Origin of the sequence: Halomonas cibimaris (assembly GCF_039537045.1) — a bacterium.
In the GTDB taxonomy this organism is placed as follows: Bacteria; Pseudomonadota; Gammaproteobacteria; order Pseudomonadales; family Halomonadaceae; genus Vreelandella; species Vreelandella cibimaris.
Genome location: NZ_BAAAZT010000028.1, coordinates 1 through 54891 on the forward strand (window position 1 = coordinate 1; position 54891 = coordinate 54891).

General features: G+C 61.6%; 56 protein-coding genes and 4 tRNA genes (1 of these 60 only partly in view). 29 read left to right on the forward strand and 31 right to left on the reverse strand.

The annotated features are described in order from the left end of the window. Positions 1 to 356: 356 nt before the first annotated feature. Positions 357 to 1148: a Fic family protein gene (locus ABD654_RS03555; protein WP_344702375.1), complete on the reverse strand. Its 792-nt coding sequence runs from the start codon at positions 1146 to 1148 to the stop codon at positions 357 to 359. Between the two features lie 499 nt (positions 1149 to 1647). On the opposite strand from ABD654_RS03555, the gene ABD654_RS03560 reads away from it, so the two are divergent. From ABD654_RS03560 to ABD654_RS03585, 6 genes are read left to right on the forward strand one after another with little or no spacing between them, the layout of a single operon-like run. Further along, positions 1648 to 1869 (forward strand): restriction endonuclease subunit S domain-containing protein, encoded by a 222-nt coding sequence (locus tag ABD654_RS03560; RefSeq protein WP_344702480.1) that lies wholly within the window; start codon positions 1648 to 1650, stop codon positions 1867 to 1869. 44 nt (positions 1870 to 1913) lie between these two features. After that, complete coding sequence (locus tag ABD654_RS03565) at positions 1914 to 2108, forward strand: type I restriction-modification system subunit M N-terminal domain-containing protein (protein ID WP_344702377.1); 195 nt, start codon at positions 1914 to 1916, stop codon at positions 2106 to 2108. Between the two features lie 11 nt (positions 2109 to 2119). After that, complete coding sequence (locus ABD654_RS03570; protein WP_344702379.1) at positions 2120 to 3445, forward strand: type I restriction-modification system subunit M; 1326 nt, start codon at positions 2120 to 2122, stop codon at positions 3443 to 3445. Beyond that, a complete protein-coding gene (locus ABD654_RS03575) occupies positions 3435 to 3692 on the forward strand; it encodes a DUF1016 N-terminal domain-containing protein (protein WP_344702381.1) in 258 nt (85 codons plus the stop codon). Before ABD654_RS03570 ends, ABD654_RS03575 begins: the two co-directional genes overlap by 11 nt. After that, the gene (locus ABD654_RS03580; RefSeq protein WP_344702481.1) at positions 3664 to 4512 is read left to right on the forward strand and encodes a PDDEXK nuclease domain-containing protein; all 849 of its coding nucleotides are present in this window, start codon (positions 3664 to 3666) and stop codon (positions 4510 to 4512) included. The genes ABD654_RS03575 and ABD654_RS03580 overlap by 29 nt, the downstream gene beginning before the upstream one ends. Further along, the gene (locus ABD654_RS03585) at positions 4505 to 4660 is read left to right on the forward strand and encodes a hypothetical protein (RefSeq protein WP_344702383.1); all 156 of its coding nucleotides are present in this window, start codon (positions 4505 to 4507) and stop codon (positions 4658 to 4660) included. The genes ABD654_RS03580 and ABD654_RS03585 overlap by 8 nt, the downstream gene beginning before the upstream one ends. A gap of 3 nt (positions 4661 to 4663) precedes the next feature. Here the strand turns inward: ABD654_RS03585 and ABD654_RS03590 are convergent. The 3 genes from ABD654_RS03590 to ABD654_RS12175 all read right to left on the reverse strand — a co-directional run bounded on the left by ABD654_RS03590 (position 4664) and on the right by ABD654_RS12175 (position 6678). Continuing rightward, positions 4664 to 5826 (reverse strand): IS3 family transposase gene (locus tag ABD654_RS03590; RefSeq protein ID WP_344702385.1). Its coding sequence is split into 2 segments (ribosomal slippage): positions 4664 to 5571 and positions 5571 to 5826, totalling 1164 coding nucleotides; the frame shifts between segments, so codons are not numbered across the junction. Positions 5827 to 5966: 140 nt separating this feature from the next. Then, positions 5967 to 6377 carry a DUF2442 domain-containing protein gene (locus ABD654_RS03595; RefSeq protein ID WP_344702387.1) on the reverse strand — a complete coding sequence of 137 codons (411 nt, stop codon included), beginning with the start codon at positions 6375 to 6377 and terminating at the stop codon, positions 5967 to 5969. Further along, positions 6364 to 6678, reverse strand: coding sequence for a DUF4160 domain-containing protein (locus ABD654_RS12175; RefSeq protein ID WP_425552706.1), 315 nt, complete (start codon positions 6676 to 6678; stop codon positions 6364 to 6366). Before ABD654_RS12175 ends, ABD654_RS03595 begins: the two co-directional genes overlap by 14 nt. 63 nt (positions 6679 to 6741) lie before the next feature. On the opposite strand from ABD654_RS12175, the gene ABD654_RS03600 reads away from it, so the two are divergent. Together ABD654_RS03600 and ABD654_RS03605 are read left to right on the forward strand one after the other, a co-directional pair. Further along, positions 6742 to 7395, forward strand: a complete 654-nt coding sequence (locus ABD654_RS03600; RefSeq protein ID WP_344702389.1) for a tyrosine-type recombinase/integrase — start codon at positions 6742 to 6744, stop codon at positions 7393 to 7395. Continuing rightward, the gene (locus tag ABD654_RS03605) at positions 7392 to 7838 is read left to right on the forward strand and encodes a transposase (protein WP_344702391.1); all 447 of its coding nucleotides are present in this window, start codon (positions 7392 to 7394) and stop codon (positions 7836 to 7838) included. Before ABD654_RS03600 ends, ABD654_RS03605 begins: the two co-directional genes overlap by 4 nt. Positions 7839 to 8243: 405 nt before the next feature. On the opposite strand, the gene ABD654_RS03610 is transcribed toward ABD654_RS03605, so the two are convergent. The 5 genes from ABD654_RS03610 to ABD654_RS03630 all read right to left on the reverse strand — a co-directional run bounded on the left by ABD654_RS03610 (position 8244) and on the right by ABD654_RS03630 (position 12743). Continuing rightward, positions 8244 to 8753 carry an ADP-ribosylglycohydrolase family protein gene (locus ABD654_RS03610; RefSeq protein WP_344702393.1) on the reverse strand — a complete coding sequence of 170 codons (510 nt, stop codon included), beginning with the start codon at positions 8751 to 8753 and terminating at the stop codon, positions 8244 to 8246. Positions 8754 to 8842: 89 nt separating this feature from the next. Beyond that, positions 8843 to 9400 carry an NADPH-dependent FMN reductase gene (locus ABD654_RS03615; protein WP_344702395.1) on the reverse strand — a complete coding sequence of 186 codons (558 nt, stop codon included), beginning with the start codon at positions 9398 to 9400 and terminating at the stop codon, positions 8843 to 8845. 22 nt (positions 9401 to 9422) lie between these two features. Beyond that, entirely contained in the window at positions 9423 to 10367 is a 945-nt protein-coding gene (locus ABD654_RS03620; protein ID WP_344702397.1) for a pirin family protein, read from the reverse strand. 752 nt (positions 10368 to 11119) lie between these two features. Next, a complete protein-coding gene (locus ABD654_RS03625) occupies positions 11120 to 12157 on the reverse strand; it encodes an ADP-ribosylglycohydrolase family protein (RefSeq protein ID WP_344702399.1) in 1038 nt (345 codons plus the stop codon). Then, on the reverse strand, positions 12147 to 12743 hold the full coding sequence (locus tag ABD654_RS03630; protein ID WP_344702401.1) for an NUDIX hydrolase: 597 nt from the start codon (positions 12741 to 12743) through the stop codon (positions 12147 to 12149). The genes ABD654_RS03625 and ABD654_RS03630 overlap by 11 nt, the downstream gene beginning before the upstream one ends. A gap of 230 nt (positions 12744 to 12973) precedes the next feature. Between ABD654_RS03630 and ABD654_RS03635 the strand changes: the two genes are divergently transcribed. After that, positions 12974 to 13597, forward strand: a complete 624-nt coding sequence (locus tag ABD654_RS03635) for a class I SAM-dependent methyltransferase (RefSeq protein ID WP_344702403.1) — start codon at positions 12974 to 12976, stop codon at positions 13595 to 13597. 111 nt (positions 13598 to 13708) lie between these two features. Here the strand turns inward: ABD654_RS03635 and ABD654_RS03640 are convergent, their stop codons facing one another. Then, on the reverse strand, positions 13709 to 14593 hold the full coding sequence (locus tag ABD654_RS03640; protein WP_344702405.1) for a LysR family transcriptional regulator: 885 nt from the start codon (positions 14591 to 14593) through the stop codon (positions 13709 to 13711). 222 nt (positions 14594 to 14815) lie between these two features. Here ABD654_RS03640 and ABD654_RS03645 point away from each other — a divergent pair, with 222 nt between their 5' ends. The 5 genes from ABD654_RS03645 to ABD654_RS03665 all read left to right on the forward strand — a co-directional run bounded on the left by ABD654_RS03645 (position 14816) and on the right by ABD654_RS03665 (position 19243). Continuing rightward, entirely contained in the window at positions 14816 to 15925 is a 1110-nt protein-coding gene (locus tag ABD654_RS03645; RefSeq protein ID WP_344702407.1) for an S-(hydroxymethyl)glutathione dehydrogenase/class III alcohol dehydrogenase, read from the forward strand. Positions 15926 to 16282: 357 nt separating this feature from the next. Further along, complete coding sequence (locus ABD654_RS03650) at positions 16283 to 16867, forward strand: rhodanese-like domain-containing protein (protein WP_344702409.1); 585 nt, start codon at positions 16283 to 16285, stop codon at positions 16865 to 16867. Positions 16868 to 16942: 75 nt separating this feature from the next. Further along, positions 16943 to 17134 (forward strand): YgaP family membrane protein, encoded by a 192-nt coding sequence (locus ABD654_RS03655; protein WP_344702411.1) that lies wholly within the window; start codon positions 16943 to 16945, stop codon positions 17132 to 17134. Between the two features lie 65 nt (positions 17135 to 17199). After that, positions 17200 to 18621, forward strand: coding sequence for a dihydrolipoyl dehydrogenase (locus ABD654_RS03660; protein ID WP_344702413.1), 1422 nt, complete (start codon positions 17200 to 17202; stop codon positions 18619 to 18621). 82 nt (positions 18622 to 18703) lie between these two features. Further along, positions 18704 to 19243, forward strand: coding sequence for a carboxymuconolactone decarboxylase family protein (locus ABD654_RS03665; RefSeq protein WP_344702415.1), 540 nt, complete (start codon positions 18704 to 18706; stop codon positions 19241 to 19243). 61 nt (positions 19244 to 19304) lie between these two features. On the opposite strand, the gene ABD654_RS03670 is transcribed toward ABD654_RS03665, so the two are convergent. The 6 genes from ABD654_RS03670 to clrA all read right to left on the reverse strand — a co-directional run bounded on the left by ABD654_RS03670 (position 19305) and on the right by clrA (position 27743). Next, a complete protein-coding gene (locus ABD654_RS03670; protein ID WP_344702417.1) occupies positions 19305 to 21212 on the reverse strand; it encodes a WD40/YVTN/BNR-like repeat-containing protein in 1908 nt (635 codons plus the stop codon). A gap of 57 nt (positions 21213 to 21269) precedes the next feature. Then, complete coding sequence (locus tag ABD654_RS03675) at positions 21270 to 22346, reverse strand: P-loop NTPase (protein WP_344702419.1); 1077 nt, start codon at positions 22344 to 22346, stop codon at positions 21270 to 21272. Between the two features lie 13 nt (positions 22347 to 22359). Continuing rightward, on the reverse strand, positions 22360 to 23160 hold the full coding sequence (locus tag ABD654_RS03680; RefSeq protein ID WP_344702421.1) for an ethylbenzene dehydrogenase-related protein: 801 nt from the start codon (positions 23158 to 23160) through the stop codon (positions 22360 to 22362). Between the two features lie 70 nt (positions 23161 to 23230). Then, the gene (locus tag ABD654_RS03685) at positions 23231 to 23968 is read right to left on the reverse strand and encodes a molecular chaperone TorD family protein (protein ID WP_344702423.1); all 738 of its coding nucleotides are present in this window, start codon (positions 23966 to 23968) and stop codon (positions 23231 to 23233) included. A gap of 10 nt (positions 23969 to 23978) precedes the next feature. Continuing rightward, the gene (gene clrB, locus ABD654_RS03690; RefSeq protein WP_344702425.1) at positions 23979 to 24959 is read right to left on the reverse strand and encodes a chlorate reductase subunit beta; all 981 of its coding nucleotides are present in this window, start codon (positions 24957 to 24959) and stop codon (positions 23979 to 23981) included. 12 nt (positions 24960 to 24971) lie between these two features. Then, entirely contained in the window at positions 24972 to 27743 is a 2772-nt protein-coding gene (clrA, locus tag ABD654_RS03695) for a chlorate reductase subunit alpha (RefSeq protein ID WP_425552707.1), read from the reverse strand. Between the two features lie 350 nt (positions 27744 to 28093). On the opposite strand from clrA, the gene ABD654_RS03700 reads away from it, so the two are divergent. Further along, positions 28094 to 28444, forward strand: a complete 351-nt coding sequence (locus tag ABD654_RS03700; RefSeq protein WP_344702430.1) for a c-type cytochrome — start codon at positions 28094 to 28096, stop codon at positions 28442 to 28444. Positions 28445 to 28658: 214 nt separating this feature from the next. Continuing rightward, positions 28659 to 30614, forward strand: coding sequence for a methyl-accepting chemotaxis protein (locus ABD654_RS03705; RefSeq protein WP_344702432.1), 1956 nt, complete (start codon positions 28659 to 28661; stop codon positions 30612 to 30614). 46 nt (positions 30615 to 30660) lie between these two features. Here the strand turns inward: ABD654_RS03705 and ABD654_RS03710 are convergent, their stop codons facing one another. The 5 genes from ABD654_RS03710 to ABD654_RS03730 all read right to left on the reverse strand — a co-directional run bounded on the left by ABD654_RS03710 (position 30661) and on the right by ABD654_RS03730 (position 34771). Then, on the reverse strand, positions 30661 to 31542 hold the full coding sequence (locus ABD654_RS03710; protein WP_344702434.1) for an MBL fold metallo-hydrolase: 882 nt from the start codon (positions 31540 to 31542) through the stop codon (positions 30661 to 30663). Positions 31543 to 31552: 10 nt separating this feature from the next. After that, the gene (locus tag ABD654_RS03715; protein WP_344702436.1) at positions 31553 to 31894 is read right to left on the reverse strand and encodes an ArsR/SmtB family transcription factor; all 342 of its coding nucleotides are present in this window, start codon (positions 31892 to 31894) and stop codon (positions 31553 to 31555) included. 160 nt (positions 31895 to 32054) lie between these two features. Beyond that, positions 32055 to 32606: a cytochrome b/b6 domain-containing protein gene (locus tag ABD654_RS03720; RefSeq protein WP_344702438.1), complete on the reverse strand. Its 552-nt coding sequence runs from the start codon at positions 32604 to 32606 to the stop codon at positions 32055 to 32057. Positions 32607 to 32753: 147 nt separating this feature from the next. Then, positions 32754 to 34106, reverse strand: a complete 1353-nt coding sequence (locus ABD654_RS03725) for a sensor histidine kinase (protein ID WP_344702440.1) — start codon at positions 34104 to 34106, stop codon at positions 32754 to 32756. Continuing rightward, positions 34103 to 34771, reverse strand: coding sequence for a response regulator (locus ABD654_RS03730; protein ID WP_344702442.1), 669 nt, complete (start codon positions 34769 to 34771; stop codon positions 34103 to 34105). Before ABD654_RS03730 ends, ABD654_RS03725 begins: the two co-directional genes overlap by 4 nt. A gap of 219 nt (positions 34772 to 34990) precedes the next feature. Between ABD654_RS03730 and ABD654_RS03735 the strand changes: the two genes are divergently transcribed. Then, positions 34991 to 35329, forward strand: coding sequence for a PepSY domain-containing protein (locus ABD654_RS03735; RefSeq protein ID WP_344702444.1), 339 nt, complete (start codon positions 34991 to 34993; stop codon positions 35327 to 35329). A gap of 32 nt (positions 35330 to 35361) precedes the next feature. Here the strand turns inward: ABD654_RS03735 and ppnN are convergent, their stop codons facing one another. After that, the gene (gene ppnN, locus ABD654_RS03740) at positions 35362 to 36744 is read right to left on the reverse strand and encodes a nucleotide 5'-monophosphate nucleosidase PpnN (RefSeq protein WP_344702445.1); all 1383 of its coding nucleotides are present in this window, start codon (positions 36742 to 36744) and stop codon (positions 35362 to 35364) included. A 137-nt stretch (positions 36745 to 36881) separates the two neighbouring features. On the opposite strand from ppnN, the gene ABD654_RS03745 reads away from it, so the two are divergent. Further along, complete coding sequence (locus ABD654_RS03745; protein WP_344702447.1) at positions 36882 to 37760, forward strand: LysR family transcriptional regulator; 879 nt, start codon at positions 36882 to 36884, stop codon at positions 37758 to 37760. A gap of 124 nt (positions 37761 to 37884) precedes the next feature. Here the strand turns inward: ABD654_RS03745 and gcvP are convergent, their stop codons facing one another. Together gcvP and gcvH are read right to left on the reverse strand one after the other, a co-directional pair. Continuing rightward, positions 37885 to 40833 (reverse strand): aminomethyl-transferring glycine dehydrogenase, encoded by a 2949-nt coding sequence (gene gcvP / locus ABD654_RS03750; protein WP_344702449.1) that lies wholly within the window; start codon positions 40831 to 40833, stop codon positions 37885 to 37887. An 86-nt stretch (positions 40834 to 40919) separates the two neighbouring features. Next, on the reverse strand, positions 40920 to 41306 hold the full coding sequence (gcvH, locus tag ABD654_RS03755) for a glycine cleavage system protein GcvH (RefSeq protein WP_344702451.1): 387 nt from the start codon (positions 41304 to 41306) through the stop codon (positions 40920 to 40922). A gap of 372 nt (positions 41307 to 41678) precedes the next feature. Between gcvH and ABD654_RS03760 the strand changes: the two genes are divergently transcribed. Further along, the gene (locus ABD654_RS03760) at positions 41679 to 43085 is read left to right on the forward strand and encodes an alanine/glycine:cation symporter family protein (protein WP_344702453.1); all 1407 of its coding nucleotides are present in this window, start codon (positions 41679 to 41681) and stop codon (positions 43083 to 43085) included. A gap of 183 nt (positions 43086 to 43268) precedes the next feature. Further along, positions 43269 to 44324: a glycine cleavage system aminomethyltransferase GcvT gene (gene gcvT, locus ABD654_RS03765; protein ID WP_344702455.1), complete on the forward strand. Its 1056-nt coding sequence runs from the start codon at positions 43269 to 43271 to the stop codon at positions 44322 to 44324. Positions 44325 to 44456: 132 nt separating this feature from the next. On the opposite strand, the gene ABD654_RS03770 is transcribed toward gcvT, so the two are convergent. Further along, positions 44457 to 45335: a 1-acylglycerol-3-phosphate O-acyltransferase, YihG family gene (locus ABD654_RS03770; RefSeq protein WP_344702457.1), complete on the reverse strand. Its 879-nt coding sequence runs from the start codon at positions 45333 to 45335 to the stop codon at positions 44457 to 44459. Positions 45336 to 45468: 133 nt separating this feature from the next. Next, positions 45469 to 45732 (reverse strand): GrxA family glutaredoxin, encoded by a 264-nt coding sequence (locus ABD654_RS03775; protein ID WP_344702459.1) that lies wholly within the window; start codon positions 45730 to 45732, stop codon positions 45469 to 45471. 192 nt (positions 45733 to 45924) lie between these two features. Between ABD654_RS03775 and hybE the strand changes: the two genes are divergently transcribed. After that, a complete protein-coding gene (gene hybE / locus ABD654_RS03780; protein ID WP_344702461.1) occupies positions 45925 to 46380 on the forward strand; it encodes a [NiFe]-hydrogenase assembly chaperone HybE in 456 nt (151 codons plus the stop codon). Between the two features lie 15 nt (positions 46381 to 46395). On the opposite strand, the gene ABD654_RS03785 is transcribed toward hybE, so the two are convergent. From ABD654_RS03785 to ABD654_RS03795, 3 genes are read right to left on the reverse strand one after another with little or no spacing between them, the layout of a single operon-like run. Beyond that, positions 46396 to 46935, reverse strand: coding sequence for a response regulator transcription factor (locus ABD654_RS03785; RefSeq protein WP_344702463.1), 540 nt, complete (start codon positions 46933 to 46935; stop codon positions 46396 to 46398). 34 nt (positions 46936 to 46969) lie between these two features. Then, positions 46970 to 48241, reverse strand: coding sequence for an ATP-binding protein (locus tag ABD654_RS03790; RefSeq protein ID WP_344702465.1), 1272 nt, complete (start codon positions 48239 to 48241; stop codon positions 46970 to 46972). 5 nt (positions 48242 to 48246) lie between these two features. After that, the gene (locus tag ABD654_RS03795) at positions 48247 to 48711 is read right to left on the reverse strand and encodes a hypothetical protein (protein WP_344702467.1); all 465 of its coding nucleotides are present in this window, start codon (positions 48709 to 48711) and stop codon (positions 48247 to 48249) included. A 186-nt stretch (positions 48712 to 48897) separates the two neighbouring features. On the opposite strand from ABD654_RS03795, the gene pyrC reads away from it, so the two are divergent. Next, positions 48898 to 49938, forward strand: coding sequence for a dihydroorotase (gene pyrC / locus ABD654_RS03800; protein ID WP_344702469.1), 1041 nt, complete (start codon positions 48898 to 48900; stop codon positions 49936 to 49938). A gap of 3 nt (positions 49939 to 49941) precedes the next feature. Here pyrC and mtnN read toward each other — a convergent pair whose 3' ends face one another. Both mtnN and folD read right to left on the reverse strand, forming a co-directional pair. After that, positions 49942 to 50649: a 5'-methylthioadenosine/S-adenosylhomocysteine nucleosidase gene (gene mtnN, locus ABD654_RS03805; protein WP_344702470.1), complete on the reverse strand. Its 708-nt coding sequence runs from the start codon at positions 50647 to 50649 to the stop codon at positions 49942 to 49944. Positions 50650 to 50695: 46 nt separating this feature from the next. Then, entirely contained in the window at positions 50696 to 51562 is an 867-nt protein-coding gene (gene folD / locus ABD654_RS03810) for a bifunctional methylenetetrahydrofolate dehydrogenase/methenyltetrahydrofolate cyclohydrolase FolD (RefSeq protein WP_344702471.1), read from the reverse strand. A 304-nt stretch (positions 51563 to 51866) separates the two neighbouring features. On the opposite strand from folD, the gene ABD654_RS03815 reads away from it, so the two are divergent. From ABD654_RS03815 to ABD654_RS03845, 7 genes are all read left to right on the forward strand, one after another. Beyond that, positions 51867 to 51943, forward strand: a tRNA-Pro gene (locus ABD654_RS03815). Positions 51944 to 52012: 69 nt separating this feature from the next. Continuing rightward, a tRNA-Arg gene (locus ABD654_RS03820) sits at positions 52013 to 52089 on the forward strand. Positions 52090 to 52158: 69 nt separating this feature from the next. Beyond that, positions 52159 to 52233 (forward strand) — tRNA-His (locus tag ABD654_RS03825). Positions 52234 to 52307: 74 nt separating this feature from the next. Beyond that, positions 52308 to 52382, forward strand: a tRNA-His gene (locus tag ABD654_RS03830). Positions 52383 to 52813: 431 nt separating this feature from the next. Next, positions 52814 to 54097: an NAD(P)/FAD-dependent oxidoreductase gene (locus tag ABD654_RS03835; RefSeq protein ID WP_344702472.1), complete on the forward strand. Its 1284-nt coding sequence runs from the start codon at positions 52814 to 52816 to the stop codon at positions 54095 to 54097. Positions 54098 to 54168: 71 nt separating this feature from the next. Then, a complete protein-coding gene (locus ABD654_RS03840; protein ID WP_344702473.1) occupies positions 54169 to 54378 on the forward strand; it encodes a putative motility protein in 210 nt (69 codons plus the stop codon). Between the two features lie 201 nt (positions 54379 to 54579). Then, positions 54580 to 54891, forward strand: the start of a protein-coding gene (locus tag ABD654_RS03845; RefSeq protein WP_344702474.1) for a peptide chain release factor 3. 1281 nt of this gene lie beyond the right edge of the window; 312 of the gene's 1593 nt are visible here — the first part of the coding sequence; it begins with the start codon at positions 54580 to 54582; the stop codon falls past the right edge of the window.

A 54891-nucleotide genomic window follows, 5' to 3' on the forward strand; every position in this document is an offset into this window, starting at 1 on the left:
GCCTGGCGGCGCACACGGCGCTGGAGCAACTGTTTGCCGGTGAGGTGCCTGCCTTCATGCGAGAGGACGAGCTGGATCAGGCAGCATGAGCTAAATAGTTACGCTTCTTTTTGCTCATAACAACATCACCTCTCGCTAAAAATGAGTCGGTATGGCAGGCGGGCGCGGCTTTGGAAAGCGACGGCGCGCCTGCCTGGGTCGCTGCGCCTTGCGCAGCAGCGGAGCACATTTTTTGTGCTAGCGAGCGCAGTTTATCGATGTTGGTGAATGGACCTGGCCAAAAGCGCGGTCAAAAAAGCCACTTTTAGAAAAAAAGTGGCTTGCAGGAAAAAAGAGCACTTGTGTGGAGGATTGGGCTACGGCATCGTCGGCTGTGGCGGCTCCAGCAGCTCCAGATAAGCCGCAATACTCCGCTCAACCCCTTGCCCCACCAGCCGAGCGATAGCGTCATAGTCACCGGTGGTACAGGCGGTATCCAGCGCGTCGTAATAGTCGAGCCGTTCTTCTACGCGGATGATGGATGGCGGGTAGCCGGCTTTCATTAACTCACAGTTCATGAGCAAGCGTCCTGTTCGGCCATTGCCGTCTATAAAAGGGTGAATCTCGACAAACCGAGTGTGCAGCTCTGCTATATGGCGTATGGGATGGTAGCCCGTTTGGCTATGTGACCAGGATAGCAGCCGCTGTATCGCCTCCTCGACATGCAGACAATCAGGCGGGGTGGTGCTGGCGCCCGTAATGCGGACGTTTTCACGATGATATCGGCCCGCTTCATCCATATCGATGCCCCGCAGCACCAGCGCGTGCAGATCCTTGATATCACGCTCAGAGATTGGCGTGGGCTCGGCGACCAGCATTTCAAGAAACTCAATCGCATCCCGGTGGTTGATGGCTTCGAGGTGCTCGCGCATCGTCTTGCCGCCGACGGTGATCCCTTCCAGCACCACTTTTGTTTCGCGCAGCGTAAGGGTATTGCCCTCAATACCGTTGGAGTTGTACGTCCATTCCAGCGCCAGATGGTCGCGCAGGGAAGCGGCGGTGTGCTTGGGCAGCGGCCTGTGGCTATCGATGCGAGCTTTATCTCGATCTATTTGAGAAAGCATAGCCTGCAGGCTGCCCGTGCTCCCTTGGCGTTCATGCGCTGGCATAGTCGGCACCTTGTGGCGTTTTGTGATGGGCGCTGTCTTGCGTATGTCGCGGCGATTATACCATTGGCTTGCCGCCATGCAGCCGCGATAACGAGCACCTTTCAAAGCGGATATAACGTGCTGAGTATCAGCGTCGCCCAGCGTCAGGCAGTGTTATGCGCCATGCTGAAAGTGACCTCAGGCGAGGTATTGGCTCGGCGCGCTTGGCGCAGCTGCTGCAGCTGGCGCTGGGATGCAGCTTTTGCGGCGGCTCGCCGTCACGTTCTGCCAGCTTCCAGATGCTTTGCTCATGGGCAGTCATCGTGAATATTGTTGCGAATGTCGAAAGATTATAAAAACGCATCTTGCGCCATGATGCAGCGCTGATCGGCCGAGTGCCGCCCAATACCGTATGTACGCCCAACTTCTATCACGTGCGCCTCAAGCCAGGCATTGAACAGTCACGCCGGCTTTCTTGGCTTGGCAGCTTAATCATCGCGCAGCTCAGCGCTATTTTGCCATGTGTTCGGAAGGCTCAGTCGCGCCAAGCATTAGAAAATCCCAGCTGGCTCAGGTGCCGATTTACCTGCCGCCGCTGGAAAAACAGCACGTGATGGTAGCGCTTGCGCAAGCCGCGGCGGAGGAGCGGCGGTTACTCACCCGACTGATCGATAACCGCCAGCGCATGATCGAGGCCACCGGCCAGCAGCTGCTTGATGGCGGTGTCATCACTGAAAGCTGATCGACATACACTGACACATAGAAATTGAGACAAAAGAAGCTGATATGAGCAACGACACCGTCAAGCAGGAACAGATCAACCAGGCGATCTGGAGCGCCTGCGATACCTTCCGCGGCACCGTAGATCCGAGTATTTACAAGGACTATGTGCTGACCATGCTGTTTGTGAAGTACCTTTCGGACGTATGGGCCGACCACTACGCCCAATACCAGAAAGAGTACGGCGACGCCCCGAGCTGATCGATGAGCTGATGAAAAACGAGCGTTTTGTGCTGCCGCCCGAGGCCGGCTTCTACGCGCTTTACGAGCAGCGCCACGACCCGGGCTGCGGCGAGCGTATCGACAAGGCGCTGCACGCCATCGAAGAGGCCAACATCGGCAAACTGGCCGACGTGTTTCAGGACATCAGCTTCAACTCCACCAAACTGGGCGACGAGAAGCACAAAAACGACATTCTGCGCTATCTGCTGGAAGACTTTGCCAAGCCCGAGTTGAACCTGAGCCCCAGCCGCATCGGCAATCTGGACGTGATCGGCAACGCCTACGAATACCTGATCAAAAACTTCGCCGCGACGTCCGGCAAGAAAGCGGGAGAGTTTTATACGCCGCCGGAAGTCTCTGAGCTAATGGCGGAAACTGTCGACCCCAGGCCCGGCGACGAGATTTGCGATCCGGCGTGCGGCTCGGCTTCACTGCTGCTCAAGTGCGCCGATCGCATTCGCCGTAGCCACGACGGCTCCAAAAACTTTGCCCTGTTCGGTCAGGAAGCCATCGGCAGCACCTGGGCGCTGGCCAAGATGAACATGTTTCTGCACAACGTGGACAATCACAAGCTGGAGTGGGGCGATACCGTTCGCAACCCGCTGCTGCTGGATGCCGGCGGCGGCCTCAAGCATTACGATGTCGTGGTGGCCAATCCGCCGTTCTCGCTGGACAAGTGGGGTCATGAAAGCGCCGGCGACGACCCCTATAGCCGCTTTCGGCGCGGCGTGCCGCCCAAGTCCAAGGGCGACTATGCGTTCATTCTGCACATGATCGAAACGCTCAAGCCCGCCGGCAGCGGCAACAGCGGCGGCCGCATGGCGGTTGTTGTGCCCCACGGCGTACTGTTTCGCGGCGCGGCGGAAGGGCGCATTCGCCAGAAGCTGATCGAGGAAAACCTGCTCGATGCGGTGATCGGCCTGCCGGAAAAACTGTTCTACGGCACCGGCATTCCCGCGGCGATTCTGGTATTCCGCAAGCACAAGGCTGACGATAACGTGCTGTTCATCGACGCCAGCCGCGAGTTCAAGGCGGGTAAGAACCAGAACCAGCTCGCCGACGACAATATCACCAAGGTGGTCGAAACCTATCACCAGCGTGAAAGCGTGGACAAATACGCCTACCTGGCAAGCCCTTACGAGCTCAAGGAGAACGACTTCAATTTCAACATCCCGCGCTACGTGGACACCTTCGAAAAAGAAGATGAAATCGACCTGATGGCGGTACAGGCCGAGCGCAAGGGCATCGAAGCGGAAGTTGCACGCCTCAATCAGCAGATGGAAGGCTACCTCAAGGAGCTGGGCTATGACGTATGAGATCGATCAACACCCCGAGCCGCCGGTACCCGGCCAGCGGCTGGTGACGGACATTCGCGAGCTGGTGGCCGCTGCGCGTACCCAGGTGGTGTGCACGGTGAATAGCTCCATGGTGCAAACCTACTGGCACATTGGCCGGCTGATCGTGGAAGACGAGCAGCAGGGCAGCGCCCGCGCCCGCCTACGGCAAGCAGCAGCTCAAGCGCCTGTCCGACGAGCTGACCGAGGAGTTTGGCCGCGGCTTTGACGTGACCAACCTGCGCCAGATGCGCCGATTCTACGAAGCGTTTCCAAAACGCGAGACAGTGTCTCTCGAATTGAGCTGGTCGCATTATGTGCACCTTGCACGAATCGAGCAGGACGCCGCGCGGCACTGGTACCAGCAGGAAGCGATTCAACAGGGGTGGAGCGTTCGCGCGCTGGAGCGCCAAATCAGCACGCTGTATTACGAACGCCTGCTCAGCAGCCAGGACCGCGCTGCCGTAGAGCACGAGGCCGAGCAAAACACCGCACCGCTGGCGCAGCAGGATGCCAGGCAGTATCTGCGCGACCCCTACGTGCTGGACTTTCTCAACTTGCCCGCCGGGCGCTATCTGGAAGCTGACCTTGAGCGCGCGCTGATTGACAACCTGCAGGATTTCCTGCTGGAGCTGGGCAAGGGCTTCGCCTTCGTTGAGCGCCAGCAGCGCATCCGCACCGAGGATCAGGACTTCTACGTTGATCTGGTGTTTTACCACTTCAAGCTCAAGTGCTTTTTGCTGGTGGACCTCAAGCTGGGCAAGTTGACCCATCAGGACGTGGGCCAGATGGACAGCTACGTCCGCATCTACGATCAGCACCGCAAGGGCGACGACGATAACCCTACCATCGGGCTGATTCTGTGCAGCCAGAAAAGCGAAGCGGTGGTCAAATACTCAGTGCTTACCGACAACCTGCAGATGTTCGCCGCCAAGTACCTGCCGCACCTGCCCACGGAAGAAGAACTGCGCCGTGAGCTGGAGCACGAGCGCGAGCGGGTACAGCAGCAGATTGGGCAGGCGGGCACGCCGGGAGAGACGGATGAGTAACGAGCTTGTTGAGAAGAAGAGCAAAGGTAAGGAGCTGGGTATGGTGCCTGATGGGTGGGAAGAAAAGGCATTAGCCGATATCACAAACAAAAAGATATCCTATGGAATTGTGCAGGCTGGCCCTCATGTTGCTGGTGGTATACTGTAGTGGTCAACTAATTCCGGACAGTACGTTAAGTTGTTCCTCAGCTGCCACGGGCGATATCTCACCGTTGAAGGCATGAGGACGTTGTCGGTTGTAATAGCCCATCAGATAGTCACCGATATCCTGACGAGCCGTGTGCAGCGCCGTATAGCCCAGCGCAGGTATCCATTCCGTTTTCAGACTACGGAACAGGCGCTCCATCGGGGCGTTGTCCCAGCAGTTGCCACGACGGCTCATGCTTTGCTGCATGCGATAACGCCATAGCCGCTGACGGAACGACCGGCTGGCATACTGGCTACCCTGATCCGAGTGGAACATGACACCGTCCGGTTTGCCGCGCGATATCCAGGCATGATCCAACGCCTTGATGACCAGCGACGCATCGGGATGCCGAGACATGGCCCAGCCCACCACGCGTCGTGCATACAAATCCATGACCACCGCCAGATAGCTCCATTGCTGCCCTGTCCAGATGTAAGTGATATCGCCACACCAGGCACGGTCGGGGCGACTAACGGTAAACTCCCGAGCCAGTAAATTGGGAATATCCGGCTTTTCCACCGTTGCCATCCGATAGGCACATGGCCCTGGCTGTCTGGAGACAAGGCCAAGCTCACGCATTAGACGGCGTACCTTGAAGCGTCCGATGGTAATGCCAGCCTGATTGAGCAGCGCCTTGACCGTCCGACTACCGGCGGAGCCTCGGCCCTGGGTAAACACGCGGCGAACCATCGCTTTCAGGGCCAGTCGACTGGCATCGATGTTTTGCCGCCGCTGGCGGTAGTCGTAGTAGCTTGAGCGACTGATATCGAACGCATCACAGACCATGGAAACCAGCATTTGCTCACTCAACGGGTCTATCAGCGCGTACGATTCATTCCGTCCGACATCAAGAGAGCGGTAGCCTTTTTTAGTATGTTTTTTTCCTCTTCAGATCGACGCAGGCGGCGTTTTAAGTCCTGAATCTCGCGCTGCTCCGGGGTCATGGCGTCGCCTTTTTGCGGTACTTTACCAGCTCGCTCGGCACGGAGCTTGCGAACCCAGGATTCCATGGTGGTTTTACCGACGCCCATCGCGGCACTCGCGGCTTTCACGGTGTAGCCCTGATCCACCACCAGTTGCGCTGCTTCCAGGCGAAATTCCGGGCTAAAATTTCTTCTCTTGGTCATTCTGTCCACCTGATTTTTTCTCTGTGAGTGATCATACACTCAAAACCAGCTGGCCAAATTCACTATGCCACTACACACCTCTCAATCCGTTTGGGTGACAACTACGCTGACAGAGGGGGATAGCTGGTGGTCGAAAGGTTTTATCCTTGTTTTTTCCGAGGCCTGCCTCCTTTGAAGCCATTCGCTCTGGCGGCGTTGCCCTTGGCTGGACTACGGCTTTTCCCGCCTGCTGCACCCAGCTGGCGAGCCATCCATTCCTTGGTGCCGAACTGCCCCTCCAGGAGTGCTGGCACATAGAGGTCGGCATCGAGTTGAGGCCAGTGTAGCCCGAGCCCAGAGGGCGATATTTCGATCTCGGACAAGGCATCCGGCGTCGCATCGGCGAGACCTTCTACCAGGTGCGGGGGAAGAGCAAGTTCAAGCCCTGTGTGCAGGCTGACAATCACTCGATTGTTACGCCTACTATACCGGGCTGCCGTAGCGTGAGTATGGCTGCGCTCGGTGGCCATACGGGCTTCTGCCTGCTTGATAACATCATCAGTCATAGCCATGAATTTCCCTCCATCTAGCACATAAGGCCAACAGCTCTACCGATAGGACCGACGCAATACGTTTGAGCTCTGGTGAGTTGAAGCGGTAGCTTTCGCGCAACTCCGGTGGGCCACTGGGGCTGTTCAGAATAAACACTGCTTCACTGCCTTTGCCGGTGACATGGACGTGCGCTGGTCGATGGTCGTTGGGGTAGATGACGGCCCTTAAGCCATCGAAACGGGTGATAGTTGGCATAGCGACAGCATAGCATAAACCCAAACGGTTGGGTTTATAGGGCCAGCGGTTGCTGGCTGAATGCATCAATAACTGTCAGTCTTTTAACTAAAACCCGGACAGTGTCCGCCGCCCAGGGAGCCCAAGCCCATGACTGACGCCGCTTCATCTCGCGTGACCCGCCTGCGCCCGGCCACTGAAAGCCGGACAGTCCGCACGCGCTCGACCAATGACGCGGCGCGGGGCCGTAAGCACCTGACCCGCGACGAGGTGCATCGCCTGATCCGGGCAGCGAAGAAAGGCCGCCAGGGCCAGCGCGATGCGCTGATGATTCGTCTGGCCTTCGAGCATGGCCTGCGGGTGAGCGAGCTTGTCGCGCTCAAGTGGCAGCACCTAGACCTGGCCAGCGGCCATACCCTCACCGTTCAGCGGGCCAAGGGCTCGTTGGACGGCACGCACCCGCTTCAGGGGGAGACGGTACGCGCGCTCAAGCGCTACCAGACGGCCACCGAGCGTCGCGACGGCTTTGTGTTCGTCAGCGAACGCGGGGCGCCGGTGAGTATCGAGGGTTTTCGGAAGATGCTGGCTCGGCTGAGCGTGCGCGTGCTGGGGGTGCCCTGGCACCCGCACGCCCTGCGCCACGCCTGTGGGGTGCACCTGATCAACAGCGGCACGGATATTCGCACGGTGCAGCAGTACCTGGGTCACGCCAATATCCAGAACACGGTAGCCTATACGGCGCTGTCGGGGCGGCCGTTCGAGCGGGTAAGGAAGCCATCCTCAAGAAGATGGCACCGCCCATGAGCCTGACCATCCCAGAACTGGCCGAGCAGGAAGGCATCACCGCGACAACCCTCTACAATTGGCGGAAACAGGCCAGAGCACGAGGACAGGTTTTGCCATCACGTTCCACCCAGCCCGATCAGTGGACCAGCCAGAAAAAGTTCCAGATCGTCCTGAAGACGGCCCCCATGAACGAAGCAGAACTCAGCGCCTATTGCCGCGAGCGCGGGCTTTACCCCGAGCAGGTGGAGGCCTGGCGGGATGCCTGCATGAACGCCAACGAAGAGGCGGCAGCGCAGGCTAAGCAGCTTCGTCAGGCGCGTAAGGCGGAGCAGAAGCGGCTCCGCAAGCTGGAGCGAGAACTGCACCGCAAGGACAAGGCCCTCGCCGAGACGGCGGCGTTGCTGGCCCTATCAAAAAAGGCCGAGGCGATCTGGGGCACGACCCACGACGAGGACGACTGACCAGCTTCCCGGATCGCCAGCGCATCGTGACCCTGGTGCAAGACGCCCGGCGTGACGGGACTCGGCTGGCCAAGGCCTGTCAGGTGATGGGTATCCATGTGCGGACCTATTACTGTAGTGGTCAAGTATTTTTGGCCACCGGGCATCTTGTAGGCCTATCAGCCGCATCTGCGCTACTATCTGGTGGATGAAGGCCGTTATAGCGATGATGACCTGGCCGAGCGTAACAGCGTGCTGAGTGGAATTTTTGGTATTGAAAAGGCCAAGAATGGCCGCGAAGTGCTACTAAACGTCTAAACGCTGGCCGCTTGTTTGGCGGATACAAACTCCTTCAGACCACGCATAAAAGCAGCCCCGAAGGGCTGCCTTTTGTCTTGTCGCCCACCGTTATCGCCCTATAACGCCTTAGCGTGAGCCAAGCGCCTCGCCCATCAAGGCGATTGTCTCGCGCAGCTCCAGCTCGGACAGCCAGCGCTCGGGGATAGCCGCCTCGCCGTGCATCGCGCCTAGCAGGTTGCCGGCCATCGCCCCGGTAGAGTCGCTGTCGCCGTCGTGGTTCACCGCCAGTATCACGCCGTGGCGCAGGTCCTCGGCTACCCGCGCGCAATAAACGGCAATGGCCAGCGCCTCCTCGGCGACCCAGCCTTCGCCCAGGGCGGCGATGGCCTCCGGGTAGGGTGTCGGGCTATCCGCCAGCCGCCACGCCTGCTGCAGGGCGTCTCGCGTCTCCTCGTGGCCATCTTCTTCGGCCAGCAGCGCCAGGCCAAGCGTTACGCCTGCAGGAGATACGTGCGCCTGTAGGAGATACGTGCGCCTGCAGGAGATACGTGCGCCTGTAGGAGATACGTGCGCCTGCGGAGGAATCCTACTGCTATGGTGGCGCTGCTCGTCTGCCGTCTGACACTCCCCGCCCAAAGCGCGTAGCGCAGCGGGCGGGGAGTGTCAGAAAAACAGCAAAGATAGCGGCTGTAATGATCATTCGCTACGTCGAACCATGCTCTAACTCACCGCATGGTTTTTAGCGCTTTGGCCCACCGGGCCAGGGTTTCAAGCAGGGTTTGCGCGCTCTGCTCGTGAATCGCCGTGGGCGTGAACATGCCGTTTTCGAGATGATCGGCGACCATCGGGATCATCACCTGTTGCTTTACCGGCACCATTTCCAGCGTGTTCAGGATATGTTTGGCAATCTCAGTCGAACGAATACCACCTGAGACGCCGCCGTAGCTGATAAAGCCGGCGGGTTTGTAGTTCCACTCCTTGTACAGATAATCCACCGCGTTAACGAAAGATGGCGGCGGGGTGTAGTTGTACTCCGGCAGCACAAAGATGAAGGCATCCGAGTCATTGACGATCTTTGACCAGCGTTTGGTATGCTCGTGCTCGTATTTTTGCATGGCGGGGTGGTTGGGTTCGTCCAGCAACGGCAGGTTGATGTCTTCAAGATCCGCGAACCCGATCTCGAACCCGACAGGGTTCGCCCGGGCATAGTCGTAAAACCAGTCGGCAACGGTCTTGCCGACCCGGCCAGGGCGGGTGCTGGTGAGAATGATGGTCAGTTTCATCGTATAGTCCTCTTGTCAGATATCAGGTCATGCGCCATGGAATGGGCGGCGGCATCAGCCGGTCGCCGTCGAATTCGGGAACATCGCCGAATCGCGAATCGCCGGCCTCCCATTCCTGCTGCGCCTGGGCGATCTCGGCCTTGCTGTGCCCCACGAAATTCCACCAGATGAAAATCTCTTCGTTCAGCGGCTCGCCACCCAGCAGCAGCACGCGGGTACCGACGTCAAGCTCCAGCGCGATGTCGTCGAGCCCACAGCCCAGATAGGCCAGTTCGTTTGGCGCGAATCTATCCGGACCGATGCGCAGGCCGCCTTCGAGCACGAGCACGCCGTATTCGTAGTGGCTGTGCAGGTTCAGGCGAACGGACGCCTCGGCGTCGGCGAACAGATCGGCACCCACCAGCGGCGAGAAGGCGAGGGTGGGCGCTTCATGGCCGTTGAGCACGCCGGTGAGCAGGGTGATATCAACGCCCTGTTCCTGCCAACGTGGCAGGTCGGGATAATGATCGAAGCGGGGCTCGGTATGCCGATGGGCGTGGGGTAGCGCGATCCATAGCTGCGCGGCGTGCAGCTGGGATTCACTCGAGAGCGATTCTTCGGTGTGCGCAATGCCGCGACCGGCGGTCATCAAGTTGACTTCCCCGGGGCGAATGATCTGTTCGCTGCCCAGGCTATCGCGATGCAGAATGTCGCCGGCCAGCATCCAGGTGAAGGTCTGCAGCCCGGTATGCGGATGCGGGCCGACGCGCATGCCCTGACTGTCCACGGAAAATACCGCAGGCCCGGCGTGGTCCAGAAAACACCAGGCCCCGATCAGACGCCGTCCGCGCTGGGGTAGAACCCGATTGATGGGAATACCGCCTACCTCGGTGGTACGCGAGGCGAGATGCTGAATCAGTCGGTGGCCGTCAATGACGGGGCACTCGCGCGATTCGAACAGCGCAGGGTTTGATTCGGTGTTGCTCATGGTATTGGTGTCCTGGATAGATCGCTCAGCTCAGTTGCCGAGCCGGATAATTGGCTCAACCATTTATTAGGAGCTTCTCGTCAGTCGATAAGCCAACAGTCAGCCAGCGTTCGGTTTGTCACTCCCAGACTTTAGGTCATGCTTTTGTGCGCAGTCGGTCCAGGCTCCATTCACCACCACCGGTGATGAACAGGTAGAGAAACACGAAAGAGTACAAGAGTGCCAGCTGACCACCGTTCGCCAATGGCCAAAAATACTTGACCACTACATTCCTGCTTGAATTCCGTGGAAAAGGAACGTCGTTTTCTGGTCATGAGACACCTCGTTCAGGATGGCAAGCTTATCACCCAAGTGAGTGTCCGGTTTCATTAGACCATTACAGAATCAGGAAAAGATCGAAGACGTGGTGTGGTCAGTGCAGGCAACGTGGGAAGGCGTGACCCAGCGAGTCTATTTTTACATCCTGCTGGAGTTTCAGTCCCGTGTGGACCACACGATGCCCTTGCGGATGATGCAGGCAGGGCTCCATGACCACCTGATCAAAAACGGCGAGACTACGGCACGAAAAGGCTTGCCGCCGGTAACAGCGTGCTGAGCGGGATTTTTGGTATCGAAAAAGCAAAGGATGGCCGCGAAGCGCTGCTAAACGTCTAAACGCTGGCCGCTTGTTTGGCGGATACAAACTCCTTCAGACCACGGATAAAGGCAGCCCCTCGGGGCTGCCTTTTGTCTTTTCGCCCATTGTTATCGCCTTAGCGTGGGCCAAGCGCCTCGCCCATCAGGGCGATCGTCTCGCGCAGCTCCAGCTCGGACAGCCAGCGCTGGGGGATAGCCGCCTCGCCGTGCATCGCGCCCAGCAGGTTGCCGGCCATCGCCCCGGTAGAGTCGCTGTCGCCGTCGTGGTTCACCGCCAGTATCACGCCGTGGCGCAGGTCCTCGGCTACCCGCGCGCAATAAACGGCAATGGCCAGCGCCTCCTCGGCGACCCAGCCTTCGCCCAGGGCGGCGATGGCCTCCGGGTAAGGTGTCGGGCTATCCGCCAGACGCCACGCCTGTTGCAGGGCGTCTCGCGTCTCCTCGTGGCCGTCTTCTTCGGCCAGCAGCGCCAGGCCAAGCGTTACGCTGTCTTCCAGGCTGTCGCCCTTGATCAACCGCTGAATCAACACGGCCAGCACACCGCCGGTCAGGTAGCCGCTGGGATGCCCATGCGTCAGCCACGCAAGCTCCCGGCCCAGGGCAAACGTCGTTTCCGGTGCCAGCCCGTGGGTAGCCGCAAACAGCCCCGCCGGCGCGACTCGCATCACCCCGCCGCAGCCCTTGCTGTGGTTCCCCGCCCGCTCGCCGAGGACCTTCATCTCTCGAAGTGCCGACAAACAGGTGTTGCCCGGCGCGCGTCGCGCATGCAGGACGGGATCAGCGACCAGCGCGCTTTTGACCGGGCTTGTCGGGTCTGTCAGAGCGCTTTTCTCGTTCTGGGTCAGTAGCCAGCGCTGCAACGCGGCGGCCCCCGTCCGACGATGCCCCTCGATGTCGCTCACCCGCGGCTGGGCTTCGGTGGCCAACAGCCCCTCGGCAGTGAACAGCGTCATTTGAGTGTCATCGGTAATGGCCCCTGTGCACCCGTAGGCGGGCCAGAAGTGGGTAATGCCCGGTTCACCGAACTGCTGAATAATCTCCGCTCGCGGCCAGAACTCCACCCGAGCGCCCAGCGCATCGCCGCAGGCCCCGGCGAGCAAGCAGCCGCGGTAATGGCTCAGTGGGGCAGAGGGTACGGTATCGTTAGGCATCATGGTGCAAGGCCTCTTGTAGTGGCTGGTCGTTGGCGTGATGCAGCACCTCGCCGAGGCGCTTGATAGGCACCAGGCTGACAGCCTGGCTTTCCCAGCCCATGGCCGCCGGGCTGCCGCCGATACGCCGTGCCAGAAAATAGCGGGTCAGGCTGGCCGAGCGCGGCACGTCCACCAGCCAGCGGATCAGCTCAATTGCCAGCCCGGCCTCCTCGAGTGTCTCCTTGATCGCGGTCTGCTCAAGGCTCAGCCCCGGCTCCTGCCTGCCCTTGGGGAACGTCGCCCGATAGCCGCCAAAGCCGTTGCTGGGGTGAATGACCCACACCCGGCCGTCGGGCTCGAGCACCACCGCGCCGGCGGCGGGCACTTTGCCGGGTAACGAGGGCAGCGCCGGCGTGTCCCGCCCCAAGGCCAGCGGCGTCACCGCGCTCTGCCAGAGCCGCGTCACATCACCTGGTGTATCGTCCGGCCACGGGGCCAGCGCCAGCCCGCTCAGATGCGTCGGCAAGGGGCCGTCAGGCACCACCCGAGCGATGGCGTTGGCGTCAGCCCAGCACGATAGCGGCGTGGGCGTGGAAGGGGAACGCAAGGGTACGGGCTGCCCCGTGTCGTTTACGCGAGGGTGAAAAACCGGCATGGCACAGCCTCAATGGCGGAAAGCCATCAGACTAGCCCAGCCTGAATGATACCGCCATGAAATCATGGGGTTAGGGGAAAATAGTCGTGCATCGAATAAAAATACCGATGGGAGGCGCTGTAGTAGCCAAAAATACCTGACTATGGCTCTATTAGGGTTTTAGCAATCTCAGGGGCATGTACATGAACCAGCAACGTTCCACTACCGACTTTTGGGATACGCGTTTTGCCGGTGCGGAATACGCCTACGGTGAGCAGCCCAATCAATTTTTACAGCAAGCGCTGGGTGAGCTTTCGCCGGAGGTGGCGGGGCGTGCGCTGTGCCTGGCGGAAGGCGAGGGGCGAAACGCGGCGTTCCTGGCGGAACTTGGGTACGCGGTGACGGCCATGGACCAGTCAAGGGTGGGGCTGGAGAAGGCGCAGCAGCTGGCCGCTAAACGCCAAGTAACGCTGACGACTCAGCAAGCCGATCTTAACGACTATGTTCCGCCGGCGGAGAGCTTTGATGTCGTCACGATGATCTGGGTTCACACGCCCGAGGCCGTGCGGCAAAAAAGCTACGCCATTGTGAAGCGCGGCTTGAAGCGCGGCGGGTATTTTATTCTGGAAGGCTATCTGCCCGCCCAGGCCACGCGCGACACGGGCGGCCCTTCGAATCCTGACGTGATGTTTACGCTGCAAGAGCTGCAGGCGAATTTCGCGGATTTTCGCTTTGTGGTGGGGCGCGAACTGACGCGAAACGTAGAAGAAGGCGTCTACCACACCGGCGTTAGCGATGTGCTGCAGGTGCTTGCCGTGCGGCTATAACAAGCGCCGCCGCTTCTGGTGATAGCCCGTACGGCGGTCATGTTTTTTACATAGCCGCGCCGTCCCACCTGCCATGCCCATCCAGGCTTGCACAAATAGCCTGACAAGCGACTACAGCGGAAAGTTTTGCGGCAGGTGCTCCGCCAAGTGATTAATGAAGTAGTGCAGTTTGGGAGAGCGCTGCCGATGGCGCGGGAACACCGCCCACACGGCGTTATCGTCATGGCGGTAGGCGTCAAGCACTGAGATCAGATCGCCGTTATCCAGGTGTTTTTTTACGTAATAGCCGGGTAGCTGCGCCAGTCCCAGCCCTTTCAAAGCGGCATCGAGCAGGGCCGGCCCGGAGTTGGCGCGCCAGGGGCCATCGACGCGCACCTCGCGGCGTGCGCCGTCTACGGCGAAGCGCCAGTGGTTGCGACTGCCGATTAGGCAGCGATGTCGGTGGAGTTCTGTCAGGGCGTGGGGTTGGGGAGCCCGTGCAAAATATGCCGGGGCCCCCACGACGTATTCGCGGCGCTCGCACAGGCGCTTGGCAATCAGGCTGGAATCCTCCAGACGACCCATGCGGATGGCGACGTCAAAGCCTTCGTCGATGATATCCACCTGGCGGTTGGTAAAATGCATGCGCACCTCCAGCTGCGGATGCGCAATCTGGAAATCATTGACCAGCGGGGCGATAAAGCGCTCACCGAACGTGGTGGCCGAGGTGAGCGACAGTTTCCCATGAGGCCGGCCCTGCAGATCGCCGATAGCGGCTTCAGCGTCGCGAAAGCCGTCGAACAGCTGGCGGCAGTGGCGGTAATAGAGTGTCCCGGCGTCGGTCAGCCGTATCTGGCGCGTGGTGCGGTAGAGCAGCGCGCAGTCCAGCTGCTGCTCCAGCTGGGTCACCAGCCGGCTGACGTGGGAAGGGGATACCGACAGCTCGCGCGCCGCGGCGACAAAAGTGCCCATCCGTATGACTTCGACAAAGGCTTCGATACGATCCCAGCGTTGCATGGAGGCTCCCTTGTAACCTTCAGGATTATTGCTGTGTGACAATAATGTTATGTCTTTGGTGCGGATTATCCCAGATAGCGCTTTTGACTACACTGGGAACCACAGCGTGCGCGCCGGCATCACCGCAACGGTGTTGAGCCCAAGGGGCGAGCTCATCGCAGAGCCACCCCTGAATTATTTTGGCGAGTTGCACGTTTTTGCATCCAAGCGAGGAGAATGAAGATGAAGTCACGCGCTGCCGTCGCCCTGGAAGTGGGCAAGCCTTTGGAGCTGGTCGACATCGACGTTGAAGGACCCAAGGCCGGCGAAGTGCTGGTGCGTATGGTTGCCACCAGCGTCTGCCATACCGATGCCTTTACGCTCTCGGGAGCGGACCCCGAAGGACTGTTTCCTTCGGTGCTGGGCCACGAAGGCGCCGGTGTTGTCGAGGAAGTGGGCGAGGGCGTGACCGGCCTGCGCCCCGGCGACCACGTTATCCCGCTGTACACTGCGGAATGCGGTAAGTGCAAGTTTTGCCTTTCCGGCAAGACCAACCTGTGCAGCTCGGTGCGTGCCACGCAGGGCAAGGGGCTGATGCCCGACGGCACCACGCGTTTTTCACTGGACGGCCAGCCGCTGCATCACTACATGGGCTGCTCGACTTTCAGCGAGTATACCGTGCTGCCTGAGGTGTCGCTGGCCGTGGTGTCGCAACAGGCGCCGCTGGACAAGATCTGCCTGTTGGGCTGTGGCGTAACGACCGGTATCGGTGCCGTTCTGAATACCGCCAAGGTGGAGCCGGGCGCTACTGTTGCCATTTTTGGCATGGGGGCCATCGGTCTCGCCGCGATTCAGGGCGCCGTTATGGCCAAGGCCAGCCGGATTATCGCCATTGATATTAATCCGGAGAAGTTTCAGCTGGCCGAGCAGTTCGGCGCTACTGATTTCGTCAATCCTAAAGATTACGCGGCCAGCATCCAGGAGGTGATCGTCGACATGACCGACGGTGGGGTCGACTACTCCTTTGAGTGCATTGGCAACGTCAATGTCATGCGCTCGGCGCTGGAATGCTGCCATAAAGGCTGGGGGGAATCGGTCGTTATCGGCGTGGCCGGTGCCGGTGAGGAGATCAGCACCCGCCCGTTCCAGCTGGTGACCGGCCGAGTCTGGAAAGGCTCTGCCTTCGGCGGCGTGAAAGGCCGCTCAGAGCTGCCGGGCTATGTGGAGCAGTACATGAACGGCGAGATCAATATCGACGATTTTGTCACCCACGACATGTCGTTCGAAAAGATCAACGAGGCCTTCGAACTGCTGCACAAGGGCGAAAGCATTCGTACCGTGCTGCATTATTGAAACGCATCGATTTATCAAGCCGCCCGGTAGCGCGGCGGCTGATTTATCCATCTTTCCATCGCTATACGACGCTGTCTGTCGCATGCACACGCACACTCATTAACGCAATTAACGCTTGAACGAACGTGCCGGCGCCGCTTTTGAACCGCGCGCGATGGGCCATCGACGGCACGGTAAGCCAACCTTGGCGCAGCCGGAAGGCGGCGAAGACACCCTGCGGCGTTCGATACGCAAGTGGCGGGTACATCTTATTTTTAAACATTATATTTTTATTGAAAGTATCTGGCGTCTCGGATAGTCTGTAAGGACAGCGCTCGGTTGGCTTTCGACCGGGTCATCATACTGAAAGGAGCCGCCATGAAGATTCACTACGCTTGGGCCCCGGTGCTGCTGGCAGCGACGCTAAGCGCCGCTCCGGCGTTTGCCGAATCGTCCGATAGCTACCGGGAGACGCAGCTGGGGCTTTATCTTGACGCCAAACAGGCCTACGCGCTGATGCAGGATGACGAAAGCGCCGTGCTGATCGACGTGCGTGATCCGATAGAGGCCAAGTTCACCGGCTTCGCCACGCCCACTGATATCCACGTACCCTGGATGCTGGCGGACCGCGATCGCTTCAATGAAAAAGCGCGCACCTGGCCGATGCATAAAAATACAGACTTTACCGATCAGGTACGCGAGCAGCTGGAAGCCCAGGGGGTCGACCAGGACGCTCCGGTTATCGTGATGTGCCGCTCAGGTTCTACCCGCAGCGCACCGGCGGCAGATGCGATTCACCAGATGGGCTACAGTGAAGTGTATTCGGTCACTGACGGTTTTGAAGGCAGCAAGCTGGAACAGGGTGAATCCGTCGGTGTGCGAGCGGTTGACGGTTGGCGTAATAGCGGGCTGCCCTGGAGCTATAGCGTGGACCCTGACGTCGCCTGGCAGCCGGAAAAATAAGCCGGGATTGACGCGCGTTTATCGCTATTCAACAAGTTTATCGCTATACAACAGCACGGTATTGGGGAGAACGTCATGAACTGCAACGTAGGCAAAATAGATAAAACGATACGCATCGTAGTCGGCATCGCGCTGATTGTGCTGGCACTTACCGATGTTATCGGCGCCTGGGGCTGGGTAGGCATCCTGCCGCTGGCGACCGGCTTTATCAGCTTCTGCCCGGCGTATCGCCTGCTGGGTCTGAATACCTGCCGCCGCCAGTCGTAGCCAGTATTCGGCCCGTGTAGCCGCCCTTGGACGGAGCTTTTCAAACACAAGCGGGAGCAATATCCATGACGCGACGCGTGACGCTTGCCATTCTAGGCGCCGGTACCGCCGGCCTGACGGCGCTGAAGGAGGCCAGGCGCTATACAGACGATGTGGTGTTGATCAACGCCGGGCCTTACGGCACTACCTGCGCGCGAGTGGGGTGTATGCCTTCCAAGGCGCTGCTGGAAGTGGCTCACGCCTATGGCCGTCGCGATTGGCTGGCCGAATGTGGCATGCAAAACGGCGAGGCGCTGACGATGGACTTGCCCGCCGTTATGGCCCACGTTCGCCGCCTGCGCGACGATTTCACCGCCGGGGCGGTAAGCACGGCCAAGGCGCTGGGCGAGCGCAGCATTCACGGCCGGCCGCGCTTTGTTTCGCCGACGACGCTTGACGTCAACGGTGAGCGCATCGAGGCCGAGGCGGTGATTATCGCCACCGGCACTCGTCCCAATCTGCCCGAGGCCTGGCGTACGTTTGGCGAGCGCGTAGTGACCTCTGACGAAGTCTTTGAGCTTACAGCACCCGGCCGCCGGGTCGGCGTGGTCGGCCTTGGCCCCATTGGCGTGGAGCTGGGTCAGGCGTTTGCCCAGCTGGGCTGCGAGGTGCACGGCTTTACCCGTGGCTCTCGCGTGGCGGGGCTTGGCGCAGAGCCGGTCAATCAAAGCCTGCTTGCCGCGCTGCGCCGGCAGATGCACGTCACCGTTGGGGCGGATGTCAAGCTGAGCGAAGGCAAGGCCGGTATTGTGGTGCAGGCCGACGGCCGCGACGTAGAGGTGGACTGGGTGCTGGCCTCGCTCGGCCGCCGGCCTAACGTCGAGGGGCTGGGGCTGGAGAGTATCGGGCTGGAAAACCATGGCGTGACGCTGGATGCGCGCGGCGTGCCCCGCTTTGATCCGGCCACCCTGCGCGTGGGCGATCTGCCGCTGTTTATCGCCGGCGACGTGGATGGGCTGCGCCCGCTGATGCACGAAGCCGCAGACGCCGGACGCATCGCTGCTCATCATGCCTTGAACCCGCAAGCCCAGCGCCTCGCGCGGCGTACGCCCATGGGGGTGGTATTTACCGAGCCGGGTGCAGGGTATGCCGGGCTCACCGCAGACTCGCTGCCGGCGAGCGGGATCGTGACCGGCCGCGCTGATTTTTCACGCCAGGGACGTGCCTTGACTGCCGGGCGCAACGCTGGCTGTTTACAGATATACGCCGAGGAACGCAGCGGCCGGCTGCTGGGCGCTGAAATGGCCGCGCCGGATGCAGAGCATCTGCTGCATCTGCTCGCCTGGTCGATCCAGCAGGAAATGACCGTGGATGACCTGCTAACAATGCCGTTTTATCACCCCACCGTAGAAGAAGGGCTGCGCACAGCGCTGCAGAGCGCACGCCGTGAACGGGGTGAACACCGCACCCGGCCTGATTTGCCGCTACGCTGCGAGCCGGCGGTGTAACGCTTCAGAAACGCCTTGTTTTAGCGCGCTTCGCTATTTTGTAGCGTGCGTCTGACCATTTTGTATACAAAAGAGGTTCTTTATGTCACGTCTTCCCCTGCTAAGCCGCGAAAAAGCCGACGATAAGTCGGCCCCTGCGCTGGCGTCGGTGCAGCAAAAGCTCGGCATGCTGCCGAATTTCTTTGCCGGCATGGCGCACCATTCCGGCACGCTGAACGCGTTTCTTGCCGCTCAGCAGGCCATGACCGCAGACAGCCGGCTCTCCGCGGCCCAGCGCGAAATGCTTGCGCTTGCCGTTGCCAATGCCAACGGCTGTGGCTATTGCGTCAGCGGGCATACCGTAAGCGCCCGGGCGGCCGGCGTGAGCGCTGAAGCGGCCATGCAGGCCCAAGCCGGTAAGGCCAAGACGGCCTACGATCAGGCGCTGCTTGATGTAGCGCTTGCGGTACTGGAAAAGCGCGGCCATCTCAGCGATGAAGCGCTCCGAGCTGCCCGCGAGGCAGGCCTTGACGACGCGACGCTGGTGGAAATCATCGGGCTGGTGAGCGTCAACAGCCTGAGCAACTGGCTGAACAACGTGATTCGTCCGGCGATCGACTTTCCCGAAGTGGCGCTGGTGTAACAGGGCAGCAGGCGCCAAGGCCAGCAAGCAGCCGCTGCCGCATGGACGGCAGCGGCTGACATCAAGCAGAGCGCACAGGCCGGCGCATGATGGTGCCCTGATCGCCTACGGCGTATACCTCGCCGCTGCGGGTGGCGAGCACGGAGCGCAGGCCCAGCTCCGTGCCGGTCGGCTCGCTTAGCCACTGGCCGTTTTCCAGGCGCAGGGCGCAGCCGTGGGTGCCTACGGCATAAGCGCCGGCGGCGGCCGATCCGGTAATCGAAAGTAAGTCGTCGCGCACGCGAATGGGCAGCAGGTTCCAGCGCTGGCCGTTGAAGTGGGCCAGGGTGCCGGAAAGCCCCACGGCGTAGATATTGTCCAGCGCATTGCCCCATACGCCGTAGAGGAAGTTTTCAGTGCCCGCGGCAAAGTCGGTCCACTCGCGGCCGTTATAGCGCAGCACCAGGCCGAAATCGCCCACGGCCAGCAGATGCTCGTCGTCCATGCCCCAGAGATGGTAAAGCGCCGAGGCGGTGCCGCTGGGCAGTCGGTTCCAGCCCAGCCCGTCAAAGTGGAGAATCAGCCCTTCATCGCCCACGGCAAAAATCGAGTCCGGGCGGGTACCCCACATGGACAGAATAGTGATATCCAGGTGCAGATCGAAGTGAAGCTGCCAGTCGCTGCCGTCGAAACGGAAAATCTGCCCGAACTGGCCGGCGGCGTAAAGCCCGCCCTCACCGGCGTCCCACACGCAGTGCAGATTGAGCTCGGTAGGCGCGGGGAGCGGCTCCCAGCGCTCGGCGCCGGCCGCCAGGCGCAGCACCGTACCCGCTTCGCCGCAGGCGTAGCAGGTGCCCTGGGGGGTCTCCCAGAGATTCCACAGCTGGCGGTCGGTAGGTGAGTCCATGGCTTCCCAGCGGGGTTTTTGCGAAGCGGCGCTTACCGCCGGCGCCAGAACGTTGATGAAGTCCGGCGCGGCGGTCATTACCGTGCCAAAATCACCCACCACCAGCGCTTCGCCGGTAGAGAGCGGCACGATGTCCATCAGATCGTGGTGGCAGTTGCTTTCCAGCTGGTACAGCCGCGGCTTTGCGGTGCGTGCTTCGGTAAGAAAATCGCGCAGATAGAACAGATAGCCGCGATCGCCGACGATCAGCACGCCGTCCTTGTACGGGCGCAGCGAGCGCAAGCGCGGCATGGGCGTGTCGACCTCGATGGCCTGAAAGCGGCCGTTGGCGTAGCGCACCAGCTCGCCGCGAAAACCGCCCTGGTCGACAAAGTAGCGCCCGCCGCCGAGCAGCAGCGTGTCGTCGTCGACCACCAGCATGGCCTGAAAGCCGGAGCTTAGCGGGCAGTCCAGCGCCTGCCAGCCGCCGTCGGGCGCGCGATAAAGCACGGTGCCTTCACCGCCGGCGGCGTAGACGCCACCGTTTGGGGTGCAGGCAACGGCGCGCAGGTTGATATAGGTGGGGCTGGTCTCTCGCTGCCAGGCGTGGCCGTCGTAGTGCAGAATCATGCCGTCATCGCCTACCGCCCAGGCGTGGCCGGAGGCGTTGCCGTCGATGGCGAACAGCGGCGTATTTTCTGCGCAGGCAATAAAGGCCTGGCTTTCGTCGTCGACAAGGCCGCCGTACTGCTGTGTCCAGCGGGTGCCGTCAAAGTGCAGAATGCAGCCCATCCAGCCGACGGCGAACAGGTGATCCCGAGAAGGTCCCCAAACGTCATGCAGCGGCAGGTTGCCGGGGGTTTCCATGGGCTTCCACAGCCGATTTTGCGCATCGGCGTGGCCGTCGAAGTGCAGCACCATGGCCTCATCGCCGACCACAAAGACTTCGCCGTCGCCGGCCCAGCCGGACCACAGCACGTCGCCGTCGCCGGCGCCGACTTCGGGCACGCGATGCCAGGCCGCGCGCTGGGGAGCGTTGGGATTGGCGCCGTCGAGCAGCTGGCGAAAGAAGCGGCGGCGGTCCGGATTGGCTGTCTGGGTCATTGATGCGTCCTGAAAAGGCGTTCGGGAGAAGGCGTTCTGGTGCAAAGGCAACATGCGTTACTGCCGCAGCAGATCGGCGAGCTGGCCGCGAAGCGCGTCCTGCTGCTCCTGTGGCAGATCGGCAAGGGCCGCGTCGAACTGATTGCTGGCCCCTTGCGCCAGCGTATCAAGCGATGCCACGGCGGCTTCGGCAAACATCGCTTTGGCATGGGCGATGCAGGCGTCGATCACCGGGGCAAATGCCTGGGCCTCGGGGCCTTGCGGGGCATCGATGACGATAGGCCGGCCGCTGTCGGAACCGCTGGCCAGTGCCGGGGACAGCGGAATCTGCGCCAGCGATTCAACGTCGTGCTCGGCCAGCGCCTCGGCCAGATGCGCCCGGGGAAAGAGGTGGAAATGGCCGCTGCAGTGCGGGCAGGTGACGCCGGACATATTCTCCACGGCACCCAGCAGGGGCATGCTGCGCTCCTGGCAGAAACGCACCGCTTTGAGGCTGTCCATCAGCGCGACTTCCTGAGGCGTGGTGGCCAGCAGGGCGGCAACGTCCTGGCCTTCCAGCATATCGGCCAGGGTAATCAGCTCGTTGCCGGTACCCGGGGGCATGTCGATGACGAGAAAGTCCAGCGGCCCCCAGTCGAACGAGCCGATCAGGTGGTGCATGAAGTCGTGCTTGTAGGCATCGCGCCAGACGATCGGGGTGTCGTCGGTTTCCATCATGAACGCCAGCGAGCCAATCCTGACCGGATGCTCAACGCCCTCGGCGGTAAACGCCTGGGTGGAAAGCCCTTCCTTGTTCAGGCGGATACGCTCGCCGGCAAAGCCGAAAAAGCGGCTTTGATTGGGGCCGTGGATGTCGGCATCGGCCACGCCCACGCGGTACCCTCGGGCAGCCAGCCCGGCGGCGACGTTGGCCGATACCGTGCTCTTGCCCACGCCGCCCTTGTTGGCCATGACCAGCAGGATCTGGCCGACCTGGCTTAGCCGGGACTCGATCAGGCGCTTTTCATGCTGCGGCTTGTCAAGGCTGCAGGTGCTCTCGTGGGGGCAAAACTGGCAGGAGTGGCCGCGGCCGCAGTCAGCCGGCGCCAATGCCAGGGGGTCACGCTCATCGGGCGAGAAATGGGAAACCGACATCGTCGTTACCTCGTTAACCTTCTGTGGATGTCTCGGTGCCGGCACCGGTATCCAGCATGATCCACGTATGGGTTACACGCTTGTTACCGTCGCGCTCATTGTCGCTGCCTTGCCACAGGGCGAAGCCCATGGGCACCGTATCGCGACGCAAATCTGCGCTGTATTCGCTGTTTTGCGTATCCAGCGGCCGCGACATTACCACATGCCACTCGTTATTGGCGCTGTTCTCTTCGGTGATATAGGCGCTGGCCCCTTCCACGTTCTGGTCGGGCAGGGTGGTTGTACTGCCGTAGCCGCCTGCGGCCAGGTTGTCAACCCGTTTTTCGTGATCGGCGCGCCAGTACCAGATATTGACGGGATTGTCCGGCCCGGAGCCCATCATATAGGAGGTATCCGCACCGTTGAGGGCGTACTGCACCGCTACGCCGTCGCGGAAGTCATCCACTGTTGTGCTGCCGTTGCGGGTTGCGTCCTTCCAGCGCAGACGCAGATAAAAACGCTCGTCGGTGCGTGCTACCTGAAAGTATAGCGTCTTGCCGGCTTCTATTTCCTCGGTAAAGCGCAGCTTGACCGACCGGTGTACCGGCGGCGCGGGAAACAGGGTGGTGCGGTAGGTGGGCAGGCGATCCCAGATCAGATCGTCAGGATCGTCTTGGGTACGCAGATAGATGTTGCCCGGCACCGTCGAGACCTTGACGCTATCGCCAGGCTGGACGGCTGTGACGTTGGGGTCGTACACGTTGCTGTCGGCAATGGCTTGGGTACCGGCGAAGGCCAGCGCTGCCGTGCCGAATAGCAGATGACGCAGTTTCATGGCATGTTTCCTCAACAGTGTAGGGGCGCGGACGGTATCCGGGCACGCCGTGATTCGAGCAGTGGGGCAGTCAGTCCCACATGGCCTGGTTGGGCGATGCCGCAGCTCGGCTGCCCGGTTCGGGGCAGGGCCCGACCTGGGTTTCAAGCCGTGCGCGCTCGCGCTCGGCCCATTCGGGCAGCACGGCAATCAAATGCGCCAGGGTGGCGTCCAGCCCGTAATTGCCGGCGCTGGCGTGGCGCTCCTTGACCGCATGCAGCATCGGGGCCAGATAGCGGGCGATGAAGTCACGCCGGGCGCGGCGGTAGGGTGCAGCGTCGCCCTGGCGATTGAGCGCCTGGGTTTCCAGATGGCAAAGCAGCGCACAGAATTCCAACATGCTGACCAGGTGATCGGGCTCGTCGAGATGGCCCTCGTCGCCCTGGGCGGCCTGCAGGCCGAAGTGGCGATAAAAGGCCTGGACGTTGAGCATATAGCCGCCGGGGGTTTCCCCGGCGAGCAGCGCGTCGTAGGCACTTCCCAGCAGTGCTACGCGTGGCTTGCCGCGACGGCCGTGCACGAAAGTGGCCATATACCCGACTTCCATGTCGTCCAGGCTGGCGCTGGGGGGCAGCGCCGGCCAGGCGTCGCCGGTCAGCGTGTGCCAGGCCGACGACAGAGCGGCGTGCAGGCGGCCGTCTTCCAGCGCCTGCTGGGTTTCGGCCAGCGGATAGCCGAAAAGCGCCGCCGCCAGGCGATACAGCGACGCTTCGGCGGCCAGCCGTGCCGTCTGTTCAGAGACGGCAGATGCGGCGGTGGGCTGGGTCATGGCGCCTCTCCTAGCTGAGCTTGAACATCTCGGCGTGCTTGTAGCCGATCAGGGTATCCATCAGCTCGCTCTCGCGACCCTCGGCCTTGGCCTGGCGCTCGGCCTGCAGGGTGTCGAGCACCTCGCCGACGCGGGGCCCGAACAGGCTCTCCAGGTACTCGAGCGGGATGCGCGGCTCGTCCAGCTCCCGACCGTCGGAGGCGTACTTGGAGGGCGACAGCGGCGGCACGTAGAAGACGTTGGGCTGGGTACCCCACTCGGGGTGCAGCGGCAGCGCCACCTTGTATTTCTCCACCAGCTGGTGAATCGGACCCTCCTCGTCGTCGCGGTAGCCGATCCAGCGGATGCGGCCGACGCACTGCTGGGCGCAGGCGGTGGCCAGCCCCTTCTCGATGCGCGGGTAGCAGAAGATGCACTTCTCCGACTTGGAGATCTGCTCGTTGAAGTAGACCTTCTTGTAGGGGCAGGCGTTGACGCAGTAGCGATAGCCCCGGCAGCGCTCCTGGTCCACCAGCACGATGCCGTCTTCCTGGCGCTTGTAGATGGCGTTGCGCGTGCAGGCCGCCAGGCAGCCGGGGTTGGCGCAGTGGTTGCAGAGCCTGGGCAGGTAGAAGTAGAAGCTGTTGGGGTAGTCGCCCTCGCCCCGGTCCTCGTCCCAGTTGGCGCCCCAGGTGGGCTTCACGTGGGGGCGCAGCCACGGGTCGGTGCCGGTCATCAGCGCCTCCTCGTAGTTGTACTCCCACGGGATGCCGTAGTCCTCCTGGCTGGGCTGGCGGCCCAGGCGTAGCGCACCGTCATCGTCGAAACCGCCGCCCATGTTCTGGTAGTCGCGGGGGTACCCAAGCCCTGGCTGGGTTTCCACGTTGTTCCAGTACATGAACTCGCGGCCGTTACGGTTGGTCCACATCAGCTTGCACGCGGCGGTACAGGTCTGACAGCCGATGCACTTGTTCAAATCCAGCACCATGCTGAGTTGGCGTTTGACAGCCATGACAATCTCCTCTTAAACGGCGCGCGGCTCGGCAATGTCTTCGGCTTTGGCAAGCTCGATGTCGTAGCTGCTCTCGTGGATCACCTGGTTGGCGTTCCACTTGGCGTAGATGAACTGCAGGTGGCCCCAGCCCCCGACTAGCTCCAGCGGCTGCAGCAGGGTGGCGTGGGAGTTGTTCATCGGCTTGCGATGGATGTACTGATGCGGCTCCCAGCCGTGCTCCATCATGATCGAGTCGGCCGGAATGCTCGGGTAGAACTTGGCCTGGGCGAAGAACTCGCCGTTGGCGTTGAACAGCTTGACCCGATCGCCGTCCTGGATGCCGCGCTCCGCCGCCAGCTGCGGGTTGATGTAGATGTTGGGCTCGCCGCGCTGTAGCCGCAGCAGGTACTTGTTGCTGCGCCAGTTGGAGTGGATCCCCCAGCGCGCGTGGGGCGAGTAGAAGTGCAGCGGGTACTTCGAGGCCTCGGGGCCGGCGTAGAGCCGCGCCGTGGGCACCGTGGACTTCAGCTTCACGAAGCGCGGATGGTCGCAGTAGAAGGTGATGCGCCCGGTGAGGGTCTCGTAGGGCTGCTTGCCATCGGTCTGCGCGGTGAAGGGGTTGTAGGGCTGGTCCTTCTCCAGCGGCTGGTTGAGGCCGGCCTGCTCGTTCATCACGATGAAGCCGCGCTCGCTGGCCTCCTCCACGCTCACGCCGCCGAACTCCGGCGAGTTCTCGACGATGTAGCGGAAGACGTCGAGGTCGGTGTTGAGCTCACCGTTGCGGGTGAAGTCGTCGTGGATGGTGTGCAGGTCGCGGGTGACCTCGCCGTCCTGGATCGGGCCGATGCCCCGGGCGATGGCGCGCTCCTGAATCTTCTTGGTCAACAGCGCCATGATGTCCCAGTCGGGCTTGCACTCGCCCACCGGCGGCACCGACTGGGTGAAGACGTTGCAGAAGCGGTGGTAGCCCTGGGTGCGCAGGTCCCAGGCCTCGTAGTGGCTGGCCGCCGGCAGCACGTAGTCGGCCCACTCGGCGGTGGAGTCCATGCGCACGTTGATGTTGACGTAGAGCTCGCTGGCCTGGCGCAGGTGCTCCTCGCGGTAGGTCTCGGCGATCTTGTTGCGGCGGAAGGTGTTGTCGGCGATCGAGATCATGCCCTTGATCTCGCCGTAGTAGGGCATCCAGCCCTCGTCGATGGACTCCTGCATCATGGCTTCCATCTCGTCGACGTCGAAGCCGGTGCGCTCCTTGAGCTTCTCGTTGTCGAAGTGGCGGCGGATGCCGTCCATCATGCCGCCGCGCAGCACCTCGCCGAGGCCGCCCGGCTCGTAGCGGGCCGACTTCTTGCCGTCGAAGGTGGCAAGCTCGGTCCACTTCGGGTGGTTCCACACCACCCAGGAGGTGTCCAGCCCGCCGGTGCGGCCGCCGTGGCCGGTCAGCGCCAGCGCCAGGGCGTAGCCCCAGCCGATGTAGAGGCAGTTGGAGTAGCTCGAGGTGATGTAGCCGAGCATCACGATCGCCTTGCGGGCGGCGGCCAGGTGCCGCGCCTCCTGGCGCACCACGTCCGGATGGATGTTGGTGTACTCGAAGGTGCTCTCGGGGGTGTACTTGGCCGCTTCCTGCTTGACCTGCTCGAAGACCGTGGTGACGTTGATGCCCTCGACCTCGAACTCGCCCTCCAGCGCCGGGTCGACGTCGCCGAGCCTGAGGGTCTTGTCGTCGTCGCCCATCGAGCCCTTGGCGCGCACCGCCTCGCCGCGATTCAGGTCCCAGTGGTAGAAGACCTCGTCGGAGCCGCCCTCGACCAGATCCGCCTCGCGCAGCAGCTTGCCGTTGTCCTGGCGGACCAGCATCGGCAGGTCGGTCTGCTCCTTCATGAAGGCGGGCTTGAAGAGGCGCTCCTCGATGATCACGTTGACGAAGGACATCGCCAGGAACGGATCGGAGCCCTGCTTGATGGGCATCCACAGGTCGGTATGGATGGCGCTGGGGTTGTAGTCCGGCGCGGTGCTGGTGATGCGCGCGCCGTTGTACTTGGCCTCCCAGATGTAGTGGGCGTCGGGGATCCGGGTGGCGTTGGGGTTGATCATGCCGAGCAGGATGTAGTCGGCGTCGAACCAGGCGTCGGAGGTGAAGCTCTCCAGAGGGTTGCCGTAGGCGAGGTGGGCGCCGGTGCTCAGGTCGCCCACCACGGTGAAGCCGTCGAGCTGGATGCCGCCCACCAGCGAGGCGAAGCGGTTCGGGGCCGACTGGCGCACCATGGTCTGGTTGCCCGAACCCTGGTGGGTCTTGAGCTTGCCGGGGCCGTACTTCTCGAAGATGTCGATGATCTTGTCGGCGACCTCCTCGGTGGCCTGGTCCCAGGAGATGCGCTGCCACTTGCCCTCGCCGCGCTCGCCGGCGCGCTTGAGCGGGTGGCGCAGGCGGTCGGCCTCGTACATCGCGGTGGAGTGGATCGCGCCTTTCTGGCAGCCCCGGGGGTTGGCGTCGGGCACGTTCGGGTTGACCTGGGGGTATTTGGCGATCTGCTCTTCGCGAATGACGATGCCGTCTTTGACGTAGACGTTCCACGCGCAGTTGCCCATGCAGTTGATGCAGTGGGCGGCGTGGCCTACGCTGTCCCATGTCCACTCGTTGCGGTACAGGTCTTCCCAGCTGCGATAGGGATACTCGCTTGCCAGGGTGTCCCCGATGGGTTCCAGTCGGTTAAGCGCCCAGACGTTGCCGCTGAGCATAGCTCCGGTACCGGTTACCCCCAGGCCTTTCAGGAAATCGCGACGCTTCAACTTCCACATGCCCATGGTTGTCTCCTCACTCTAGTGTTACGGCCGGGGGCCGGACTACCGTCTCGTATCGGCGGCTATCCGAGCGTATGGCCACGTTTGCAATCAGGGTATTTTTATAGCGAATGCGGCTATACTACCATCGCAAAGGCCTTATATCGTATAGGGATATAGCCTTTTCTTACCGGTGTTTGACATACGTCAAGCTCACTGGAAACCATGGCGTCCGGCGGCTTGCCGTGCCCGGGTAAGCTTTGTTTAATAGGCGCGACGTTAATAGGCGCGACAGAAACACCCGACGACGATGTTGTGATACAGCGCTTTGCTCAGCAGGGCACCTAACAGCTATTGCTCAAGAGAGGCATGATATGAAATACGTTCAGCAGACAGCGCTAGCGGTTGCCATGATGGCAAGCACGCTGACTTTTTCCAGCGTTGCGCTGGCAGACGGCGATGCCGAAGCCGGCAAGGGGAAAATCAGCGCCTGTGCCGCTTGCCACGGCATGAACGGCATAGCGTCTGCGGATATCTATCCGAACCTGGCCGGCCAGTCGGCGACGTATCTGGAAAGCGCGCTGAAAGCGTACCGTGCCGGCGACCGCAAAGGCGGCATGTCCGCCATGATGTCGCCTCAGGCGGCGGCCCTGTCGGACGAGGATATTGCGGATATCGCCGCGTACTACAGCCAGCAAACGCCGGAGTTCGACGGCGAGGGCTGATAAACAGCGCCAGAACCGCCTGCACGAAACGATACGGCCGCGCGACGCTTTTGCTAACCAACAAGCGTCGCGCGGCCGTTTTGTTTGATGCAAATCAAACATTTCTTATGTGTCGCAAAAAACGATTTCAACCCCCGCCTCTCCCGCCGATAGTATGCATCGATCCTTTTTCACATAGTGCTTACGTCTAACGCTACGCCGGGAGATATTTTCCATGATGCATCTGCTGCACCGTATTTCCATGGGCAGGAAATTCCTGCTGACTTTGCTGCTGCCCTTGCTGGCGCTTGCCTGGTTTGCCGGCAGCGGCATTGTGGAGCGCCAGCGCCTGGTAACCAATCTGGATTCGCTGCAATCGATGGCGGTGCTTGCCCGACATGCAGGGAATCTGGTCCATCAGCTGCAGCGCGAGCGAGGCAGGTCCGCGGCGTTTATGGGCCGGGGCGATGACGCCGCAGCCAGCCGGCTGCGCGATCAGTATACCGCCAGCGACCGCGCTTTATCGGCCTACCTTGAAGAGCAAAACGCGATGCGTTCGGCAGCGCTGGACGACGCGCTTGTCCGCAGGATGCGCACCATCGAACAGCAGCTGTCGGCGCTGGACGATCTGCGTACCAACGTCCAGAACCAGAATATCGACGTTGCAGACGCGGTAGATCGCTATACCCGTACCAACGGCACCTTGCTGACGCTGGTGAGCCGGCTGACGCACATGAGCATGAATGCCGATATTGCGCGCCAGCTCGGGGCCTATGTCCTGCTGCTCAAGGCCAAGGAGCTGGCCGGTGTTGAGCGCGCCTTGCTGGCCAATGTCTTTAGCGCCGATCAAATGCGCCCATCCGTATACCAGCGCCTGCTGGCCATGCAGGGGCAGGAAACCGCGTACTGGGAGAGCTTTCGTGTGGTGGCCGACAGCAGCGCTCGCCAGCGTCTGGACGACTTTCTCAGCGGTGAAGAGGTCAAAAAAGCAACGCAGCTGCGCGAGGTAGCGCTGACGCAGGGCGTTGCCGGCGGCTACGGCATTGATCCTGTGCGCTGGTTTGATCAGCAAACAAGCAAGATTGACAGGCTCAAGGTGTTGGAAGATCGCTTGGCAAGCAGCGTGATGGCGAAGGCCAACCGGCTGAAAGAAAAGGCGCGCCAGGATCTGATCGGCTATCTGGTGGTGGCCGTAGCGGCCGCGTCCTTTGCCGTTTTGACCATGACGTTCATTGTGCAAAGCATTGTGCGGGCGCTGCATTCGGCGTTGCAGGACATCAACCAGCGAGGCGGTGATCTGACTCGCCGCGTTGCCGTGCCGGGCAGTGACGAGCTATCGCAGCTGTACGCGGCCTTTAACTCGGCCTCCGCCGAAACCGAAGCGCTGGTAGGCCGCGTGCAGCGCAGCGCTCAGTCGGTAGAGCAGGCCAGCGGTGAAATTGCCAAGGGCAATCAAAACCTGGCACAGCGGACCGAGGAGCAGTCTGCCTCGCTGGTTGAAACCGCCTCAAGCATGGAGCAGATTGCGGCAACCGTGCGGCATACGGCGGATAATACGCGCCAGGTTGAATCCATGACCGGCAAGATGGTCAGCGAAGCCGATGACGCCAGCCGGGTGGCCGAGCGCGCCAGCCAAGCCATGGAAGAGATTCATACCGCCAACCAGGAAGTCACCAGCATTGTTAAAGCCATCGACAGCATCGCCTTTCAAACCAATTTGCTGGCGCTTAACGCCTCGGTTGAAGCGGCGCGCGCCGGTGAGCACGGGCGTGGCTTTGCCGTGGTTGCCGCTGAAGTGCGCAAGCTGGCCAGCCGCAGCGCCGAAGAGGCCGAGCAGATCCGTCAGCTGGTAGCCAATAACGTAGCGCGCATCAGCGAAGGGCAGGCGCTGGTCAACAATACCAGTGCGACGCTGGACAGCATTACCCACGAGATTCGGCAGGCCGCCGAGCTGATTCGTGACGTCTCGGCTGCCACCGGGGAACAGTCAGCCGGTATCGAACAGATCAACAAAGCGGTCGCCGAGCTGGAGGAGGTAACCCAGCAAAACGCCGCGCTGGTGGAACAGGTGGCGGCTGCGAGCCGTTCGCTGGATGAACAAGCCGGGGAAATGGCACAGATGATCAGCCATTATACGGTGAGTGACGCCGCAGAGACGCAGCGCCTGCCGGGCCAGCCATCGGCATCGTAGCCCGGCGATCGATTGTGTCTTGGCTATCGCGTATTGCCGTCGGGGCTTAAAAGCGATTCACCGGCACCTTTAAGTACACCTGGCCATTGTCTTCCGCCGGCGGTAGCTCGCCGGCGCGCATGTTCACCTGCACCGAGGGCAGAAGCAGCCGGGGCATGCCTAGCGTTGCATCGCGCTCGGTGCGCATCTTCACGAACTCGGCTTCGCTGACGCCTTCGTGCACGTGGACGTTATGGGCGCGCTGCTCGGCGACGCTGGTCCGGTGCTGATAGGTATCGCGGCCGGGAGCCTTGTAGTCGTGACACAGAAATAGTCGGGTGTCGTCCGGCAGTGCCAGCACCTTTTGGATGGAACGATAAAGGGCGCCGGCATCGCCGCCGGGAAAGTCACAGCGGGCGGTGCCGTAGTCGGGCATGAACAGCGTGTCGCCGACGAAAGCAGCATCGCCGATTACGTAGGTCAAGCACGCCGGCGTATGGCCGGGGGTGTGCAGCACGCGGCCGGTTAATCCGCCGATGGCAAAAGTGTCGTCCTCTTGAAACAGACGGTCGAACTGGCTGCCGTCCCGGGCAAATTCGGTGCCGGCGTTGAACGCCTTGCCAAATACCTCCTGCACCACGGTGATGTTGGCGCCGATGCCGGTGCGCCCGCCGAGCTGCTCGTGGAGGTAGGGGGCCGCAGAGAGGTGATCGGCGTGGACGTGGGTTTCGAGTATCCATTCCACGCGTAGCGCCTTGCGATGAACGAAGTCGATGATCGCATCGGCCGAGCGTACGTCAGTGCGTCCGGCGGCGTAGTCGAAGTCGAGCACCGAGTCGATGATGGCGCAGCTGCTGCCCGCCGGGTCCTGCACAACGTAGCTGAAGGTACGGGTGGGCGTGTCAAAAAACGCCGTTACGACGGGTGTCGAAGCGTTGTTATCGGGCATGGGAGAAAACCTATGTTTGCACGTTGGAAGAGGCATCCGTGTCAGCACAGAACTGCTCATACAGCGTTGCAATGACCGCCATGGCCTTGTCGTCGGCGATGCGGTAGTAAATCTGCTTGCCCGCCCGGCGGGTGGCGACCAGCGCTTCATGCCGCAGCACGGCAAGCTGCTGGGAAAGTGTGGGCTGCTCGATGCCCAGTTCGCGCTCCAGCTCGCCTACGTTCATTTCGCCTTGGGAGAGCTGGCACAGCAGCATCAAACGATCGATATTGGCCAGTGTCTTGAGCAGCTTGCGGGCCTCACCGGCTTGCTCGCGCAGGCGGGATAGCTCAATTTGAGTGGCGTCTTGCATGGCAGTTGGGGGTCTCGTGGCGATGGATTAGGATATATCCTATCATATTATATTTTCATTGAAATTATTTGGCATTCTGACCGGCGTGCCGGCCGCTGTGATGCCTCCAACGGTGCCGAGCGCCGGCAGCGCGCTGTTTTGCCGATAGCAATGTATAGCGTCACCGTCGTTTGTGGCCGGTTATCATGGAGCGAATCAGGTTTTCGCGATGATGAAGGCTTTCATAGATCGCGGCGGCTACGTGCAGGCCGATGGCCACAAGCGTGACGTTCACCGATGTTTCATGTATTTGCTCAATTGTCCTGCTGCCCCATCCCCAGTCGGTGGTCAGCAGCCAGCCGCTGATGCCGATGGCACCGGTGGCCGCAAGCAGAAAAAGGATCATGATTGCCGCTGCCGGGTTATGGCCCAGGTAGCGCGGCTCCCGGCCCTTTACGGCGCGGCGCATATAGTCAAGCAGCCGCCGGGGGCCTGGCACGAAATCGCTAAAGCGTGCATGACGCGTGCCGATAACGCCCCAGATCAAGCGAAACGCGATCAGCCCCAGGGCGGTGTAGCCGGCCCATTGATGCACACTGCGGCTGCTGTCCACGGTGACATAGGCAACGGCGAACGCGGCTACCAGCCCCCAATGAAACAGGCGCACTGCGGGATCCCAGACCCTCACCCGGTCACGCTGGCCCTGGGGGCTTGCTTGTCGATTTGTCGTCATTGCACGGCTCCTTCACGACGCTTTCGTGGCTCTGATGGCGTCAGTAGCAGACGGGTTGGCCTGGCATGTATGTGCACGGTGCGCTCCTTTTTTTGCCTGACGGTGGCGTATGCCGTATCGGCACGGTGCCATCGCAACATTCCGGCCTTACGACAGGCTTAACGGCGGAGCAGTTACGACAATCAGCTGCAGGCGTGCTTCAAAGCCGTCAGACCGGCCGGATGCCGGTGATATCAGCGTAAGCCGGGCGCCTGCGCCATCGGCAATGGCCTGGGCGATGGCAAGCCCCAGCCCGGAGCCGCGGGTGCGCGTTTCGCCGCGCTGAAAGCGCTCTGTCAGCCGTGAAAGCCGAGCGTTGGGTACCACAGGCCCGGTATTGACTACGCGCAGCGTACCGGCGTCGGTCAGTGAAACGTTGACAGGGGAGCCGGGGTGCCCGTGTTTGACGGCGTTTTCCATCAGGTTGCGCAGCACAATGGCCAGGGCATCCGGTTCGATGGATGCGGTGACCGGCCCATTGTCGGGCAGCGAAAGCACAATGGGAGAGGCAGAGGTGCGCTGAAAATCGTCCACGAGATGGGCGATGAGTGGCACGACATCTTGCGGTGTCTGGGTAAGAAAACTGCCGCTTTCGGCCCGGGCCAGCTGCATGAGTTTCTGCGAAAGCCGGGACAGGTCCTGCAAGGACGCCTCGATATGCTTTGCCCGCTGCTGTACCGGCCCGTCGGGCACTTCGCGACGCAGGCGCTGTAGCTGGGCCAGGCTTGAGGCCAGCGGGGTGCGCAGCTCATGGGCGCTGTTGGCGGTAAAGCTGCGTTCGGCTTCCAGGGTGCAGCGCAAACGTTCCAGAAGGTGGTCCACAGCGCTGGCAACCGGCAGGAGTTCGGCCGGTAGGTCCTGGCCTGCCACCCGGGAAAGATCGCCTGCGCCGCGCGATTCCAGCGTATCGCGGTACGCTCGAACGCCTTGCAACGTATGGCGTACCAGCCACCAGGTGCCGATCAGAATCAGCGGAATCAGCCCGGCCAGCGGCAAAAGCAGCAGGCCGGTGGTTTGCCACTTCGCTTGACGCCGTGAAGACAGCGGCTCGGCGACTTCGATAAAAAACGTATCGCTCACCGCGGAAATTCCGTACACCCGATGGGTGGCGGTGCTGCGCAGCCCGGTTTGGGGCGTGTCGGGAAAAACGGAAAGGTCGATGTCGTGGGAAACCAGCAGCGGCTTGCCGTCTACGCCGCGCACCAGGTAGGTAATGTATTCCTCGTGGGCGCTGAACGAGGCCACCTGCTGTAGCAGGTCCGCTTCGTCGCGGTTGATGATTTCGACAACTGCCAGAGAAAGCATGCGCTGCGCGGTTTCTTTCAAAGCGCTGTCCAGCGTCTTGTCAAGGGCATGGCCGACGATGAGCGTGGTCGCTGCGGTGGCCGCCAGCCAGAGCAGTGAAACGCCGAGGGTCAGCCCCAGGCTGAGGCGGCGCTGTAGGCTGGGCGCGCGCTTCATGCCTGCCCCAGCCGATAGCCCATACCGCGCACGGTATCAATGACGCTGTGCCCGAGCTTTTTGCGTAGGCGGCTTATATGCACTTCGATGGCGTTGCTTTCTATTTCGGCCCCGAAGGCATACAGCCGGTCTTCCAGCTGCGAGCGCGACAGCAGGGCGTGCGGGCGCTGCAACAGGGCTTCCAGCAGTGCCCACTCCCGCGCCGTTAACGCCACGGGCTGGCCGGCACGCATCAGCGTGTGATTGGCCAGATCGATCTCCAGCGCGCCCAGATGAATCAGCGGGTTGGGGTTGCCGGTATAGCGTCGCGCGACGGCGGCTACCCGGGCTGACAGTTCCGACAGGTCAAACGGCTTGACCAGGTAGTCATCGGCCCCGGCATTCAACCCGTCGATGCGATCGGATAGCTGATCCCGCGCTGTTAGAATGATTACCGGCGTGGTGTCACCGCCCTGGCGCCGGCGTTTGAGCAAATCAAGCCCTTGGCCATCGGGTAGCATCAGGTCCAGCAGGATGAGGTCGTATACCGTGGTGGCAAGGCTGGCCGCGGCATGATCCAGGCAGTGCACCCAGTCTACCGCGTGGCCGTCTTCGCTGATCTGATCGCGCACGGCCTCACCGAGCAGCGCGGCATCTTCTACCAGCAGCAGGCGCATCGTTGTCATCTCCCTGAGCGTTATCACAAGCGCGACCCGGTTCGGGCCGCGCATCACAGGCTAGCAGGGCATTCTGACGGCAAGCTGAAGGCCGCGGCGATGTGCTATGGTCGTCGGCGCTACAGCGAATGATCGCTGCCGGCATGTCCTCGGGTGTCTTAAGCTGGCGGTCAGAATAAAGCGTCAAGATCGTGCTGTAACGGTTCATTTACTCCTTGGAAGATCACCATGAAAAAACCTTTGATGATGGCCGCTGCCCTGGCGGCGACGTTTACCGCGGCGAGTAGCTATGCAGACGATGACTGCCACGACCCGGTAGCAGACTGGCAGCCGCGCGATACGCTACGCCAGGCACTGGCAGCCAACGGCTGGGAAGTGCGCCGCATCAGCGTGGATGACGGTTGCTACGAAGCGAAAGGGCTCGACGAGCACGGCAACCGTATTGAAGCCAAGTATGCGCCGGCTTCGCTACGCCTGCACAAGCTGGAGATTGCCTTTTCGCATAGCGCGGTGATGCCCGACGACCTTGAGCGCTATCGCATCAAGGATACGCCGAAACGGCAATAGCGCTATGCCGGGCAGCGGCCTTTTCTGCGTGGCTACTTCAGCACGTAGCAGGGCGTGTAGGGCTGGCCGTCGAGCTTCATGCGGCCCTGGGCGACAAAAGAGGTAAGCAGGGCGTCGAGCTTTTCCATCAGCTCCGGCTCGGCGGAGAGCTCAAAGGGGCCGTGGGCGGCAATGGCGTGGATGCCGTCTTCCTTGACGTTGCCCGCGACGATGCCGGAAAACGCCTGGCGCAGGTTGGCGGCAAGCTCATGGGTGGGCTGCTGGCGATGCAGCGCGAGATTTTTCATGGCGGCGTGGCTTGGCTCGAACGGGGCTTGAAAGTTGCGCGCCACGGTCAGCCGCCAGTTGTAATAGAAAGCGTCCTGATGGGTGCGGCGAAACTCGGTGATATCGTCGATGCCCTGGCGCATCTGGCGGGCGACATCGGCCGGATCGCCGGTGATAATGCGGTAATAGCGGCGCACGTTCTCGCCCAGGGTATACACCAAAAACGTATCGATAGTGTTGAAGTAGTCCGCCGCGCTTGCCGGACCGGTGAAAATCAGCGGATAGGGCATATCCGCGTTGTCCGGGTGGAGCAAAATACCCAGCAGGTAGAGAATTTCTTCCGCCGTACCGACCCCGCCGGGAAACACGATAATGCCGTGGCCCAGGCGCACAAAGGCTTCCAGGCGCTTTTCAATATCCGGCATGACCACCAGCTCGTTCACGATGGGGTTGGGCGCCTCGGCGGCGATAATGCCGGGCTCGGAGATGCCCAGATAGCGGCTGTCGCCGCGGCGCTGCTTGGCGTGGGCGAGGTTGGCCCCTTTCATCGGGCCTTTCATGGCGCCGGGGCCGCAGCCGGTGCAGATGTCCAGATCGCGCAGGCCCAGCTGATAGCCAACGTCTTTGGTGTAGTCGTACTCTTCCCGGGAAATGGAATGCCCGCCCCAGCACACCACCAGGCTGGGATCGCGATTGGGCTTGAAGGCGCCGGCCTTGCGCAGAATGTGAAACACCGCGTTGGTGGTCCCTTCGGCAGTGGAGAGATCAAAGCGGTTGTGCTGCTGGATTTCGTTATAAACGTAGACGATATCGCGGATTACCGCAGAGAGGTGTTCACGAATGCCGCGGATCATGCAGCCGTCGACGAAAGCTTCGGCCGGTGCGTGGGTAAGTTTTAAGCGAATACCGCGATCCTGCTGCAGCACTTGGATGTCAAAGTCCTGGTACGCCTCAAGCAGGGCAAGGCTATCGTCGGTCGGCATGCCGCTGTTGAGCACGGCCAGCGCGCAGCGGCGCAGCAGATCGTGCAGCCCGGTTTTTGAGGTGCGCTTGAGCCGGTTGACTTCGTGCTGGGACAGCACTTCAAGGCTGCCTTCCGGGGAAATGACGGTGGAAATCGTCGGGCGTTGGCGGGAGGGGTGGCGCATCGTGAGGCTGTCCGTGCTGACGTGAATGTGGCCGCTCATACTAGCATGCCGCCCGGGGCGGTACAGCGTGCCACGGGGCCGGCGCGCCGGGAGCTATGTTAAAATGGCGTTCATTTGGGCAAAAAAGCCGGACGATCATGTTTAACGCGCACTATTTCCGTACTTTTATCATGCTGGTGGAAACGGGGAGCTTCACGCGAACAGCGCAGCGGTTGGAAATGACCCAGCCAGGCGTCAGCCAGCATATCCGCAAGCTGGAAGCCTATCTTGAAAAACCGCTGCTGGAACGCCACGGCCGGCGCTTTATTCTCACCGAGCAGGGGCGACGCACCTACGACTATGCGCTCAAGCTGTTTGCCGAGCACGAGCAGTTTCGCCACGGCCTGGACGACGACTCGCTGGACAGCGGCGAGTGCCGCATTGCCTCGCCCGGCAGCGTCGGTCTTATGCTCTATCCGTATGTTCTCGGCCAGCAGCAGATGCACCCCAACCTCACGGTAAGCTATAGCTTTGCCTTCAACCACGAGATTGTCAGCGACCTGATCAGCGGCCGCTATGACGTGGGTATTGTCACCGAAGTGGTCAAAAGCCCGGAGCTTGACTGCGCGCTGTGGCACCGCGAACCGCTGTGCCTGGTGGTGCCGGCAGATTTCGCCGGCAGCACGCTTTCGGATTTGATGGGCATCGGTTTTATCAACTATTACGACGGCATCAATCAGGCAACGGCGCTGCTGCGCGACAACTATCCCGGCGTGTTTCGCTCGATGACGCACTTTCGCCATCAAGGCTTTACCAACGAAGTGAGCATGGTGCTGGACGCAGTGGCCCGGGGACTGGGATTTACCGTTGTTTCACGGCTGGTGCTGGAAACCTCGCCCTGGCAGCGCCAGGTCAAGGAGCTGAGCCTTGAGCACTCGGTCGATGAGCTTTTGTATCTTGTACATCGTCGCGATGCGGCGCTGCCTCGGCGCTATACCAAGCTGCTGGAAGGCTTCAGAGAACAAAGGCGGGGGTAGCGGTGGCGCAGAGCGTGAGACGCAATAAAAAACGCCCCGTCGGCTGCGGCCGACGGGGCGTTTCGGTGCGCTACAAGCGCGATTAGTCGCGGTATATCAGTCGCGGTATATCAGTCGCGGTATATCAGTCGCGGTATTCGTCAATGCTGGGGCAAGAGCAGATCAGCTGGCGATCGCCCAGCACGTTGTCCACGCGGTTGACCGTAGGCCAGTATTTGGCCGCTTTTACCGCCTCGGTGGGGAAGGCGCCCAGCGCCCGGGAATAAGGATGAGCCCAGTCGGCATCGGCAAGATCCGCCATGGTGTGCGGGGCGTTGACCAGCGGATTGTTGTCCACAGGCCATTCACCGCGCTCTACGCGGGCGATTTCTTCGCGGATGGCGATCATCGCCTCGCAGAAGCGATCAAGCTCATAGCGCGATTCGGACTCGGTAGGCTCGATCATCAGCGTGCCGGGTACCGGAAACGACATGGTCGGCGCGTGAAAGCCGTAGTCCATCAGGCGCTTGGCGATGTCTTCCTCGCTGATGCCGGAAGCGCTTTTCAGCGGGCGCACATCAATGATGCATTCGTGGGCGACGGTGCCGTTCTCACCGCGATACAGAATCGGGAAGTGCTCTTCCAGCCGCTTGGCGACATAGTTGGCGTTGAGAATGGCAAGCTCGGTGGCTTCACGCAGTCCGCGCGCGCCCATCATTTTAATATAGGCCCAGGAGATCGGCAGAATCGAAGCGCTGCCGAACGCCGCGGCGGCCACAGCGGTGCTTGCCGGGTCCACGCCGTCGATGGGGGTGACGCTGTGGTTGGCAACGAAGGGTGCGAGATGCGCCTTGACGCCGATGGGCCCCATGCCCGGACCGCCGCCGCCGTGGGGAATGCAGAACGTCTTGTGCAGGTTCAGGTGCGAGACGTCGCCGCCGAAGTCGCCGGGGCGCGAAAGGCCCACCTGGGCGTTCATGTTGGCGCCGTCGACGTAGACCTGCCCCCCGTTGCGGTGCACAACGTCACATACTGCGCGGACGTGGGTTTCAAAGACGCCGTGGGTAGACGGATAGGTCAGCATGACCGCTGAGAGCCGGTCGCTGTGCTGTTCGGCCTTGGCGGTAAGATCGGCGAGATCAACGTTACCCTCGGCGTCGCACTCGGTGACCACCACCTGCATGCCGACCATGGCCGCCGAGGCGGGGTTGGTGCCGTGGGCGGAGCTGGGGATCAGGCAGACGTCACGATGCGCCTGGCCCTGCGCGGCCTGATAGCGGCGAATGGCCAGCAGGCCGGCGTATTCGCCCTGGGCGCCGGAATTGGGCTGCATGGAGACATGGTCGTAGCCGGTAATTTCCTCCAGAAATCCCGCCAGCTCGTCGATCATCTGCCGATAGCCGGTAACCTGGTCGCGCGGGGCGAAAGGATGCAGCTGGGCAAAGCCGGGCCAGGAGATGGGCAGCATTTCGCTGGTGGCGTTGAGCTTCATGGTGCACGAGCCCAGCGGGATCATCGCGTGGGTCAGCGAGAGATCCTTGTTTTCCAGCCGCTTCAAATAGCGCAGCATCTCGGTTTCACTGCGGTAGCGGCGAAAGGTCGGGTGGGTGAGAAAGTCACTTTCGCGCCGGCAGGCAGCGGGGATTGCAGCGTTGCCCGCGGCGTCTTCCGCGGCCATCGTTTCGTCCAGGGCGTTGACCGAGAGGCCGTGGTCGTCACCCAGGATGACGTCCCACAGCAGAGCAACGTCCCGGGCAGCGGTGGTTTCATCCAGGCTGATGCCGACGTCGCTTTTGCCGTTGTCAAAGCCGTAGCGCAGGTTAACGCCGGCCTGCGTGGCGCGGGCGTGAAGGCGGTCGGTGTCTACCCCGGTCAGGCGCAGGGTGTCGAAAAAGCTTGAGTGGGCCAGTGTGACGCCGGACTGCTCAAGCCCGCGGGCGAGAATGGCGGTCAGCCTGTGCACGCGCCGGGCGATCCTGGTGAGCCCCTCGGCGCCATGGTAAACGGCGTAGAAGCCGGCGATGTTGGCAAGCAAGGCCTGGGCGGTGCAGATGTTGGAGGTGGCCTTCTCCCGGCGGATGTGCTGTTCCCGGGTCTGCATGGCCATGCGCAGCGCGGTGCCGCCGCGGCTGTCCTTGGAAACGCCGATAATGCGCCCGGGAATGGAGCGCTTGAGCTTGTCGGTGGTGGCAAAAAACGCCGCGTGAGGGCCGCCAAAGCCCATGGGTACGCCAAAGCGCTGGGCGCTGCCGAATACGATATCGGCCCCCATGGCGCCGGGCTCTTTGAGCAGCACAAGGCTTAACAGGTCGGCGGCGACACAGGTCATGGTGCCGCGCTCGGCGGCGGCGGCCAGCAGCGGGGCAATATCGCGCACTTCGCCGCCGTTGCCCGGATACTGCAGCAGCGCGCCGAATGCGTCGTGCTCGGCGACGGTATCGGCGGGGGCAACGATCAGCGTAAAGCCGAAGTATTCGGCCCGGGTCTTGAGCACGTCAAGGGTCTGGGGAAAAACGTCATCGGCGACGAAAAAGGCGTCGGATTTGTTTTTCTTGTTGGCACGCTTGCAAAGCGCCATGGCCTCGGCTGCGGCGGTGGCTTCGTCCAGCAGGGAGGCGTTGGCAAGCGCCATGCCGGTCAGATCCATCACCGTTTGCTGGAAGTTCAGCAGGCCTTCCAGCCGGCCCTGGGAAATCTCCGGCTGGTAGGGCGTGTAGGCGGTGTACCAGCCCGGGTTTTCCAGCACGTTGCGCTGGATGACCGCGGGCATATGGGTGTCGTAGTAGCCCTGGCCGATAAAGCTTTTGGCAACGCGATTTTGCCCGGCCAGCCGAGCGAGCTCGTTGAGCGCTTCGACTTCGCTGTGCGGGGCTTGCAGATCAAGCTCGCGGCCCAGGCGAATATCGTCGGGCACTGTACGGTGGATGAGCGTGGCCATATCGGGCATGCCCAGCGCGTCGAGCATCGCGTTTGTATCTTGGGGGTCGGGCCCGTTATGGCGCTGTATAAAGGCGTCGTGATCGGCCAGTTCCGCCAGGCGCGGCGCCGCTTGGGAGTGCTGCGAATCAGGCCGCAGTGCAGAAAACTCGGACATGGGGAATTCCAGAGGGTCGTTCCAGACGAAAAAAAGCCGGACGGCAGGAAAGGCGTGCCCGCATCAGCAGGCACGCCGCGTGAAGGTTAGGCTTCGGCGTCGATGCTGGCCTGGTAAGCGTTGGCGTCCATCAGGCCTTCAATCGCGCCGTCGATGCGGATCTTCATGATCCAGCCGCCTTCATAAGGCGCTTCGTTGACGCTTTCCGGGGCGTCTTCCAAGTCGTCGTTGACCGCAATGACCTCGCCGCTGACCGGGGCGTACAGGTCGGAAGCGGCCTTGACCGATTCGATTACGCCGAACTCGTCGCCTTTGGCAAGCGTCTGGCCGACTTCCGGCAGCTCGACAAAGACAACGTCGCCCAGGGCTTGTTGCGCATGGTCGGAAATGCCGACGGTAACGGTGCCGTCGCCGTTATCCAGCACCCATTCATGGCTTTCGGCGTAGTGGAGAGTAGCGGGAACCTGGCTCATGTTTTTTCCTGTGGTTGCTCGTGAAGCGTCGTCACTGAACGCTGGCGATAATGGCGCTCATAGTACCGCGTTTGCCGGTGGAAACAAATTACCCGCCGGGTCTTTGCACCGGGCGCCAAGGCGGGCGCGAATAGGCGTTTTTGCTGCTCTTTTTGCGACGGCTGCCGGAAAATACTACGTAAGTCGAATGTTCTGCGTATTCAGTTTGTTAGACGTTGGAATCAGCGCGTGACAACGCGTGCTCAGACAACCAGAATAAACGCGCGCCGGTGGCGCTTGCCGCCCGTCTTTCAACGCCAATGCCCGCCTACAATTCCAATGCCGTCAGCGCGCCGCGAAGCGCCTGGGCTAAAGGGCACCAAGGAGAATAAAATGGAAACGTTGACCAGCCTGTTCCAGGCGATAAACGGGGTCGTATGGGGCCCTTTGATGCTTATTTTGCTGCTGGGGGTCGGGCTTTATCTGCAGGCCGGGCTGAAGGTCATGCCGATTCGCAAGCTGGGTACCGGCTTTAAACTGTTGTGGCAGGGCCGTGACGATAAAGCCACGCCCGGTGGACGGAAAAAAACCGACGACGACGGTGAGATTTCACCGTTTAACGCGCTGATGACGTCGCTTTCGGCCACCATCGGCACCGGCAACATCGCCGGGGTTGCCACGGCGATCGCGCTGGGTGGCCCCGGCGCGGTGTTCTGGATGTGGATTACGGCACTGGTGGGCATGGCCACCAAGTTTGCCGAGGCCGTGCTGGCCGTGCGCTTTCGTGAAACCGACAGCACCGGCTACCACGTCGGCGGGCCGATGTTTTATATCAAAAACGGTCTGGGCAGCAAGTGGCTGTGGCTGGGCGGCGCCTTCGCCTTCTTTGGCGCCGTGGCGGCGTTTGGCATCGGCAATACCGTGCAGTCCAACTCCGTGGCCGACGCCATGAACTCCACGTTCGGCATACCCGCCTGGCTGACTGGCCTGGTGATCATGGTGCTGTCCGGGGCGGTGATTCTCGGCGGTATCAAGCGGATCGCCAAGGTGGCGGGCAAGCTGGTGCCGATTATGGGCATTGCCTACATTATCGGCGGTATCGTGGTGCTGGTGATTAACGCCGATCAGCTGCTGGGAACCCTTGGCATGATTTTCTACTATGCCTTCAACCCGCACGCGGCGGTCGGCGGTTTTGCCGGCGCGGCGGTGATGATGGCGATTCGTTTCGGCGTGGCGCGCGGCGTGTTCTCCAACGAGGCGGGGCTGGGTAGCGCGCCCATCGCACACGCGGCGGCGAAAACCAAAAACCCCGTGCGCCAGGGCCTGATTGCGATGCTGGGCACCTTCATCGATACCGTTGTGGTGTGCACCATCACCGCACTGGTCATCCTGACCGCCACGGTATGGGAAACCGGTGAAGCCGGCGCCTCACTGACTGCTATGTCGTTTGATGCGGCACTGCCCGGCATGGGCAACGAAATCGTTTCCATCGTGCTGGCTGTGTTTGCCTTTACCACGATTCTGGGCTGGGCGTTCTACGGTGAGAAGTGCTGCCAGTTTCTGTTCGGTGCGCGCTCGATTCCGCTTTATCGGGTGGTGTTTGTGCTGGCGATTCCGCTGGGTGCAGTGGCCAACCTGGGCTTTATCTGGCTGATGGCGGATACCTTCAACGCCATGATGGCGATTCCGAACCTGATCGCGCTGGCGCTTTTGTCGCCGGTGGTGTTCAAGCTGGCAAAGGCCTACTTTAACGGCGAGGAGATTCGTCCGGGAGAAGAGCTGGATCACGACCGTTCATAGCGGCGCTTTATATCCGCCGTTTGTAGCAACCGTTTATAGCAACCGTTTATAGCAACCGTTTGTATCAATCATAGCGCACGGCGATGGTATGCTGTGCGTTCCCTGAAAGCCGGGAAGGCGCCCGAGGGTGGCTTCCCGGCTTTTTATGTATCAGCTGACAACGTGGCAGACGAGGAGCGTTGCATGACCCAACCAAAGCACACACCGCTTTATGACCTGCACTGCGAGCTGGGTGCCAAGATGGTGCCTTTTGCCGGCTATGAAATGCCGGTGCAGTACCCGCTGGGCGTAAAGAAGGAGCACGAGCACACCCGCGCCCGCTGCGGTTTGTTTGACGTCTCGCATATGGGCCAGATCAATATTGCCGGAGACAGCGTCGCCGAGGCGCTGGAAACGCTGATGCCGGCCAACCTGGTGGATCTCAAGCCCGGCGCCCAGCGCTACGCGATTTTTACCGGTACAAAAGGCGGTATTCTTGACGATCTGATGGTGGTCAATGCCCACGACCACTTTTATCTGGTGGTGAATGCGGCGTGCAAGGAGCAAGACCTTGCGCACCTGCGCGCGAACCTGGGCGAAACCCACCGGATTGAAAACCTTGATCGCGGCCTGCTGGCGCTGCAGGGGCCCGATGCCAGTGCCGTTATGGCGCGGCTNGAAGACGTATGGATCAGCCGCTGCGGCTACACCGGCGAAGACGGCTTTGAGCTTTCCATGCGCGCAGAGGCCACCGAAGCGATGGCTCGGCGCCTGCTGGCGGAGCCGGAAGTTGAGGCCATTGGCCTGGGCGCGCGGGATTCATTGCGCCTGGAAGCCGGCCTGTGCCTCTACGGCCACGACATGACCGCGGAAACCACGCCGGTAGAGGCCGGACTGATCTGGGCGGTAAGCAAGCCGCGGCGCCACGACGGCGAGCGCCCGGGGGGCTTTCCGGGGGCGGATGTGATTTTGCATCAGGTGGAGGCCAAAGACCATGATCGCAAGCGCGTAGGGCTGATTGCCGAGGGCAAGGCGCCGGTGCGCGAAGGCACAGTGCTGGTCAACGAAGCGGACAAGGAAATTGGCGTTGTGACATCCGGCGGCTTTGGTCCCAGCGTGGGCAAGCCGGTGGCCATGGGCTACGTCAAACGCGACTTTGAAACGCCGGATACCCGGGTGTTTGCGCTGGTACGCGGCAAAAAGCGTGCCATGACCGTCAGCAAAATGCCGTTTGTTGCACCGGGCCATTATCGCGGGTGAAACCGCCGCGGGCGCCTACCGGCGACCTGCGATCAGCCACAATACCGCCCCGTTCGCCCTGCCGTGCGGGGCGGTGCTGTATGGGGCCGCGTGGCAGGCGACCCCGCGCCAGGCAAAAGGCCGGCGCATTGATCAGCCCCGGCGTTCGGCCTCGTCGAGCCAGTCGTCTTTTTCCTGCCAGAGCGCGTTGATCCATGCGTGGAAGCGCGCCTTTTGCTGCGGGTCATCGTGATAAGGCGCACGGGGCATCCATGCGGGAATTGCAAGCCGGCGGGCGCAAAGGGTAATCGGGCCTTCCTGGCCGCACAAAAAGCGCCAGAAGCTGGGGGCAGGGCTGGCGTAATAAAGAGTGACGTCGATGATGCCGTCCAGCCGGTCGCCCAGCAGACGGACGACCTGGGCCACACCGCCGGCCTTGGGCCGCAGCAGGTGGCGATAAGGGCTGTGGCTTGCGTCGCGTTTGGCCGGGGTAAAGCGCGTGCCTTCAACAAAGTTGAACAGGGTAATGGGGTGGTGACGCGCGCGCCGGCACATGCGTTCGGTAGCGCGGCGATCGATGTCGGCCAGTCGCGGATTATGTGCCATCTGCTTACGGCTGTAGCGGCGCATGAAGGGAAATTCCAGCGCCCAGAACGCCAGGCCGACGACGGGGATCCAAAAAAGCGAGGCCTTGAGAAAAAAGCGCGGCATGGGTACGCGACGGTGAAATACCGTCAGCAGCATGAAAATATCCGTCCAGCTGCGGTGGTTGGCGATGATCAGCCACCACTGATCGGGCGTGAGCCCCGCGGGTAGACGGGCGTCAAGCGTCGGCTTGAGCCAGTGGCGCATCCACCAGAGATTAAAGCCGATCCAGTTCAGCGCAACGGCGTTGAGCGCTTTGAGCACCGCCGGCTGCCACGGGCGAGGCGTTGCCAGCTTGATCAGCGTCAGCGCGACAAGCGGCAGCGTCCAGAACAGCGTATTGCCGGCCAGCAGCAGCGCGCTGACCAGTCCGGTAAGTATCGGCATTTCCGGTGATCCTATTGGCGTAAAAATGCGCGGTACGGCACATGGATGCTGGGTGTGCTGTGTGGTGCACGCGATGATCAGGCCAATATAACAGCAGAAACGAGAAAGGGGCGAGGCGCCGGCGGGCAGCGATTCAGGCGCTCAGCGTGGGGTGATGGCGCACAAACGCCTGAAACTCGTCAAAACCGCCGACGTGTTCCTGGTCGATAAAGATTTGCGGCACCGTATGCACGGGTTTTCCGGCGGTCTTGGCAAGGTCTTCTTTGGTGATGCCTTCGCCGGGCATGTCGACATAGCGCACGCCGTGGATGCGGCCGTTTTCTTCCAGCCGTTCGGCGAGTATTTTGGCCTGTACGCAGAAAGGGCAGGACATGCGTCCGTAAATGACCACGAACATGAGGCAGAACTCCTGTGACACGTTGTTGATACCGCTGGCCGGGCCGTCGCGTGGCCCGCATTGCGGGGCAGGCGCGCTATTATCGCCGGTTGAGGCCTGCCTGACCAATAGGCCTTTGCTACGCGGCTTATCAAGTCGCGTTATGATAAACGATGTCTTGCCTACTTTTTTTATCCGCCAGGGAGAAAGCCCATGCATATAGCAGCACCGAGCGGTGCGGAATACGCCATGCTCGCCGACATGGCGCGAGCGTATCGCGATGCGCATCTGGTAACGCTTAAAACCGTCGAGCATTACAATCCCCGGCTGGGTGTGGACGCACTGTGTTTTCAGCGCCTTTCCGAGCCGGACGGTGAGACGCTGCTGGCAGGGGCTTTGATTACGCCCTGTGCGCTATGGCTGGTCGCGCTTTCCCTGGATGAAAGCGCCGAAGCCGACGGCGCCGCGGATGAACGACTGCTGGCCTTGCCGTCCGGTAGCTATCGTCTGTATCGCCACGCTTTCGGCGAGCGGGTGTGGTATCAGCGGCGTATTCTGGATGACCTGCGCGAACTTGACAGCATGCAGCAGGCCGCGCAGCTGGCCCAGCAGCTGACAGCGCGGCTGTTTACGGCGCCTGAAAACCCTGATCAGGCGTCTGCTTTATAACGACGGCGGCTGCGTCTAGCGGCGAACCGGGCGCTTTTGCAGCTTGCGCTGCAGCGTGCGCCGGTGCATGCCCAGCGCCCGGGCGGTGGCCGAGATGTTGCCGTCGTGCTCTTGCAGCACCTTTTGGATGTGCTCCCAGGTAATGCGGTTGACCGACGGGGGGTGCTCGGCAACCTCGGTGTCGGGATCGCCCTGCTGATGCTCAAAGGCGTGGAGTACGTCATCGGCATCGGCGGGCTTGCACAGGTAGTTAATCGCCCCGAGTTTGATCGCCTCCACCGCTGTGGCAATACTGGAGTAGCCGGTAAGGACCACAACGCGGCACTGGGGAAGCGTTGCCAGCAGGTCGGGGAGCAGCTTGAGCCCGGAGCTTTGCTCAAGCTTGAGATCCAGCGTGGCCATGGTGGGTTTGTGCGCAACGGCAAGCGCCAGCGCTTCATCGGCGTCGTGCGCTACGCGTACGTCGAAACCGCGCCGGCCCAGCGCCCGGCTGAGCACGTGGCAGAACATTTCATCGTCATCAATGATGAGCAGACGTTGTGCAGACGTTGGCATAAAGACCTCGACGGGTGATTGAGCGTAGGCGATATTAGCCCGCGGGTGGCGCCTCTAGCGGCAGCGTCACCTCGGTGAGCGTACCGCCGTCGGGGTGATTGTACAGACTGACGCCGCCGCCGAAGCGGTTAATGGTGGCGTGGGTCAAAAACAAACCGATGCCCATGCCCTTGCTTTTGGTCGACACAAAGGTCTCGCCCAGCTGATCGGCAATCGCCAGCTCTACGCCAGGGCCGTGATCGCGAATGTCGATCACTACGCTGTCATCCTGCCATTCCAGGCTAATGGTGACGGCTTCCGGATTGGCGTCGGCGGCGTTGTTCAGCAGGTTGGTCAGCGCCTGATCCAGGGTCGCATCCACGGCCAGCCAGGGGCGGCCGCGGCGTTCGGCTACGGTCAGCCGGTGGCTGACGTCCGGGCGCAGCACCAGCCAGCGCTGCACTACGCCCTCCAGCCATTCGGCCGCGTCGCGCACTTCGGGTTCCGCCATGCGGCGCCGATCGGCGCTTTCTACCAGATGCTGCAGGCGTGCTTTGCACAGGCCGACCTGCTGGCGCAGCAGGGTAATGTCGTCGTGTAGCGGGGTATCGGGGTCGACGTCGTTTTCCATTTCGTTGAGCAAAACCGCCATGGTGGAAAGCGGTGTGCCCAGCTCATGGGCGGTGCCGGCGGCCTGAGTGGCCACGGCGAGCACCTGTTCGTTGCGCAGGGCAGCCTCGCGGGTATGGGAAAGCGCGCGGTCCCGGCGGCGCAGGGCGTGGGCCATTTTGTAGATAAAAAACGTCACCAGCCCGGCAGACAGGCCGAAATTCAGCCACATGCCGAGAATATGCAGGCTTAGCGTGCTATCGCCGGTCATGTGCAGCTGGGGGATGGGATGATAGTAAAACAGCAAAAAGCTGTAGCCGCCCATGGCGCAGGCGGCAATGACCCAGGTGTGCCACCACGGCAGGGTGGCGGCGGCAATGGTAACCGGCACCAGATAGTAGGTAATAAAGGGATTGGTAGCCCCGCCGGTGAAATAAAACAGCAGGGTCAGCCCGGTGATGTCGGCCAGCAGGTGGAGCAAATACTCGGTGTGCTCCACGTCACGCGGACGGCCCAGCCGCCACCAGGTGGCAATATTGAGTGACCCCATGGCGATTACCACGCCGACTACGGCGGGCACGGTCATATCAAAACCGAGCAGTTCCACGCCGACAATAATGGCCAGCAAAAACCCGGTCCAGGTAATGCCGCGCACAATGGTCAGGCGTACCAGGTTGCGGTTGGGCGTGGATAGCGGCAATAGCAGCTCGGCGGGCATGGCAATCAACTCGTGCGGATATCGTCGTGGGCGGCGGCATCGCCTTTGCTGTGGGCTTTGCGCTTGGGCTTGAGGCTATGCGCCACGTATTTCAAAAAAAGGGTCAGCAAAAACGTCAGCCAGCCGGCGCTTGCGAGCACGTTGACCAGCAGCATCTTCGGTGGAAGCCAGGCCTCGCCGAGTACGGCGTCCAGCATCAGGTACAGCGCCATGGCCAGCAGCAGCGGCAGCGCCAGCAGATGCATCCACATATCCGTGCGCCGTTTACGCACGCGAAAGCGGCGCAGCAGAAAGCGCAAGGGGCGATGGACCCAGCTGAACAGCACCACCGTACCGGCCAGCAGCGCGGCGGCCAGAACCGGCTCGTTGCTGCCTTGATAGATAGAAAGCGAAATGGACCAGCCAAGGCCAAGCCACATCAGGCCTTCAAGGCCGGCGACGATGTCGGCGGCGCGGCGAACGTTACGCATGAATCAGGTTCCTGAAAAAGAGCCGAAGACGCAATAGGGCGGCCATGATACGCCACATTTTGGCCAAATGCCGATGCGCTGGACTCGCTTTTGCCACGGCGTTTCGGCAAAGTGCTGCCTGGAGCGAGGCTTTTGCCGTCTCGCTTTTGACCGAGCCCCCTTATCGCTGACAAAAGAGGACACCGCGTGGACGCCATTACCCTGACCCGCCCTGACGACTGGCACCTGCACCTGCGCGACGGCGCCGCCCTGGAAGCGACCGTGGGCCACAGCGCCGCGCAGATGGGCCGGGCGATCATCATGCCCAATCTCAAGCCGCCGGTGACCACCACCGAGCAGGCGCGGGCCTATCGTGAGCGGATTTTGGCGGCGCTGCCGGCGGATACGACGTTTGACCCGCTGATGACGCTGTACCTGACTGATACCACACCGCCGGAAGAAATCGAGCGGGCGCGGGCCAGCGGCATCGTCAAGGCGGTCAAACTCTACCCGGCCGGGGCGACCACCAACTCGTCTTCCGGCGTCACCGACCTTGCCCGCTGCGATGATACCGTGGCGGCGCTGGCGGCATCGGGCATGCCGATGCTGGTGCACGGCGAAGTCACCGACGGTGATGTGGATATTTTCGATCGTGAAGCCGAATTTCTCACGCGGGTACTCACGCCGCTGCTGGCGCGCCATCCTACGCTCAGAGTGGTCTGTGAGCATATCACCACCGCTCAGGCAGCAGATTTTGTGCTGGCGGCGGGCGAGAACGTGGCGGCGACCATGACGCCCCAGCATCTACTGCTCAACCGCAACGATATGCTGGTGGGCGGCATCCGCCCGCACTGCTACTGCCTGCCGATTCTCAAGCGCGAGCGCCACCGCCAGGCACTGTTGAAAGCGGCGACCTCGGGCAGCAAAAAGTTTTTTCTCGGCACCGACAGCGCGCCCCACGCTCAGGGCGACAAGGAATCTGCCTGCGGCTGCGCCGGGGTGTTCAGCGCGCCGGCGGCGGTAGAGCTTTACGCCACGGCGTTCGAACAGGCGGGCGCGCTGGACAAGCTCGAGGCCTTCACCAGTCATAACGGCGCCGACTTTTACGGCCTGGCGCGCAACGCCGAGCGGCTTACTCTGGAGCGGCGCGACTGGCAGCTGCCGCAAAGCTATGCCTATGCCGACGGCCAGCGCATCGTTCCCATGAAAGCCGGCGACACCCTGAGCTGGAAGCTGATCACCGGGTAGCGCTCAGGCGCCGGCCAGCTGGCGCAGCATCTCATCGACCATGCGTGAGGAGCGCTCGGCGGCCAGCGTAAGAAACTCGTCAAACGACAGGTGGTTATCGCCGTCGCCGGGCAGGTCGGACAGTGCTCGCACCACCACAAACGGGCAGCCGAACAGATAGCAGGCCTGGGCAATGGCGGCGGCTTCCATATCCACCGCAAGCATGGTGGGAAACGCCGTTTGCGTGGCGCTGACGCGCTCAGGGTCGGCCATGAAGCTGTCACCGGTGGCGATCATGCCTTCGCGCACGCGGATTTCGCCCAGCGCTTCCACGGCGTGGCGGGCGGTTCGGCGCAGGCCGGCGTCAGCGGCAAAGGCGGCGGGCATGTTCGGCACTTGGCCGAGTGCGTAGCCAAAGGCGGTGGCGTCGACGTCGTGGTGGCGCACTTCGTCGGAAACAATCACATCGCCAATACGCAGATCGCCGGCAAAGCCGCCGGCAGAGCCTGTGTTGATGATGGCGCGGGGGCGGTAGCGTTCAAGCAGGATGGCGGTGCCTACGGCTGCGTTTACCTTGCCGATGCCGGACTGCAGTATTACCACCTCAACGCCGTGATAGCGGCCGCTATGAAATACGCCGCCGGCGTGCTCCACGCGTTCGCGGGCTTCCAGCCGGTCGGCCAGAATGCTGACTTCCTGCGCCATGGCGCCAATGATGCCGATAGGCTGCAAAACAAGATCTCCTGGGATGGCTTGAAAAAACGGAAGCGGCGGTGGATCAAACCGTTCCGGAAGGGGCGTGATGCTCTGCGGCATCCAGGGTATTTTCCAAAAGCGTGGCCACGGTCATGGGGCCAACGCCGCCGGGCACCGGGGTGATATGGCCGGCAAGAGGGGAGGCGGTGGCAAAGTCGATATCGCCGGCCAGCTTGCCGTCTTCCTGGCGGTTGATGCCTACGTCAATGACGATAGCACCGGGCTTGGTCCATTCTCCCTTGACCAGTCCCGGCTTGCCCACCGCCACCACCAGTACGTCGGCGCGGCGAACGTGCGCTTCCAGGTTCTGGGTGAAGCGGTGGCATACCGTAGTGGTGCAGCCGGCCAGCATCAGCTCCAGCGCCATGGGGCGGCCGACGATGTTGGAGGCGCCAACGACGGTGGCATCCAGCCCGCGAACTGCCAGACCGCTTTTTTCCAGCAGCGTCATGATGCCTTTGGGCGTACACGGGCGCAGCGCGGGCAGACGCTGGGCCAAACGGCCAAGGTTGTATGGATGAAAGCCGTCGACATCCTTGTGCGGCAAAATGCGTTCAAGAATCGGCCGCGCGTTCAGGTGTTCCGGCAATGGCAGCTGGACCAGGATACCGTCGATTCGGGGATCGTCGTTGAGGCGGTCCACCAAATCTTCCAGTGCCTGCTGGCTGGTATCGCCGGGAAGCTCGTGTTGAAAAGAGACGATGCCGGCCTGTTCGCAGGCGCGATGTTTGCTGTTGACGTAAATCTGCGATGCGGGATCAGCGCCGACCAGTACCACCGCCAGCCCCGGGGCGCGGGCGCCGGCGTTAAACCGTGCCTGAATTTTGTCAGCCACCTGCTGGCGTACATCAGCGGCAATGGCTTTGCCGTCAATCAGTTGGGCGGTCATCAATGCAGTCCTTGTGGTGGGGGAAACGCGGTTGAAATCCAAAAAAGACGCGGCCCGGCCAGCGCGGGGCGCGCCGTGCGGTGTATGCGCCTGTGCTGTAAACGCTGGCTTGTGCCTTGATGGCGGGGATTTTCGCATGCCGGGACCGTAAGGCAAAGCCAAAGTCCTTTGCTGATCAAGGCCTTTTGCAACAGGAGTTGACTTCAAAAAATAAAACAGTATTATGTGCCTCGCTTGAGACAAGCCGTGCGGTAGCGCCCAAGCCTTGGGTTCAAACATTGAATCTTTGGCGTTTGCGCGAGTTCGGGATGTAGCGCAGCCTGGTAGCGCGCCTGCTTTGGGAGCAGGATGTCGGGGGTTCGAATCCCTCCATCCCGACCAGCTGTGTCGGTCGTGCGGCGGTTGAGGCTCGATAAAGCGCGGGCGATTCTGCTCCGGTGGATAAGCAACGCGCCCATAGCTCAACCGGATAGAGCAACGGCCTTCTAAGCCGTAGGTTGCAGGTTCAATTCCTGCTGGGCGCGCCATTTTATGCGCCATAGGCCAGACCGTAATGGCTCAGGCATGCCGTATCTTCAGGCATATGCTTTGCAGCGGTGGATGTAGCTCAGTGGTAGAGCCCCGGATTGTGGCTCCGGTGGTCGTGGGTTCGATCCCCATCATCCACCCCAGCAAAGCAGTACCAGGCAAGTTCATGCTTTTTGCAGCACTTGTCTTCAGCGTTTGACATCGCAAAGCGGCTATGGTGGATGTAGCTCAGTGGTAGAGCCCCGGATTGTGGCTCCGGTGGTCGTGGGTTCGATCCCCATCATCCACCCCATACCGTTCGCGTTTTACGCTGTTCCCCCTCTTTTTTGGCCACGCTTTTCCTGCGGTGCCTTCGATTCCTTCAGCGTTGTTTTATCCTTTCAGCGTTTGGCCCAGCATTTTGGCGGCCTCTTGTCGTACTTTCGCCTTCCGGCGTTTTTATACCGTTTTCGTATTTTTCACCCTGATACGCTTTATTGCTTTTATGCATCCCTATGGGTTTTGTTGTGCCTGAATCGCGCAAAGCCAGGATTTTATCTCGTATTTTTTCCTTTTGCAGAATATTGGCTTGTTTTTTCAGTTAAAAACAGGCGTTGAGTCTATATTAAAGCGCTGTATTTGCTGATATTTTGAGCATTCGCACACGTCGCGTTTTTGCGCGCAACTCGTCGCAACATAAGCGCCGGTGATACGGCGTATGGCATCGGCTCAAGGAGTAAGAAAATGGCCCGTCGAACCCTGGTACTGGGCGCAGGTATGGTGGGGGTGAGTATTGCCTGGCATCTGGCAAAGCGCGGTCGTGAGGTGGTGTTGATTGACCGCCGCGAGCCCGGCCGCGAAACGTCATTTGGCAATGCCGGCATCATTCAGCGTGAAGCCGTGCGCCCCTATGCTTTCCCGCGTGATATGAAAACCCTGCTTGGCGTGCTGCCTAACCAGCGGGTGGATATTCGCTACCGGCCCGCTGGCATGCTGCATGCGGCCACACCGCTATTGCGCTACTGGCACAACTCGGGGCCTTCGGGCTATCGGCGCATCGTACCGGAGTACGCTGCGTTGATCATGCGCTGCCTGACCACGCATGCGCCAATGATCAAAGCGGCAGGCGCCGAGGCGCTGATTCGCCACGACGGCTTTCTCGAACTGTTCCGCACGCAACAACGCCTGGACAAACGCCTGGCCGAGGCCGAAGACAATCGCCGGCGCTTCGACGTACGCTTTCAGGTGCTCGACCGCGAGGCGCTGACCGCCAAGGAGCCGGCGCTAAGCCACGACGTTATCGGCGCGATTCACTGGCTCGACCCTTGGACGGTTACCGATCCCGGCGCGCTGGTGGCCGCCTATGCCCGTGCCTTTGAGGCCGAAGGCGGCGAATGCAGGCAGGGTGACATCACCGAAGTGACGCAGACGCAGGGCGGCTGGCGCGTTACCACAACCGAGGAAACGCTGGAGGCCGACGACGTGGTCATGGCGCTTGGCCCCTGGGCCGGCCGCTGGCTGAAGCCGCTGGGGTATCATTTCCCCACCTTTGTTAAGCGTGGCTACCACATGCACTATGCGCACCGAGACCAAGATGCGCACCAGGATTCGACACGCGGCGCTGCAGCGGAAAAGCCTCGGTTGAACAGCTGGGTAATGGATGCCGAGGTGGGGTATCTGCTGGCGCCCATGGATGCCGGTGTGCGCTTGACCACCGGGGCGGAGCTGGACGATCTTGATGCGCCGGCGCACGTTAGCCAGCTGGCGGCGGCGGAGAAAGTTGCCCGAAGCCTGGTGCCGCTGGGGCCGCGCCGGGATGAAGAGGTGTGGAAGGGCGCACGGCCGTGCCTGCCCGACATGAAACCCGTTATTGGCCCGGCGCCTCGGCATCAGGGCCTGTGGCTGGCTTTCGGCCACGGCCATCAAGGCTTCACGCTGGGGCCGGCGACCGGTGAGCTGCTGGCCGGCATGATGGACGGCGAGCCGACCGCTATCGATATGTCGCCTTATCGCGCTGATCGTTTCTAAGCGGCTTTGCGGCCTGTGCCAAGCTTTGCTACGCTCGGTAACATCCCTTTCGTAATGCCAAGGAGTCTGCGATGGATGCTTCTGTCAGCAATATGGTCAGCCAATCGCTGTATCTGAACCAGGCGCAGACCGCGCAGCAGGCCCAGATGCATATTTTCAAAGAAGCGCTGGATAGCCAGCAGCAACAGGTCACCGCGCTGCTGGAATCGGCCTCTACCGGCGGCCAGATGGATCTTGCCGCTGAAGGCACCCTCGGCACCCAGGTCAACACCTACGCCTGATACGCGCAGACGCCAGATATCTGCGCAAAACGCCGGCCGAAACGCCGGCGTTTTTGTGTGTGAGCGTTCTATGGACGCCGGCCTTGCCTATGCCTGTGGCGGCCGGGGCGGGTATAATTCACGCCAACGCTATTTCACTCGGCTGGCCGGGCAGCAATGCCCGCAAACCAGGCCCGGGTTTCACACGATTTGCGAGGCACGATGAGTCAAGCCCAACAAGTCGCGCAAGAGGCCGATCTGCGCCGAACTTTCGCGATCATATCCCACCCTGACGCAGGCAAGACCACCATTACCGAAAAGATGCTGCTGTTTGGTAATGCCATTCAGATGGCGGGCTCGGTGAAAAGCAAGCGCAACGACCGCAGCGCCACTTCCGACTGGATGAAGATGGAGCAGGAGCGCGGCATCTCGGTGACGACCTCGGTGATGCAGTTTCCCTACAATGGCCGAGTGGTCAACCTGTTGGATACCCCGGGTCACGAAGACTTTTCCGAAGATACCTACCGCACGCTC

Excerpts from the sequence above, each read along its gene's own strand:
- ABD654_RS03640 (WP_344702405.1), bottom strand. The coding sequence starts at position 14,593 with ATGCAACGCTGGGATCGTATCGAAGCCTTTGTCGAAGTCATACGGATG.
- ABD654_RS03595 (WP_344702387.1), bottom strand. The coding sequence starts at position 6,377 with ATGGCTATGACTGATGATGTTATCAAGCAGGCAGAAGCCCGTATGGCC.
- folD (WP_344702471.1), bottom strand. The coding sequence starts at position 51,562 with ATGACCGCCCAACTGATTGACGGCAAAGCCATTGCCGCTGATGTACGC.
- ABD654_RS03560 (WP_344702480.1), top strand. The coding sequence starts at position 1,648 with ATGTGTTCGGAAGGCTCAGTCGCGCCAAGCATTAGAAAATCCCAGCTG.
- ABD654_RS03620 (WP_344702397.1), bottom strand. The coding sequence starts at position 10,367 with ATGAGCAACACCGAATCAAACCCTGCGCTGTTCGAATCGCGCGAGTGC.
- ABD654_RS03605 (WP_344702391.1), top strand. The coding sequence starts at position 7,392 with ATGAGCCTGACCATCCCAGAACTGGCCGAGCAGGAAGGCATCACCGCG.
- ABD654_RS03745 (WP_344702447.1), top strand. The coding sequence starts at position 36,882 with ATGTTTAACGCGCACTATTTCCGTACTTTTATCATGCTGGTGGAAACG.
- gcvP (WP_344702449.1), bottom strand. The coding sequence starts at position 40,833 with ATGTCCGAGTTTTCTGCACTGCGGCCTGATTCGCAGCACTCCCAAGCG.
- ABD654_RS03650 (WP_344702409.1), top strand. The coding sequence starts at position 16,283 with ATGAAGATTCACTACGCTTGGGCCCCGGTGCTGCTGGCAGCGACGCTA.
- ABD654_RS03670 (WP_344702417.1), bottom strand. The coding sequence starts at position 21,212 with ATGACCCAGACAGCCAATCCGGACCGCCGCCGCTTCTTTCGCCAGCTG.
- ABD654_RS03660 (WP_344702413.1), top strand. The coding sequence starts at position 17,200 with ATGACGCGACGCGTGACGCTTGCCATTCTAGGCGCCGGTACCGCCGGC.
- ABD654_RS03665 (WP_344702415.1), top strand. The coding sequence starts at position 18,704 with ATGTCACGTCTTCCCCTGCTAAGCCGCGAAAAAGCCGACGATAAGTCG.
- ABD654_RS03655 (WP_344702411.1), top strand. The coding sequence starts at position 16,943 with ATGAACTGCAACGTAGGCAAAATAGATAAAACGATACGCATCGTAGTC.
- ABD654_RS03735 (WP_344702444.1), top strand. The coding sequence starts at position 34,991 with ATGAAAAAACCTTTGATGATGGCCGCTGCCCTGGCGGCGACGTTTACC.
- ABD654_RS03720 (WP_344702438.1), bottom strand. The coding sequence starts at position 32,606 with ATGACGACAAATCGACAAGCAAGCCCCCAGGGCCAGCGTGACCGGGTG.
- ABD654_RS03700 (WP_344702430.1), top strand. The coding sequence starts at position 28,094 with ATGAAATACGTTCAGCAGACAGCGCTAGCGGTTGCCATGATGGCAAGC.
- clrB (WP_344702425.1), bottom strand. The coding sequence starts at position 24,959 with ATGGCTGTCAAACGCCAACTCAGCATGGTGCTGGATTTGAACAAGTGC.
- hybE (WP_344702461.1), top strand. The coding sequence starts at position 45,925 with ATGCATATAGCAGCACCGAGCGGTGCGGAATACGCCATGCTCGCCGAC.
- clrA (WP_425552707.1), bottom strand. The coding sequence starts at position 27,743 with ATGGGCATGTGGAAGTTGAAGCGTCGCGATTTCCTGAAAGGCCTGGGG.
- ABD654_RS03555 (WP_344702375.1), bottom strand. The coding sequence starts at position 1,148 with ATGCCAGCGCATGAACGCCAAGGGAGCACGGGCAGCCTGCAGGCTATG.
- ABD654_RS03575 (WP_344702381.1), top strand. The coding sequence starts at position 3,435 with ATGACGTATGAGATCGATCAACACCCCGAGCCGCCGGTACCCGGCCAG.
- gcvH (WP_344702451.1), bottom strand. The coding sequence starts at position 41,306 with ATGAGCCAGGTTCCCGCTACTCTCCACTACGCCGAAAGCCATGAATGG.
- ABD654_RS03835 (WP_344702472.1), top strand. The coding sequence starts at position 52,814 with ATGGCCCGTCGAACCCTGGTACTGGGCGCAGGTATGGTGGGGGTGAGT.
- ABD654_RS03785 (WP_344702463.1), bottom strand. The coding sequence starts at position 46,935 with ATGCCAACGTCTGCACAACGTCTGCTCATCATTGATGACGATGAAATG.
- ABD654_RS03760 (WP_344702453.1), top strand. The coding sequence starts at position 41,679 with ATGGAAACGTTGACCAGCCTGTTCCAGGCGATAAACGGGGTCGTATGG.
- ABD654_RS12175 (WP_425552706.1), bottom strand. The coding sequence starts at position 6,678 with ATGCATTCAGCCAGCAACCGCTGGCCCTATAAACCCAACCGTTTGGGT.
- ABD654_RS03570 (WP_344702379.1), top strand. The coding sequence starts at position 2,120 with ATGAAAAACGAGCGTTTTGTGCTGCCGCCCGAGGCCGGCTTCTACGCG.
- ABD654_RS03790 (WP_344702465.1), bottom strand. The coding sequence starts at position 48,241 with ATGCCCGCCGAGCTGCTATTGCCGCTATCCACGCCCAACCGCAACCTG.
- ABD654_RS03715 (WP_344702436.1), bottom strand. The coding sequence starts at position 31,894 with ATGCAAGACGCCACTCAAATTGAGCTATCCCGCCTGCGCGAGCAAGCC.
- ABD654_RS03600 (WP_344702389.1), top strand. The coding sequence starts at position 6,742 with ATGACTGACGCCGCTTCATCTCGCGTGACCCGCCTGCGCCCGGCCACT.
- ABD654_RS03645 (WP_344702407.1), top strand. The coding sequence starts at position 14,816 with ATGAAGTCACGCGCTGCCGTCGCCCTGGAAGTGGGCAAGCCTTTGGAG.
- ABD654_RS03795 (WP_344702467.1), bottom strand. The coding sequence starts at position 48,711 with ATGCGTAACGTTCGCCGCGCCGCCGACATCGTCGCCGGCCTTGAAGGC.
- ABD654_RS03775 (WP_344702459.1), bottom strand. The coding sequence starts at position 45,732 with ATGTTCGTGGTCATTTACGGACGCATGTCCTGCCCTTTCTGCGTACAG.
- ABD654_RS03615 (WP_344702395.1), bottom strand. The coding sequence starts at position 9,400 with ATGAAACTGACCATCATTCTCACCAGCACCCGCCCTGGCCGGGTCGGC.
- ABD654_RS03675 (WP_344702419.1), bottom strand. The coding sequence starts at position 22,346 with ATGTCGGTTTCCCATTTCTCGCCCGATGAGCGTGACCCCCTGGCATTG.
- ABD654_RS03770 (WP_344702457.1), bottom strand. The coding sequence starts at position 45,335 with ATGCCGATACTTACCGGACTGGTCAGCGCGCTGCTGCTGGCCGGCAAT.
- ABD654_RS03635 (WP_344702403.1), top strand. The coding sequence starts at position 12,974 with ATGAACCAGCAACGTTCCACTACCGACTTTTGGGATACGCGTTTTGCC.
- ABD654_RS03625 (WP_344702399.1), bottom strand. The coding sequence starts at position 12,157 with ATGATGCCTAACGATACCGTACCCTCTGCCCCACTGAGCCATTACCGC.
- ABD654_RS03565 (WP_344702377.1), top strand. The coding sequence starts at position 1,914 with ATGAGCAACGACACCGTCAAGCAGGAACAGATCAACCAGGCGATCTGG.
- ABD654_RS03710 (WP_344702434.1), bottom strand. The coding sequence starts at position 31,542 with ATGCCCGATAACAACGCTTCGACACCCGTCGTAACGGCGTTTTTTGAC.
- ABD654_RS03705 (WP_344702432.1), top strand. The coding sequence starts at position 28,659 with ATGATGCATCTGCTGCACCGTATTTCCATGGGCAGGAAATTCCTGCTG.
- ABD654_RS03680 (WP_344702421.1), bottom strand. The coding sequence starts at position 23,160 with ATGAAACTGCGTCATCTGCTATTCGGCACGGCAGCGCTGGCCTTCGCC.
- ABD654_RS03840 (WP_344702473.1), top strand. The coding sequence starts at position 54,169 with ATGGATGCTTCTGTCAGCAATATGGTCAGCCAATCGCTGTATCTGAAC.
- ABD654_RS03685 (WP_344702423.1), bottom strand. The coding sequence starts at position 23,968 with ATGACCCAGCCCACCGCCGCATCTGCCGTCTCTGAACAGACGGCACGG.
- ABD654_RS03585 (WP_344702383.1), top strand. The coding sequence starts at position 4,505 with ATGAGTAACGAGCTTGTTGAGAAGAAGAGCAAAGGTAAGGAGCTGGGT.
- ppnN (WP_344702445.1), bottom strand. The coding sequence starts at position 36,744 with ATGCGCCACCCCTCCCGCCAACGCCCGACGATTTCCACCGTCATTTCC.
- ABD654_RS03730 (WP_344702442.1), bottom strand. The coding sequence starts at position 34,771 with ATGACAACGATGCGCCTGCTGCTGGTAGAAGATGCCGCGCTGCTCGGT.
- ABD654_RS03725 (WP_344702440.1), bottom strand. The coding sequence starts at position 34,106 with ATGAAGCGCGCGCCCAGCCTACAGCGCCGCCTCAGCCTGGGGCTGACC.